The organism is Pueribacillus sp. YX66 (assembly GCF_041725775.1).
Lineage (GTDB): Bacteria > Bacillota > Bacilli > Bacillales > UBA6769 > Pueribacillus.
On record NZ_JBEUEL010000016.1, the window covers coordinates 1 to 57,671 of the forward strand.

Consider the following 57,671-nt stretch of genomic DNA (forward strand, 5'->3'; position numbering starts at 1 on the left):
CGCGCTCGACTTGCATGTATTAGGCACGCCGCCAGCGTTCGTCCTGAGCCAGGATCAAACTCTCCGATGATGGACAGAAGGTAAAGGACCGACGTCTATACGTTAGTCAACCTTCTGTATCCTTTAACACCTCACGGTGTTATCTAGAGTTCGTGACTCATACATTTAAATTTCAAAGCTTTTTCGCTTGGCGTTTTGTTTAGTTTTCAAAGAACGAAGCGATGACTTAAATGATCATCTTTGGTGCCTTGCCCCGAAAAAGCTTACTTCGTTTATAAGCTTGTAGACGCAAAGGCAAATCAGCTACTTAGTAGCCTTTTTCTTCCTCGCCACTCCAAATGGCGACTCTTTAATCATAACAGGCTCCGAAACGTTTGTCAAGATTATTTTTGGAGCTTTTTTCTTCGTCGCTCGAAGCGACAATTGATATCTTACTACACGATTGAAATCTGTGCAACCGTAAAATAATAGAATGTCTGCCAATGAGTGGCAGACATTCTTTAATCGTGAGGTCGCATATGTGGAAATAGTAATACATCTCGTATTGAAGGTGCGTTCGTTAATAGCATAACAAGTCGATCAATTCCAATACCGAGACCACCGGTTGGTGGCATGCCGTACTCTAACGATTCTAAAAAATCTTCATCCATTAGATGCGCTTCATCATTTCCTTGTGCACGCTCTTTCACTTGCGCTTCAAATCGCTCGCGTTGATCAATTGGATCATTTAACTCTGTAAACGCGTTCGCATGTTCACGTGCAACGATAAACAATTCAAATCGATCTGTAAAGCGTGGATCCCGTTTATTTTTCTTCGCTAAAGGAGAAATTTCTACTGGATGTCCATAAATAAATGTCGGTTGAATTAATTTTTCTTCTACAAGTTGTTCAAAAAACTCATTTACGATGTGTCCGTATGTCATCGTTTCTTTAATTTCAACCCCATGTTTTTTTGCTAATTGTTTCGCTTCATCATCAGATACATTTTTCCAAAAATCAACGCCAACGTATTGTTTTATTGCGTCTACCATATGAAGTCGTGTCCATTTTGGTTTTAGGTCAATCTCATATTCCCCATATGTTACTGTCGTTGTACCTAAAACATCTCCAGCAATGTGCGCAACTAAATTTTCTGTCAGTTCCATAATATCTTCGTAGTCTGCATAAGCTTCATAGAGTTCAATCATTGTAAACTCGGGATTGTGACGCGTTGAAATTCCTTCATTTCGAAACACTCGCCCAATTTCGTACACTTTTTCAAAGCCACCAACAATGAGTCGTTTCAAATGTAGTTCGATTGCAATTCGCATATATAAATCCATATCAAGTGCGTTATGATGTGTGACAAACGGGCGCGCTGCAGCCCCTCCAGGAATTGTATGCATCATTGGTGTTTCAACTTCAAGGTAGCCATGGCTATTTAAGTAGCGACGCATTGATTGAATAATTTTACTACGAGTAAGAAATGTTTGTTTAACATTAGGATTCATGATTAAATCGACATAACGCTGACGATAACGCTGTTCAACATCTTTCAATCCGTGAAATTTATCTGGTAATGGACGTAATGCTTTCGAAAGAATAATAAATTTTTTTGCTCGAATAGAAAGTTCACCAACTTTTGTTTTAAAAACAGTTCCAATGACGCCAACGATATCGCCGATATCTGACATCGTAAAAAGTTCATATTGTTCGTCACCAACAGCATCTTTTCTAACGTATATTTGAATTTGCCCTTCTAAGTCCTGAATGTGAGCAAATCCCGCTTTTCCTTTACCTCGCTTCGTCATTATCCTTCCAGCAATTTTAACTTCTTCTTCTCTTTCTTGAAGTTCTTCTTTCGCTACATTTTCAAAGTTTGCCTTTAATTCATTTGTTAAATGTGTACGCTCAAACCGCATACCAAACGGGTCTATTCCTTGATTACGTAATGTTTGTAGCTTCTCACGACGTACTAATAACTGATCATTTAAATCTGTATCCTGATTCATGGAATCACTCCTAACATGACATTAAAACCGTAACAATTATACCGCTTTTGCTTTTTTATCTTCGAGATGTGCAACAAATTCATAAAGAACAGAAGCGAGCTGTTCACGAGTATCTAAATGGTTAATTTGCTTACGTACTTTTGCATTGCCACGCATTCCTTTTAAATACCAGGCGGCGTGTTTACGCATTTCCATTATTGCTACTTTCTCTCCTTTTAAACCGATCAGTCGGTCAAGATGAAGAAGGCATACATCGATTTTTTCTTTCGGAGTTGGTGCTGCCGGCAACGTTCCTGTCTCTAAATATTGAACTGTTTGATAGAGCATCCAAGGGTTTCCAAGTGCACCGCGACCAATCATGACACCGTCGACTCCAATCGTATCTAACATACGTTTTGCATCCATCGGTGTAACGATATCCCCGTTTCCGATAACAGGAATCTCTACGGATTCTTTTACTTGTTTAATTACGTCCCAATTTGCTTTTCCTTCATACATTTGTACTCGTGTTCGTCCGTGAACAGCAACAGCTGAACCACCTGCAGCTTCAACTGCTTTTGCGTTATCAACTGCATAAATATGTTCTTCGTCCCACCCGATACGCATTTTAACTGTAACTGGCTTTTCTACATTATCAACTACGGCTTTCACCATATTATAAATTTTATCCGGATCTAGCAGCCACTTTGCGCCCGCATCGCAACGTGTTACTTTCGGAACAGGGCAACCCATATTAATATCGATAATGTCTGCATTCGTTGCTTTATCTACATAACGCGCTGCACCGACAAGTGTTTCTTTTTCACCACCGAATATTTGTAGGCTTAACGGTTTTTCACGCTCGTCAACGTAAAGCATTTTTAATGTTTTTTCATTCTCGTGAAGAATTGCTTTGTCACTGACCATTTCAGCACAGACAAGCCCCGCGCCGAATTCTTTTGCAATTAAACGGAAAGCTGGATTGCTTACACCTGCCATCGGCGCAAGCACCACTTGATTTTTCATCGTTATGTCGCCTATTTTTAACATCTTTTCTGTTCACCTACTTTTCTAAAAAAGCTATACTATTCATTTCGTTTTTTTGTTTCCACTGTTTCACGCCGTGCTTAGATTGTTTGATGACTTCTTCATATTCTTTTGAAAAACGTGTTTCAACTAATTGAGCATTTATTTCGTGAAGAGGAATTAAAACAAAGCCACGCTCTTTCATGCGCGGATGTGGAATTTCTAAGCGTTCCGACTTCATATTCTCTTGATTATATAGCAAGATGTCAAGATCTAACGTTCTTGGTCCCCATTTTAGCTCACGTTTACGCCCACAAACGTTTTCAATCGATTGCAAACGCTCGAGCAGTTCTATCGGAGCATATGTCGTTTTAACTTCTATAACCATATTTAAAAAAGAGGGTTGATCAATCACGCCGATCGGATCTGTTTCATAAACGGAAGAGACATTTGTTATAATAATCGAGTCATCTGCCTTTATTTGCTCGAGAGCAGTTCGTAAATATTGCTCACGATTCCCAAGATTTGAACCTAGTCCAATATATGCCTTTGCCATTAACGTCCCCTCGTTATTTCGACAGCAACCGAATCATAATGACCGTGTATTGGAGGATTAGGCTTAACGATTTTTATTGTTATCCGTTCAACTAACGAAAAGTTTTGTAACAGATCAGTAGCTATTTCTTCAGCAAGCTTCTCCAATAGCTTCCTCGGTTCGCCTTCCATGATGTGTCGAATACGTCCGTATACGAGACTGTAGTCAATTGTATCGTTTATGTCATCACTTTGGCTAGCACTCTTTAAATCCGCTTCGATTATAACATCAACGTAAAAGCGCTGACCAAGTTTCGTTTCTTCTGGATAAACACCATGATAACCGTAAAACTGTAATTTATTAATAAAAATTTTATCCATTCAATATAGGTCCTCTCAACATAGCATCCATCATTTTCACCATTCTAACGATTGGCTTAACATCATGTACACGAACAATTTGACAACCTTTTTCAATTCCAAGACAGACAGATGCTCCTGTCCCTTCCATTCGTTCGTTAGGTGGTAAATTTAAAGCATGTCCAATCATAGATTTACGTGAAGTACCTAATAGAACTGGGTAACCTAGTTGAGTAATAACTTCTAAGTTTCGCATAACATACAAATTTTGTTCGAATGTCTTTCCAAATCCGATTCCTGGATCTAAAATAATTTGTCCATCCGTAGCCCCAGCAGACTTTACAATCTCTATGCTTTCATATAAGTCAGAAACAATTTCGTCCATTAAATTTTCGTATTCTGGTTGTTCACGATTATGCATTAAAATGATTGGCACATCATATTCAACAGCAACGCTCGCCATTTCTGGATCTTTTTTTGCACCCCAAATATCATTTATCACATCAGCACCAGCTTCGATCGCTTGTCTTGCTACTTCTGCTTTGTACGTATCGATGGAGATCGGGACATCGACCACTTTTCGAACTTCTTTCAACGCAGGAATCACTCGTTGCAATTCGACTTCAGGCGTTACTTTCTGAAATCCTGGTCTCGTCGATTCACCGCCAATATCAATCATATCGGCACCATCGTTAACAAGTTTAACCGCATGACGCGCTGCATCTATAGGCTGATTGTGACGACCACCATCTGAAAATGAATCAGGCGTAACATTTAAAATTCCCATGACATATGTTTTATTACTAAAGTCAATCCGTTTTTTGTCGCTCATCCGTTTCCAATCCTTTCTTAAGTTGCTTGGATGACATCAATGTTTCACGATATTTATTATAATTATTAAGCAATATTTTCGTTATTTCTCCGTTATTTCCTGGGAAATGTCGTTTATCGACAGCATAAAACGGGACGATCCCTTGGATTGAATTCGTCATAAACGCTTCATCGGCATCATAAAGATGGTCAGGTTCATAAAAACCTTCTTTAAGTTCAATTTGCTTTCGCCTAAGCAGCGAACATATAAACTTCCGTGTAACGCCATTTAAAATTCCTGTTTCTAATGCAGGCGTATAAACGATTCTATCTTTGACCCAAAATACATTCGAAACAATTCCTTCAGCGATATATCCTTTTTCATTAAGAAAAATCCCCTCCCGTCTTGGGTTGTTTCCTAATTCTTGTTTTGCGAGGACGTTATTTAAGAAATGGTGAGATTTTAATCTAAAGACTCCTTCAGGTGAATTTCGTTTTGTTTTTAAAATGGTAGCTGCCTTTTCAGAAATCTTCCCATTTACTGATAAAGGTTTTGAAAATATAATGGTCGTCGGATCATTATATGGGTTTGCTGTTAAGCCAAGCTCACCGATACCCGCTGAAATATTTATCCGAATATACGCATCACTATAGCCATTCACTTGAAGAAGTTCGTCAATCCGTGTTTTCCATACATCAGTCGAACATTCAAAATTAATTCTAATCATTTGTAGCCCTTTATTTAACCGTTCGATATGATCGTCAAGCAAAAAAGGATGTCGATTGTATACGCGGATCGTTTCAAATAAACCGATCCCATATAAATATCCGTGATCAAACGGGGAAATATGTGCTTCTTCTTTTGGAATAAGCTCACCATTAACGTGAATGTACATTTCGTCTTACCTTCCTATTTCATTCATCATTGTAACTTTACTTATTGTACATGATTATGTTCGTTTGTTCACGAACTTCCTGCCTATAAAGTAAAAAAGTCCCCAAAAGTTGAGGACTCAATATAAAACTTGACTTCTATTTAATTCCACAAGTTAAAAACGTAGACAAGAATTACGAAATGTCGAAACGTATAATTGTCACTTTCCAACGATTATTAACATACATTACTCTTCATCAAATTGATATAAAGGCGTACTTAAGTAACGTTCGCCATTACTCGGGATAATCGCAAGGACTTTTTTTCCTTTTCCGAGTTGTTTTGCAGCGTCAAGCGCTACTTTAATCGCTGCACCCGAAGAAATACCACCAAGAATTCCTTCTTCCTTCGCTGCTCTGCGAGCAAACTCAAACGCTTCTTCTGTCGTTACCGTTGCAATTTCATCGTAAATCTCTGTATTTAAAATTTCAGGAACAAAACCTGCGCCAATCCCTTGGATTTTATGTGGTCCTTTCTTTCCTTCAGATAAGACTGGTGAGTCTTTCGGTTCAACAGCGATAATTTTCACATTCGGAAATTTTTCTTTAATGACTTCGCCAGCCCCAGTAATCGTACCACCCGTACCGATCCCGGAAACAAACGCATCGAGTTGATCCATCTGTTTAATAATTTCTTGCCCTGTCGTATTTCGATGAACAATTGGATTTGCCTCGTTGCTAAATTGTTGCGGCATAAAGTATCCTTTCGATTTTGCAAGCTCTTCTGCTTTTTTAATCGCTCCACCCATTCCTTCAGGACCGGGTGTCAAAATGAGATCTGCCCCGTATGCTCGCAATAAATTACGACGCTCCATACTCATCGTCTCAGGCATGACGAGAATCGACCGATATCCTTTTGCTGCAGCGACCATGGCTAATCCTATACCTGTGTTACCGCTTGTAGGTTCAATAATTGTATCGCCTTTTTTTAATTTTCCTTCTTTTTCTGCCGCTTCAATCATTGAAAGTGCAATCCTGTCTTTTACACTACTTCCCGGGTTCATGTATTCAAGCTTTAAATAGACATCAGCATCATTTTCATTTGTAAGCTTATTCAGCTTAACGATCGGGGTATTACCAATTAATTCAGTAATTGAATTTACGACTGCCATTTTTGCTCACTCCTTAAAACCAAGTATAGTTATTGGATTTATTAAGATTAAGAGTAGCAAACTGCTTCAAGATTGTCAATAAATTTTTACTTGCTTATTTGGAATAGCTTTTCAAGCTTTGTTTTATCAAAATGATAAGCTTGGTTACAAAAATGGCAAACAGTTTCTGCTTGACCATCTTCATCGATCATCGCACGGATTTCTTCTTTCCCTAAACCGATAATCGCTCGCTCTGTGCGTTCAAGTGAACAATTACATTTAAAAGATACAGCCATTTTCTCTAAAATTGTAACGTTTTCTTTGCCTAAAATTTCAAAAAGTATTTCCTCCGGAGTTAGCCCATTATGAATCATCGTTGAAATCGGAGAAATTGTCTCAAGTCTTTTTTCCAACAAAGCAATGACCTCTTCTTCTGCCTCTGGTAACACTTGGAACATAAATCCGCCGGCAGCTAATATACTATTGTCTGGGTTAACGAGTACACCGACACCTACGGAAGAAGGAATTTGTTCTGATGTGACATAATAATACGTAAAATCATCGCCTAATTCTCCAGAAACGAGTGGCACTTGCCCTGTAAACATATCTTTTAACCCAAGGTCTTTTACGACAGATAAAAAGCCGTTTTTCCCGACTGCTCTTGCAACATCAAGTTTACCATGCTCATTTAAATCAAAATGAACGTGAGGGTTCGTTACATACCCACGCACTTCACCGACAGCATTCGCATCGATAATTAAAACACCTAGCGGACCGCCACCTTCAATTTTGACAGTCACTTTATCATTACCTTTTAATGTTGCACCCATCATTGTTGTTGCTGTTAACGCTCGTCCTAACGCCGCTGATGCTGTCGGCCATGTATCATGTCTACGTTGTGCTTCGGAAACGAGTTCCGTAGAGCTAATCGCATATGCACGAATTTGTCCGTCGTAAGCGAGCGCTTTCATTAAGTAATCAGACATCTTTCAATCCCTTTCAGTATGATTGTTGTTCAAATGTTCAGAGGCTCATCTAAAAGGATGAATTCAAGCCCACCTCATGTTGCCTCCTTATAAATATTATTTCACTTATATTTGATTTTTCAAAAATATTTTATATAACCCTTTTAATGTTAGGAATGGGTCAACGTGATCAATAATGGCAGTACCTTGAGCGATAAGTGACGCGAGTCCCCCTGTTGCAATCACTTTCGGCTCCGACTGAAATTGTTTTTTAATTCCGTTAACGATCCCTTCCACTTGCCCGACGTAACCATAAAAAATACCCGCTTGCATTGCGCTAACTGTATTGCGTCCGACAACGAGATCTGGTTTTGTTATTTCTATTCTCGGCAATTTCGATGCATGGGTAAATAACGCTTCAGTCGAAATATTAATACCCGGGGCTATCACGCCACCCATGTACTGTTTTTTCTCATTGACATAACAAAATGTAGTTGCAGTGCCAAAGTCTACTATGACAAGTGGGCATTCATAAAGATCAATAGCTGCAACAGCATTCACAATTCGGTCAGCCCCAACCTCTCTCGGGTTTTCATACTTAATATCGAGTCCTGTTTTTATTCCTGGACCAATGACTAACGGTTTAACATGAAAATATTTATTACACATCAGTTCCAATGATGACATGATCGGTGGTACAACAGAAGAAATAATAATGCCAGTAATATCTTTAAACGTCAAGCCCTCATTGCGAAAAAGTTCTTTAATCGTTATTGCATATTCATCTTCAGTTTTTAATTGGCTCGTCCCAATGCGCCAATGCTGAAAAAGTTCCCCATCTTTAAAAACGCCTAGTACTATATTTGTATTCCCCACATCTAAAACAAATATCACGTTCTTCACCCCATCCACAATCTGACTAAATGAACGTTCAAAAAAGAGGACAACGAGAGGTCGCTAAATACATAACATCCCGTAAAGAAATTATTAGTTACAACATGAACATCGGAATAAATTTCTCTTCTACCCTACAAGTGCAGTGAAAAAATCAGTGTAACTTTTTACAGGGAGATGCAAACTTCTACCAATTAAATATGCTAGCTAAAAAATTCAAACCAATCGTTCCCAGATTTTTTGAACAACCTTTATATGTGAATAGTTTATACTACATAGATCCAAAAAAAAAGATGTCCAAATGGACATCTTTTATTCTGAGCGTTCATTATCTTCTTTTGATGACTCGCTGTCTTCATTTTCCTCTATTTCTATTTCTTTTTTCGTATTTATATTTACTCTCACATCTTCCGAGTCTGCCATTTCTGACGATTTTTCCGTTCGATCTGGCAAACGACCATGATCCATAAGTGATTTTATTTGTTCCGCATCAAGCGTTTCGACTTCCTTCAATGTTTCTGCAATTAAGTTCAGTTTATCTTGGTTTTCAAGCAAAATTTGTTTACAACGATTATATGCATCGTTAATAATTCCTTGAATCTCAATATCAATTAAACGTGCATATTCATCACTATAATTTTGTTCACTTTGAATATCGCGCCCAAGGAATACTTGGCTTCCGTGACCAGTCCCAAATTGCATCGGTCCGAGCTTTTCACTCATACCAAATTCAGTAACCATGCGACGTGCAATTTCCGTGACGCGTTGGAAGTCATTGCTTGCGCCTGTACTCACTTCATTAAACGTAATTTCCTCAGCAACACGCCCACCTAATAGACCGATAATTTTATCGATCAATTCTGGTTTTGTCATAAAGTAACGATCTTCTTTTGGCAAGGTCACCGCATATCCACCAGCTTGACCTCGAGGAACGATCGTCACTTTATGTACGACATCCGCATTATCAAGTACCATTCCAATGACGGTATGACCCGCTTCATGATACGCAACAATGTTTTTCTCTTTTTCCGATATAACGCGACTTTTCTTAGCTGGTCCCGCAATGACACGGTCTGTCGCTTCATCTATGTCTTCCATATCAATTTCTTTTTTATTGGATCTCGCTGCTACAAGTGCTGCCTCGTTTAATAAGTTTTCTAAATCGGCACCTGAGAATCCAGGCGTCCGCATTGCAATTGTTTCTAATTTTACTTCATCTGCAAGAGGCTTATTCCGAGCATGAACTTTTAGAACAGCTTCACGGCCTTTTACATCTGGTTTACCGACAGGAATTTGTCTGTCAAAACGACCTGGTCTTAACAATGCTGGGTCTAAAATATCAGGTCTGTTCGTCGCAGCAATAATGATAATTCCTTCATTTGCATCGAACCCATCCATTTCAACAAGCAATTGGTTAAGTGTTTGCTCACGTTCATCGTGTCCCCCACCAAGTCCGGCGCCACGCTGACGACCAACTGCGTCAATTTCATCAATAAAAATCATGCACGGTTTATTCTTTTTTGCATTTTCAAACAAATCGCGAACACGTGAAGCCCCAACACCAACGAACATTTCAACAAAATCAGAACCACTGATTGAAAAGAATGGTACACCTGCTTCGCCAGCAACTGCACGGGCAAGCAACGTTTTCCCTGTCCCAGGCGGTCCTACAAGCAATACACCTTTCGGAATCCTAGCACCTAACGCCGAAAATTTACGTGGATCTTTCAAAAAGTCAACCACTTCAACAAGCTCTTGCTTTTCTTCATCAGCACCCGCAACGTCTTTAAACGTCACTTTATGCTTATCTTCGGTGTACATCTTCGCCTTGCTCTTTCCAAAATTCATCACACGGTTTCCGCCGCCTTGAGCTTGGTTGAGCAAAAAGAAAAACAGAATAAAAATAATTGCAAACGGAATAATTGCGGTTAAAAAGTTAAGCCATCCGCTCGTTTGCTCGGCTTGCAATACTTCAATTTCAACGCCTTTGCTCGCGGTGCTTAAAATTTCATTCTCAACAGTTTCGTTAAACGGTACACTCGTTTGGAAAGTTACACCTTCTTCTGCACCGACTAACGTTCCTTCAATGAGAAATACACCACGATCAGGCTGCATCGTTAATGAATCAACTTCACCTTTTTTCAGTTTTTCATAAAACTCGCCATATTTTAACGGTTCTACCTTCACATTTGGTCCGCTAAAAAAATTGACAAGCCCGACAACTACAAGGACAATTAATATATAAAAAAGGGTATTCCGGAAGATCCGATTCATGCCTTGCCTCCTCCCACACACGAAACAATACTATAATATCATACATCGTAAACACACTACAACATATTACATCTTACTCTCCACTGTAACACTCTCGCTAACAAGATGTAACTAAAAAATGAGCGCAATTTGACTTATTTGTAAACCTCTTCTTTTAATATACCAATATAAGGAAGGTTACGATAACGTTCTGCATAATCAAGCCCATATCCAACTACAAATGCACTCGGGATGACAAACCCGACTAAGTCCGGTTTAATGTCTGACTGACGACCGGATGGCTTATCTAATAACGTCACAATTTTAATCGAGCGGGCTTTACGATAGCGAAATAACTCCACTAAATACTTTAAAGTTAATCCACTATCGATAATATCTTCGACGATTAAAATATCTCTACCTTCTACGGACGTATTTAAATCTTTCAAAATTTTCACTTCACCTGAAGATACCGTTGAGTCTCCGTAACTCGCAACGTCCATGAAATCCATTTCTAAATGAATGTTCATTTTGCGCGTGAGGTCTGCCATAAATGGCAAGGCTCCTTTTAAAACACCGACAACTAAAGGAAAACGGTCTTCGTATTCCTTCGTTAAAATAGCGGCCAATTCTTCTGTTTTCGCTCGAATTTCCGCTTCTGTGGCCAATACTTCTAAAATATCGTTTTCCATGTTGCTAAACGTCCTCCCTGTTTAATAAAAAGCCGTTACTTTTCTTTATAAACGATGTATAAAAACTTACTTGTTTTCCCCGTAATCATTCCGTATTTCGAACGCTTTACTCCAGCAATCCAAATAACATTACCTTTTGCATCTTCTGCAACAGGAATTACATCTCGTTTCCGTTTATCAATCTTCTCATCAATAAAAATCGCTTTTAATTTTTTAGAACCTTTCATTCCTAATGGTACCATTCGATCTCCAGCTTTTCGTGTACGGATTGTTAACGGCAAGTAGATCTCTTCTGCATCGCCAACAAACACGTTACGATTACTCACTTCCGGTTCTTCGTCCAAAACTTCTCCGATTATAACTCCATAAGGCAAGTGCAATTTAAATGGCAAATATACTCGGTAAGAATAACGAGATACCTCTTGAGTAAAAGCAAAAGTAAATATGACACAACCATATGAGCGGATAACATGTAAACCTGCAGGTAAATGAAGCGTTCCAGATGGGTTTTTATTGTTGAAAAGAGCAAGAATTTGTTCAATATGTACATTCGTTACATCTGTTCGATCAAAATTATACAGATAGTTTAATAGTAGTTGAATGACTCGTCTTTGTAAAGGAAATGCAAGCGATTGAAAATCTTTTACGCCTACCACCGATTCACCATTTTCTTTTTGATTTACAATTTGATAAAACTTCTCTTTCGCCATTGACATAAGCAGTTCTTCATCTTTGAAAAGCATCTCACTTTGCTGTTGAAACCTTTCATGCACGCTCGGATTTTCATATTTTAAAAATGGCAAAATGACGTGTCGAAATCGATTGCGCACGTACTCATCGCGTTCGTTCGAAGGGTCAATTCTCGGATTAATTCCGACTCGTTCAATATAATCTATGATTTCTGCTTTTTCTAAACAGAGAAACGGGCGAATAATCATCCCTTTTGCGAACCTCCGTTTAACTGGAATACCAGCGCGTGAAAACCCGATTGCTCCTCGTACTTGGCGCATGAGCATCGTCTCGATTTGATCATCCCCATGGTGACCGAGTGCTAGAAAATCAGCATCGTGCTTTACCATGACTTTTTCAAAAAACTGATAACGACATTCCCTCGCTGCAATTTGCGTTGTCAATCCGTATTTTTCTTTATACGCATTCACATCAATATGTGCCCCTTCAAATAAAATATTGTGTTGTTGAGCATAATTTTCAACGTACGAGTAATCATCTTCCGATTCTTCTCCTCGAAGCATATGATTAAGATGTGCAGCAACGATGCGTAAATCCCAACTCTTTTTCCTCTGCAAGAAATAGTGCAACAATGCCATCGAATCAGGCCCTCCTGACACCCCGATGACAACAGTTGAACGCCTTTTCAATAATTGATGCTTCTGTACGAAACGATCAACAACGTTTTCCATAGAAACCCCTTCTTTATAAAACTTTCGCTTATATCCCTTTAAAATGTAAGTATAAAAGAAATAATATAAATAAAAAAGTCATAAGGAACATCATCCTAAATACGGTTCTTTTTTTTTGCTTTCTCAACCTTTTATGTTCAACCCGGCTCATAACAAATTGTTGTTTCGTACCGTTCACTTTCGTTAATAACGCATCTCTCATTGTTGCTGCACTTCCAAACGTTCCTCGAAGCGCCCTAATAAGAATTGAACTATACTGGTTTAAATCAGAGCTTATCATTACTTTTCTTTCGAGTTGTCTTACTCCTTCTTCTTTTTTCGTTAGCCGATTAGGAGAACCTAATTGAATAAAAATAATCGTCAAGCTGAACAAATCGTAACTCGGTTCCGCTTTTCGTGAACCCGCCCCCCAATAAGCTCGATCATAAAAAGATGTAAACTCTTTAACAGAACGACCTATTTTTGTTACACCGCCTACGTCAAGCCAGCGAATACGCGGAGAAGGAATAGAAACGAGTAAATTTTCAGGCTTTAAATCACCAAAAATATAACCTTGTTGATGCAGCTTCTCCAACTCCGATAAAAGTTGTAGCATAAAGACAACGATCCATTCGCTTCCTTTTTTCTGTATGAAAGAAGTCAATGAGTGACCATTGATATATTCCATCACGTAAAATGTCCATCCGTTCCAATCATCCATTTCAACAAAAAAAGGGCCGAGACATTGGCCCTGTACGCTCGTTAATCGTTTTAACGCATTCACTTCAGAAATGATGCCCATTTTGTCATAACCTATTTTTAACGCATAGAGACCGACAGAAGATTGTACTAAATAGACAGCACCGATCGAACCATACCCTAACTGCCTTACGATTTTATAGCGATTCCGATTCCATTTTCCTATAATGAGCGTACCAGGCTTCACATTAACCGCTGGATTCTTCGTTAAATGCATCATCGCGTAACCATCTCCTTTTTGATCTTCGCGGAGAAAACATTGCAATCGCTTGGCGAAGTGCAGGACCTGTCGGAGTCGTACCGCCTGGTGATAATTTGTTAAAAATCGTCGTTAATTCATTAATTTTTGGTGTCCAATCAACAAGTTTTTCTGTTTCTTTACGTTTTCCAGGAAACGCAAGCAATGCAAAAGAATTTTCGCCGACACGTGCTTGCATGCTTAACGATAAATCAACGAGTGACTCTTTCACTGTCGAAAGTTTATGTCTCATGCTTGCGCTCATATCGACGAGCACACAGATATCGAGTTGTAATGTCTCGCCTAAATCATCGACAACTTCTATAACTTCACCACGTTTATCTGGTGGCAGGTCGTCAATTTCTTTCTCTTCTCCAAAAATAGAAGTTAACTCATAGTTAACTACACCATAAATCGTTTGTGTCATTGCTTGGCGAGTAACCATCTGCACAGTTTTAGACAATTCTTTCGTATAGACGACTCGGCTAAAACCCCCTCCCGCATTTGCAATCGCTTCGATTTCAGCAATACCTTGTGTACCAATCTGATCATTTTCAACGACACCAATGACATTGACTGTTATGCCTTGTTCTTTCGCTAGTGCTGCAATTGCAGATGGATCTTCACCGACGTTAGAACATCCGTCTGTAAGTAACAAAATTTGTTTAATTGTTCCTTGTTTCAAGGTGCATCCTCCTCACTTTCAATCGTTCATCTATTTTAGACGAGAAAAGAGGAGTTTATACTTAGTACAACTATGTTTTTGGCACGAATCGATGAGCTTTTACTGTGCCTTTTTCCTTTTTGTAATGCTTGAATGAAAAGGAATCGTTTTCCACTTAGGTAAATTTCGATTCAATTTTGCAACGATAATCGTCATATCATCTTGAATTTCACCATACCGCGTGCGAATTACTTCTTCTAACAGTAAGTCGGCAACTTCTTGCGGATTGTCAGTCTGCAATTCACGAATTTTCCGTTTCATCCACATTTCTTTATTTTCAGCGTTTGCTCCATCATACACGCCATCGCTCATCATAATGAGCAAATCCCCTGCTTTTAATTGCATATTCACAACTTCAACATCAAACTCTTGAAAAATTCCGATCGGCAAATTACTTGCTTCGATCATATTCACTTGCTCACCCCGTTTGATAAAACAAGGACTGGATGCGATTTTCAAAAATTTCGCAGACGCATTTTGCAAGTCGAGCATTGCTAAATCAAGCGTTGAAAACACATCATCTTTTGTTCGTAATGACAACACTGAATTCACTGATTTAATCGCCACTGTTTCGTCAATTCCTGATTGTAAAATTTTTGCGAGTAGCTGCAGCGTATCACTGCTTTCAAAATGAGCGCGCTCACCGTTCCCCATCCCGTCACTAATCGCCATTGCATATTTCCCGGACGAAAGTTCAATCATCGAATAGCTATCTCCCGACACGAAAGCACCGCCTTTCGCCGCATTGGCATAGCCCGTTTCAACGACGTACGCTTTTGCAGAACCGAACGTTAATGTGCATAATCCACCTGGATAATGAGCATGATCTTCTTCTTTAAGAATAATTACTTCTTTTAAAATATCCGATAATAACGGCGCGATAAGCTTTTCTCCTTCCCCATGCCCGCTACATGACGAAAGTGTCATCTCAATATCAGCTTGTCCGCTTTCTAATGAATAAATGTCAACAGCGTCAATTTCAAGCCCAAGTTCAAAAAGAGACTCTACGATTTCATCTTCTAACAACGTATGCTGATCACGTTCACGTTGAATTTCTTTTGCAAAATTCCCCATCACTTCGGAAACGCCCAACAACTGATCAGCAACTAGCTTTTGGCTCTCCCTCATTTTCCGTTGCAATTTTAAGCTTGCTTCATAATAACTCGTTTCCTGATAAATTAATTCTTTCACTTTTTTTGATTTTACACAATGTTTGTCCCATTCGCGTTGAAACGTAAAATCTGATAATGTTTTCTCATAATTAGTCATCATTTCTTCCATAAAGGCATACGTTGTATCGAGATTGTTTATCCAACAATATTTTTTCTTAAAACATGTTTGACAACTTTTTTCAGCGACTCGGCTTAAATAATAATCTACCTCACCATCGTGCTTCAGATCGCCATGCATAGCAGGTGCTTGTGTAAAACTGTTTGAAAGCGTTTGAAAAAGAGAGGAAAACTGTTCTACTCGATTTGCCGTTACATCGCGAATTTTCTTAACATATTGTTGTTGTACTTGTGAATATTCACTCGTTCCAGGTATATAGCGAGCAATCTTTTTAATCGCTGAATGTGGTGTCATTAGTAAAAATAGAAAAGCGACAAGCGATTCCATGAATGAAGAATAAAAATGGACGAGGGATCGATCACCATACATGCCAATTAATAACGTGCCAACGATAAGACCTATACCGACACCGATCTTTTTCCCTTCTTTTAACAAACCACCGAGCAATCCGGAAAAAGCGAGCAAGCTCATTTGGTACAAGCTGGACACATCAGCAAAGCTTAAAATCAAACCTGTAACAACACCGACGGTCGCACCAATCGCAGCTCCGCCAATAAACGCAAACAATAAAATGAAATAACGAGAAAAAATATTTTCAAGTGACATGTCATAAACCGTCCAACCGATCATCCCTGTTAATATGGATGCAAGCAAAATGATAAAACAGATGACTTCTTCATTCCGAAGCGTTCGCTTTAACGGTTTTAATGTTAAAAGAGGGATACTTTGCAAAAAAATCATCGCCAATAGTAAACTTAATCCTGCTTCAACAGTGGCAACGAGAAATTCAGTCATTAATACGTGTCCAGAAAACGACATAAAGATAATACGTGCGAGTATACTCGAAACAAACACCGTTATCGGAAGTGTTTTTGATGAGTTTTTCGTTCGCTTTTCAATTATTTTATTACATAATAAAAAAACGACCAGTCCCGTTGCGACAAAAAGCGTATTTTCAATCGAATGTAATGATGCACCTAAAATCACAGCGAGAAATGTCAGACGCGCACTTTCTCGTTTTAATAATAAAACAGCTGCAAAAAAAGGAATAGCAAATGGGCTCATCTCATTCAAAATAACAGCTCGTCCAAGCAAAAGTCCGATGACAAAGACCAAAAACCCTGAGTGAGTGACTGCATATTCTAGCTTTCCGATCCATTGTTTAAGCCTCACCAACAATAGATGCACTCCTTTCGTTTCAACAACATTTCTCATCTTTACATCATCCTTTCAAAGTTTTTCAACGTCAATAAGTGTAAGTTCCATTTAATCACAGAATGATTTCAATTTTTGTCAAACAAACAGACAGTCAAACAAAAACTTCTCGACGAGATTCCTGTTGTTCCGAAAGAAATAGAAGCAATATTTGGCTTAAGTCCTAAACAAGAGGTAACGTTTTCATTAAAGAGTTGTAAACATATGTTGTGAAATAAACATTTACACCGTTTTTTCTTTTTTGTCATGTCGAGGTTTGTATATCAACAGTTTAAGAAAGGGTATCCTCTAAATGCTCTAATTTAAAAGTTGGGGATGTCATAAGTTTTGAACGGTTGCATTTCTAAAGAAATGTTGTTCAGTTTACTGAAGTATCCTAATACGAATCATAATGAACGAGGAAGACTTGTCGTTCAAGGTTTATTAACTGCAACATTACAAACAAAAATCGGAGGAGACCACAATGTACTCGCTCGTACGATGAATTTTGAATTTTTAAGACCTATATTTACAGGGGATAACGATTGAAAAGTTTGAAAAGCATGCCAACCATAGAAAACTATTTTTGCATCTTTCATATATATTAATCAAAATGAAAAACGAGTATTAAAAGGAAATTTCGCGGGGCATTCGATAATGAACTCCCTTTTCAATTTCTTATAAGCTGGGTAAATCATGCCTATGTTAAATAACTGTTTGTAGTTTAAAACAAAAAAACCGTCCAATTTAAAAGGAACGGCTGATAGTTACATTGTATATATTGGTAGCGGCGGAGGGGATCGAACCCCCGACCTTACGGGTATGAACCGTACGCTCTAGCCAGCTGAGCTACACCGCCATCATTTTTCCAGACAAAAAATATCTTATCAACGAACGGAACGAATGTCAATTGAATTTTTTTCCAATCGATTCCATACAAAAAAGCACCGTCATCGGTGCTTCAGCCCATTTACACCTAAGCTTCTGAAACGTGATTAAACTAGGCTATAAGATTTATCGAAATATCATAACGACCAGCAAGCTTAAGACCGTCTCGACCCACGTCCACCCCGCTTTGATTCTGTATGGCGTTTCAATGTCGAGAGCCGCTCCTCACTATCTTTTAGAAATCGGCTTAATTGGTCTTCGAAATTAAGGGTACGATTTGTAGATGTAGAAGCGCCACCACGCCGAGATTTACCTGATTTATGATTTCTTTGAACCGGCGGGTCCATTGCTCTTTTAATGGATAAACCTATTTTACCATCTTTCTCGACTTGAACAATCTTCACTTCTACTTGTTCGCCTATTTTTAAATGGTCTTTAATGTCTTTAACGTAATTGTGCGCAACTTCACTAATATGAACAAGTCCTGTTTTTCCATTTGGCAGCTGAACAAACGCCCCAAAATGAGTAATCCCTGTAACTTTACCTTTCAGCTTGCTGCCGACTTCAATTGACATGAAAAAAGTGATCCTCCTTAAAAAATATAAACATTTTACATTATTATACCAACGGTAAAAACATTGTCAATTTGTTGTTGATTCATCTGGAAACGAAAAAATCGTTTCTCCATCGTTTGAAAAAAAGTAATCTCGTCTTGCCAATTCACCAACATATTCATAATCATTTAATTTATTAATTTCTTCACGTAAATTTATCTCTTGCTTTTCAACAAACTCTAATTCTTTTTGTAAACTTTCCTTTTCTTCGACTTTGTCATTCAACAGTTTCTTTTGTGATATAAAAATGGAAATAAAGCAAACTGAAAGTACAACGGACATAAGACAATATGCAGTCAGACGACGATACAAACCACGACGTCTGCGTTTTCTAATTTTATCATATACTTGCTTTTCTTGAACATATTTTAACGTAGCCTCTTGAAGTGCTCTTCGTCTAGCTTGACTCATCGCAAAGCCTCCTAAACTCGACCGAACCACTTTTTAATCTTATTCTGCATGATTTTCATAAATCCTGCTAGCCTTTTCAATTGATTTTTCAAATATTCAGGAGTAATGGACCAAATGAGGCGACCGATCCATTTCAATAATGTGACTATTATCCTAAATACGAATAGAAAAAACGCCAAAAGCATGCTACCGAGAAAAGCGAACAATTGAATAAATAACCGAATGAACGTTTGAATCGGTTTCACGACAATCGTCCTCGTGACGTTGAGTGTAAACTGAATAACGGTACGAATCAAACGAATAAGAACAGTTAAAAAATAATTGTAAAACGTTTGAAATAATGCGCGATACATCGCAAATCCACATAAAAGGGCAACGAAAATATAAAAACGAATTTCTCCCTCATTTACTTTTAACAACACGAAAAAAATGAGCAAGCCTTGTACGATCCAAAAAAGAATATCACTTAAAAATAGCAAGATTGACCAGCGACTCGGATGCATAAAGCGTCCGTACGTATCAACTGCTACTCCGACAAAGATTCCCATTAAAGTCATCGAGAGAATCGTGTAAAACTGAACAGTCAGTGTCATTTAAACAGCTTGCTAAAAAATCCTTTAGCTTTATCCCCTTCGTGATCGTCCAAGTATACAAGATCAATAATTTTACCATTGATCAACACGATACCACGTTCAACGCTTAAATTTTTCATTTTTAAATGTTGCCCGCGTATCGCTAAAAAACCCATCACTGTTTCTAGTAAAAACTCTTCATTGTCAAAACTTTCAACGTGTTTGACACCCGTAATTTCAAGCTGTTTACGTCCTTTTAAAATCAAGTTATGCTCAGGTCTTACATGCTGTTCATTTAACTGATCATAATGATTCCGTTCCATACGTTTTCCCCCTCTTTACTGTTCATATATATGGGGGCTTTTGTAAGTTTAGAACAGCCTGTACATAGGAAAACTAAATTAAAACGATCAGTGTTCTACCTTTTTCTCACTGACAACGGTATACATCGATTCCGCTTCTTCCTTTCTTATCATTTCCTTTATCGCTTTCACTCGTACCGTAACAAGTTTAGGTCCAAATTGTATCGCAATCTCGTCATCGATTTTTATATTCGTTCCTGCTTTTGCGATTTGTCCATTTACTGAAATTCTCCCTTTATTACACATTTCTTTTGCGACTGTTCTGCGCTTAATTAAACGTGATACTTTAAGAAATTTATCTAATCTCAATAGTGTACACCTCAACATTGTTCATTTTTTTCTTCTCTCTTCCCGCTTAATCTCATCCCACACTTCTTTAAGTTCGTCTTCGTTTGCTATTTCAAGATCACTAAAAACGTGAGGGTGACGGCGAATCATTTTTTCTGTCAATGTGCGGATGACATCGTTAATCGAAAAATAACCGTCGTCTTCTCCGATTTGTGCATGTAGCATCACTTGCAATAATACATCACCAAGTTCTTCAACTAAATGTTCAACATTGTTTTCATCAATAGCTTCGAGCACTTCTTCTGTTTCTTCAACTAAATATTTTTTTAAACTCTCATGTGTTTGCTTCCGATCCCAAGGGCACCCGTTCGGTCCTCGCAAATATGCAATCACTTCCCGTAGTTTGTTAAATTCACCGTAGCGCAGCGTTTCATCCATAACAGGGGGAACGTAGACAACTCTCAATTGACTTAATTTCATATTCCGGTCTAGTTCATATAAAGGGACATCCCAAACCTTTTCATATTTGCTCCCTGCTGCTTCAACAATCGTTACAGCATAATCATCTGGAAGCCGCTCCATTAACGTCAATTTCACATGTGAGGCTGTCATTTGATCATACACTTGAACAAAAATGAGATGATGAAGAATGTTTAATTCATCGGGATGAACAGCCGTTGCATCAATAATTTGGCAGCCTTCAATCGGATCAATCTTTAACGTTGAAAAAACAGCATCAAGAAAACTTTGTCCGCCAACAATCTCAATTTTCACATTTGTCGTTTCTTGTGCTTCCAATAACAATTGCACTGTTTTTTCAGCGACCATTGGATGACCAGGTACTGCATATACGATAGGCTCTATCTCAGCAGCTGTTAAAAGTTGACTCACGATCGCCTTATATGTTTCTTCAAAACTAGCATATTGTTCATATACATCATCAAAAGACGTAAATGAAACGCTTGCTTCATAGAGTTGTTTAGCCGCTGGATGTTCTGCTGTTCGCAAATATAAAGATGTGGCCTTCATTAAGCGCTCATATATGCCTAGAGGCATTTGCTCCAAATCACCTGAACCAAGCCCTATAATTTCAATTTTCACGACTAACACCCTTTCCTTTACTTTTCAAAAAGCCGAACTCTGACGGTGTAAATACACGATTAGCGAGAAGGAAGCCAAAGTAAATAATCACGGCAAGCAGTACAGTCGAAAGTGCTGTTCCTGTTGCTGCTAATCGTCCGTCCGTAAAAACATGCTCTTGCGCAATCTTCTTCCAGAAGAATACGATAACCGACATTCCACCCACTGCACCAATGATTCGATTAAAACGGAATTCATAGTTTGAAAACAGTTGAAGCTCTTTATGAACGATAAATAACGAATGAGCTGCCATCACCGCAAAACCTATAACGGTTGCAGTCGCTGCAGCATAAATACCGAAAAAAGGGATAAACAAAACATTCATAACAATCTTTACAGCCAGACCGAGTATTACGACTCTCAATGTAACGTTTACTTTGTTCAAACCTTGTAAAATCGCGATAGACGTAAGCGTTAATGAACCGAAAAAAATAGTCATACCGTGAATGGCTAATACTGACGATCCGCGCGTATCTTTGAAAAGCATGATGTTTGTTGGTTCAATAATAATAGCAAGTCCAAGAGATGCAGCTATGCTGATTACGAGCGCCACTTTTAACGCAAAGCCAGCTTTATTTTGCGCTTCTTGTTTATTTTGTCCCGTGACAGCTTTAGCAATCGTCGGAACGATGATGAGAGATAAAGAAGTTGCCAATGTCAATCCTAGTTGCAACAATGGGTGACCTCGATCATAGACCCCTTTTATTGTTTTCGCCTCGATCGGTGATAATCCATACTGCTTTAACTGATTCAAAACAGTGATAGCATCAATGAATTGAAAAAATAGTAGAGCGAGCGCTCCAATCGATATCATAAACCCTTGCACAAGCAATCTTTTAGCTATATTTAACGCTTCTTTACGTTCTATCGTTAAACGAGTGCTTCCGATGTAGTTTCCCTTCACTCGCATATAAACTAAGACTAATACGAGTACACTCGCAAAACTGCCTGCAATCGATCCGAAAGCTGCACCTGTACCAGCTGCGTAAACGCCAAATCCTTCATTCATAAAATAAAACGCCAGTGTGACAATGATGATTACTCTTACAACTTGCTCGGAAATTTGCGATAATGCGGTCGGAAATACATTTTCTTCAGCTTGAAAATATCCTCTTAAAACAGAAATGAACGGAACAAATAAAAAGGAAAAAGCAATTGTACGGTACAAAGCAGTCAACTCTTTATCTCCGACGAGCTTCGCAATCACTGGTGACAAGATAATGAGTAAAAGAAAAAAAAGTACACTTATAATTAAAAGTACCCAAAAAGAAAGAGCCAACAATTGTTGGCGATTTTCAGTCTGTTCCGCTAACAACTTTGAAATGACAACAGGAAATCCATACATCGCGAGCGTAACGATGATCCCGTGAATCGGATATACTTGCTGATAAATGTAAAATCCGATATCTCCTGTTATATTTTGATACGGAATTCGATAACCAATACTTAGCATCTTCGTAATTAATGCTGCAGCTGTGAGCAAAACAGCACTATGAAGCAATCGCTTTCCATCATTTGCATTCATGCGTGCACCTGCTTACGACAATACTTTTCAACACATTCAAGTATAACAAAAACTCTCCCTATTAGGTTTAGATACATACACACAATGAAAAAAGAGACGGTCTCCCGTCTCCTCCATTCCACTATTGTTCCATTTGTCTTGCTAAAAATCCGGCAGCGGTTTCTGTTAACTTTTTTTCAACTTCATTTAGTTTATCACCATCTTTTGCAAGCATGATGACGGCACCAATCGGATCCCCACTTGCAATAATCGGAGCGATGACGAACGAACCTTCAAAATCAATGCCTTCAACAATTTCAACATTTCCTTCTTCTTCCAGTTGCGTGTTCCTATCAGACATACATTGTTCAACAAAACTGCCGATCGGTTTATTTAAATATTCTTTTTTCGAACCACCTGACACAGCAATAACCGTATCACGATCAGCAATTAATACGAGATGATCCGAATGTTCCGAAAGCGACTCAGAATATTCTTGCGCAAAATCACCAAGCTCACTAATCGGCGAATATTTTTTTAAAATCACTTCACCGTCTCGATCAACAAAAATTTCAAGTGGATCACCTTCACGAATCCGTAATGTTCTGCGAATTTCTTTCGGTATGACAACGCGGCCTAAATCATCAATACGTCGTACAATTCCTGTTGCTTTCATATCTCAGATGCCTCACTTTCTATGTTGTAAAAGCTGGAATAATCAGGACCCTTTCCTTTATTATCCGTCGCATTCGTTGTCTTATTCATAAAACTGCTTGAATTGTAAATGTTTTATCTTTGTAACCGTACTGTAAATCATTTCATGCACTCGTTTTTTCTGCTTTTTTAGCTGCCATTAATTTTTGCAAAAGCGTGAGTATCAAGTCACAAGCTGTTCGATCACTTTCACCTTTTGCACGTAAAACGATCTTTACTTGGTTACCAACTGTTCCTAAATGGATACGGCGGTCGACACTGCTAATAATTTGAAACAATTTTGTATTGTCGATGACGTCAGCCGCTTTTTCTGAAAACAATAAAACAAATTCACGATTATTTTCTTTAATCGATTCAATTTTCAAATCTGTCGCTCTACTTTTCATTCGTGAAATCGCGAGTAAAAGGGCAACCTCATCTGGGTAATCTCCGAACCGATCAATTAATTCATCTTCTAAATCTTGAATATCCTTATCTGTTTCAAGCGCACGAAAACGTTTGTACATATCAATTTTTTGATATTCGTCACTAATGTAAGCAGATGGGATGTAAGCATCCATCTGTAAGTCAATTTCAACCGTGAACGGCTGCTCTATTTCTTTCACACCTTTGCGCTCCTCAATGGCTTCCTTTAACATTTGTGAGTAGAGATCAAAGCCGACAGAGTCAATAAATCCATGTTGCTCCGCTCCTAATAAATTTCCTGCTCCACGGATCGATAAATCACGCATCGCAATTTTAAACCCAGAGCCAAGCTCCGTAAATTCTTTAATCGCTTGTAGCCTTTTTTCAGCAACTTCTGATAGCAATTTATCACGCTGATACGTAAAATACGCGTAAGCAACACGATTGGAACGACCGACTCGGCCTCGTAACTGATACAGCTGGGACAGCCCCATTTTATCCGCACCATAGACAATTAATGTATTTACATTCGGTATGTCGACGCCTGTTTCAATAATCGTCGTGCTTACAAGAACATCATATTGCCCATCAAGAAAATCAAGCATGACATTTTCAAGTTCACCTTCTGTCATCTGTCCATGAGCAAAGGCAACCCTCGCCTCGGGGACGAGCATTCTAATTTGTTCTGTCATCCGTTCAATCGTTTCAACACGATTGTATAGAAAATAGACTTGGCCATTTCGAGCTAATTCCCGTTCGATTGCTTCGCGAATAAGCGTTGCATTGTATTCAACAACGTACGTCTGCACAGGGAAACGATTTTCTGGCGGTGTCTCAATAACAGACAGATCACGAACACCGAGTAACGACATATGAAGTGTTCGTGGGATTGGCGTTGCCGTTAAAGTGAGCACATCGATATTCGCTTTCATTTGTTTAATTTTTTCTTTATGCTTCACACCGAATCGTTGTTCTTCATCGACGACGAGCAAACCTAAATCAAGAAATGTAATATCTTTTGAAAGGAGGCGATGTGTTCCAACTACAACATCAATCGTGCCATTTTTTAAGCCTTTGATCGTCTCCGTTTGCTGCTTTCTCGTACGGAATCGACTCAGTACAGCGATGTTAATCGGATGTTCACTGAACCGTTCGCGCATCGTTTCATAATGTTGTTGAGCAAGAATCGTCGTTGGCACGAGAATGGCAACTTGCTTTCCAGACATAATCGCTTTAAACACTGCTCGTAACGCCACTTCCGTTTTTCCATATCCTACATCTCCACAAAGGAGACGATCCATTGGGCGTACTTTTTCCATATCCGCTTTAATCTCTTCAATCGCTCGCAGTTGGTCAGCAGTCTCTTCATAAGGAAACGAAGCTTCAAACTCGCGCTGTTCTTCTCCATCCTTTTCAAATTGTACACCTTTGCTCGCTTCACGTTCTGCATACAGTTTTATGAGATCGTCTGCAATATCTTCAACAGACGATTGAACACGTTTTTTCGTCCGTTTCCAATCGCTGCCACCTAACGAATGAACTTTTGGTACTTTAGCTTCCGAGCCTACATACTTTTGGATTTGATCAATTTGGTCGACTGGCACATAAAGTGTATCATTGCCCGCATATTTTACGTGCAAATAATCTTTATGAACGCCATTAATTTCAAGCGTTTCAATGCCTAAATATTTTCCGATCCCGTGATTTACATGTACAATGTAATCGCCAACGTTCAACTCAGAATAACTTTTTATCCGCTCGGCATTTGACATTTTTTCTCTGCGTCTTTGCTTGCGAACGTTTTTACTAAAAATTTCTTCCTCTGTTACGACGGCTAACCGTTCAATAGGCAATTCAAACCCAGTTGCAAGCGGCAACGTTAAAATTTGTACAACACCACTGATAAGCGGGGTCGTACCGTCCGCACGCTGCACTTCAATTTTATAATCATTCATAATCCGCTCAATCCGCTTTGCCCGCTCTTCATCCGCCGCTAAAAAAGCAATCGCATAATTTGCTTTCTTCCAACGCTCAATTTCAGTTTTTAAAACATTCATTTGCCCGTGAAACTGCTGCATGGACTTACTGTTTGCATTAACAACATTTTCAGGGTTCGTATGCGGAATATGCCGTAAAAATAAAGTGAGATGAACTTTCTGTTGTGTTCGCGGTTGAAAAAGTGCATCAAAGGACCAAGACATTGTCAAATCGGTAACCGTTTCACCTTGTTCGAGCAAAGTCGTTTGCCATTCCGCCTCTTCTTTATCTAATTGTTGCGATACTTCTTGAACACGGCTCGTTTCATCAAAAATAACGATACCATCGTTCGGAAAATAATCTAATAAACTTTCAGGCTTTTGGAAAAATAGCGAAATGTATTTATAGATTCCTTGAAAAACCTCTTGATTGTTAAGCTTTTCTAATTCAAAACCGATCTGTTCATCGATTTTTTCTTTTACGCTTTTGTTTTTTACATGTTGCAACGTATGTTTAAGTTTTGATTGTAATTGTTCTATTCCATATTCGAAGTTTTCAGGAAAAAGTGGCACTTCCGAAGCTGGTCCGACCGTAACAAATTCAACCTTTTTATCAGAGCGCTGGCTTTCCACATCAAAAAAACGGATCGAATCTATTTCTGTATCGAATAGTTCGATTCGAATCGGTTGCTCTTCTGTTAACGGATATACATCGATAATTCCTCCGCGCATGCTAAATTCCCCCGGTGTCGAAACCATCGGGGTTCTCGAATAGCCACTAGCAATAAGCTTATGCAATAACGCTTCGATATCAATATTTTCGCCTACACGTAAATGGACAAGCATTTTCTCCCAAGTCGATTTAGGTGCAATCATTCGCTTTAAACCTGCGATTGGGGAAACGACGATGCCTCTCGGATTGTTTACCCATTGAAGTAGCACTTGCAAACGTTGTGCTTTTAACTCTGGGCTTGCGATTGCAATTTCTGACGAAATTAAATCATTGACTGGATACAAATATACATGTTCGCTACCAACCAACTCTACTAGATCTTCATAGACATTTTGTGCTTGAAATAAATTATGTGTAACGACAAGCTGTGGTCGCTTTGTACGCTCATATAACGTTGCTACGAACAATGTACGAGCTGAGCCTGTCAATCCTGCGATTAATTGCTCTTTTAAACCGGCTTCGACACCGTTGATGACTGAGCCAATTTCATTTCCACTTTGAAAATAGTGTCGTAATGCCAACACGAATCGTTTTCCCCCTTATCAATAGCGGCATGTCTAGCCCACCTTTTCTATCGGGTGGGCAAACCGAAATTACTTTATCACGTATCAACCGTCCTTAAACCCAGACAGCTAACGTGTGTAAGAAACCTGACAAATCTCGCTTTATTGAATAAATGAATCAAGTTGATGAAATAATGGATTTCTATCTAATGCTTCTTGACAAGTCTCGCAAATAGCTTTTACGATAATATCACCGTTTTGGTCATATTCAATCATCTCAAGTCGCTCTTCATTCGTCAACGCCTGAAATCCAAGCTCACGTTCTTCAACTTCAACGGCATCAATTGTGCCAATCCGTTGACTACAATGACGACATGTATAATGAATCGCCACCATTGACAACCTCCTCTGTCTCAACATGAATCCTTATTTTAGTATGGACAGAGGTTCACTCATCTATACAGCGAGATTCCTTACGATTGGTTAAACTCATTCATCACTTCTGAAAATGGGGTCGTAATCCATTTTTCACAAGCTTTTGCTGCTTTTTCAATCGATGCATCAATGACAGGCCTTTCGTCAGGTAGAAAGCGAGCTAACACATAATCAACGACTTGCATACGTGGATGCGAAGGACGTCCAATTCCGAAGCGAAGTCGTTTAAATTGCTCACTTCCTACATGGTATATGATTGACTTCATCCCATTATGTCCGCCTGCACTGCCCTTTTGCCGAAGTCTTAACTTTCCAGGAGCGATATCAAGATCATCATAAATGACAAGCATGTTATCAATCGCAATATCGTAGTAATCGAGTAGCGGACGAACTGCTTCACCTGACAAATTCATATACGTTTGCGGCTTACATAATATTACTTTCTTACCTTCGATGTTATCGATTCCATACTCCGCTTTGAATTTCCGTTTGTCTAATGGGATAGCAAGTTGATTAGCTAACTGATCAATAACTTTAAATCCGATGTTATGGCGCGTGTCAGCGTATTTCTCACCGGGATTTCCTAATCCTACTATTAATTTCATCATGCACATCCTTTCTACCTTCATCGAAGGAAAGTTACCAACCTTATTAGCGATTCGTGCGTCTACCAATCGTTATCTGTCCAACAAGATCAAATGATTCATGTAAAAAAAGGCGTAACCCCAAGGTTACGCCTCAATTTCAACAGACGCTATTACTCTTCGCTATTTTCTTCTCCCTCTTCAACAGCTTCTTCAGCCGGAGCTTCATCCGTTGTCTCAGGCTCTTCTTCGCTCGGAGCTAGTACAGAAACGATCACTTCTTCATCATCATTTAAAATCGTGTAGTCAGCTCCGTCTTTCAAGTCACTAACAGCAATCGAATCACCAATATTTAAATCATCTAACGATACTTCGATGCTCGCAGGTAAATTTGCAGGTAATGCCCGAATGTTAAGGGTGTAAAGTGAATGTTGGACGATTCCGCCCTCTTTTTCACCTGGCGCCTTGCCTACAAGTTGAACAGGAATTTCGGCATCAACTTCAACATTCATATCCACTTTCAAAAAGTCTGCATGTACGACATGATTTTTAATCGGGTCAATTTGCAAATCATATACCATAACTGGATGTGTTTCATTTTGGAGTTCCAATGAAATGACTCCACTTCTTCCAACTTCACGGTATACTTTTGAAAAAACTTTCTCTTCAACGGAAATCGGTTGGTTTTCAACGTCATCTCCGTATAAAACAGCTGGGATAAACCCATCTCTCCTCAATTTATTAAGAACTGACTTTTTCGTTTCACGATTCTCAGCTTTTAATACAGCTGCCATAACTTTTCATCCCTTTCTATCATTTACGAAAAATACTTGATCGTTATTAGTCTATACGATTTTCAAAATTAATCAAATAACGTACTGACAGATTGTCTTTCATACACGCGAATAATCGCTTCACTAAGCAATGGTGCAATCGATAATTGAGTGATTTTGTCAATTTTCTTTTCTTCAGGAAGTGTAATCGTGTTTGTGACGACAAGTTCTTTTATCGTTGAATGATCGATTCGTTCAATCGCAGGCCCCGATAAAACAGGGTGTGTACAGCAAGCATATACTTCCTTTGCTCCTCTTTCAACTAATGCATCTGCTGCTAGTGTAATCGTACCTGCAGTATCGATAATATCATCGATAATGATCGCTGTTTTTCCTTCAATATCACCGATAATATTCATTACTTCTGCAACGTTCGGGCGCGGTCTACGCTTGTCGATAATCGCGATTGGGGTTTTCAGGCGATCAGCTAATCTTCTCGCTCTCGTTACACCCCCGTGATCTGGTGATACAACGACAACATCAGAAAGCTCTTTTTCTTTAAAGTAGCTCGCTAAAATGGGTACAGCAATAAGCTGATCGACAGGAATATCAAAAAAACCTTGAATTTGCGGTGCGTGCAAGTCAATGGCAATGACACGTGTCGCACCTGCGGTTTCTAGCAAATTCGCTACAAGCTTAGCTGTAATCGGTTCACGAGCCCTTGCTTTTCGATCTTGCCTTGCATAGCCGTAATAAGGCACAACGATGTTAATCGTCGCAGCTGACGCTCGTTTTAATGCATCGATCATAATTAATAGTTCCATCAAATGCTCGTTAACAGGTTCAGATGTCGATTGAATGACGAACACGTCACTTCCACGAATGCTTTCTTCAATGTTAATTTGAATTTCTCCATCACTAAATCGGGAAACCGATGATTTTCCGAGCTCGACACCAATATGATTTACAATTTCATTCGCTAACCCCCGATTTGAGTTTAACGAAAATACTTTCAAATTAGAGTTGAGGTAACCAGACATGCTTCAACTTTTCCCTTCGTTGTTGTTTTGTTTCACATAGTTTTCTTTGTTTATTTGTCTTGAGCGAGCAATCGATAATGCTTGTTCAGGGACATCATCAGTAATCGTAGACCCTGCTGCAACATAGGCCCGTTCACCAACTGTCACTGGCGCGACTAAATTACTGTTACAGCCGATAAATGCGCCATCCTTAATGATCGTTTTAAACTTGTTCTCTCCATCATAATTCACTGTAATTGTACCGCATCCAATATTGACATCTTTCCCAATTTCAGCATCTCCAATATAACTCAAGTGAGAAGCTTTCGCTCTGTCAGCGAGGGTCGATTTTTTTACTTCGACAAAGTTGCCAATTTTAATTTGATTGCCGAGTACGGATTGTGGACGAATATGTGCAAACGGACCGATCGTAACTTCATCTCCAATTACACTTTCGGTTACGACCGATTGTTTAATCACCGTTCTATTACCGACTTTGCTATCTAACAGTTCTGTGTTCGGTCCAATCTTACATTCACTTCCGATATAAACGAGCCCGTTTAGTTGACAACCCGGGTAAATCACGGTATCCTGTCCAATTTCAACGTCAGGCGAAATATACGTATGAGCTGGGTCAATTATGGTAACTCCATTTCGCATATGCTTCTCGTTAATTCTCTTTCTCATCACCGCTTCCGCTTGTGCGAGAGCCACACGGTCATTCACACCGATCGTTTCCTCAAAATTTTCAGTTTGATAAGCGGCAACAACATCATTTTGTTTTTGCAAAATTTCAATGACATCTGGAAGATAATATTCGCCTTGCGCATTGTTGTTGTTTACTTTTTTTAACGCTGAAAATAAGCTTTCATTATCAAAACAATACGTTCCAGTATTGATTTCTTGAATTTGTTTTTCAGCTGCTGTAGCATCTTTTTCTTCAACAATCCGTTGGACGTTGCTACTAGCATCACGAATAATCCGTCCATAGCCTGTTGGATTGTCCGCTTTTGCAGTTAAGATCGTTGCTTTCGCATTCATCTGTTTATGGTGTTCTATAAGCTGTTCCATTGTTTCTTTCGTAATTAAAGGAGTATCACCACAAACGACAAGTGTTACACCCTTTTTCTGTTCTAGTTGCTCACGAGCTTGCATGACAGCGTGAGCTGTCCCTAGTTGTTCCGACTGCAGTGCATACGAAACGGAAGAACCGATAACTTCCTTCACTTTATGGGCGCCGTGACCAACAATTGTCACAATTTCGGCCACATTCAACTGTTTCACTTCGTTTACAATATGCATCAGCATCGGCTTGCCACAGACAGGATGTAACACTTTATATAACTTTGACTTCATTCTCGTCCCTTGTCCAGCGGCTAAAATGACCGCATAACGATTTTTCATAAATGTATCGTTACCTCCAAAATGACCGATTTCCTACTATACGAATATATCTTAAAAAAACACCTTTTTCAAGGTAAGTCATTTGCCATTCAAGAGCTAAGAATTTATCTTTATCTAAGAAGTGTTTAAAGATAGAATCTTTCTTAAGTATAACTTGCGCCGAAGCAAATAGGTAGTCACAGGTACGCGATTGCTATAAGTACTTTACCCCATCAAAAATAGCTAGACAGAACAGAATTTTTCCATAACTTACTTGCAACAAAAGGCAAAAGGCATTTGTTATGAAAGTGGGTCCTAAAAATGAAAAAGAACCTAACTTTAGCGATTAGGTTCTGTGTTTATTCTCGTTTTAGCTGTTTTTCTCTACGAAGCACCCGCTTCCTCAAGTGATTCTTCTGATTCGTTTGCACGCTCGTACTCAGCTAAAACAGCAGATTGAATCTTCTCTCTCGTGCTTGATGTAATCGGATGAGCGATGTCACGGAACTCCCCGTCCGGCGTGCGCTTGCTAGGCATTGCTACGAAAAGTCCGTTATTCCCGTCAATGACACGTATGTCATGAACGACAAACTCTCGATCAAGCGTGATTGAAGCGATTGCTTTCATCCTGCCCTCAGTATTCACGTGACGTAATCTTACATCTGTAATTTCCATTTGAAATCTCCCACCTTTTTTAAGCAAAATTAAGAGTTTAATACAATATTCTACAAGGTGGAAAAAATTCCTTCTTTTAATTGCAAAAATGTTAAAAATAATTTTTTTATTCAAAAAAAATGTACATGTGCTATCAATTAATTTATGAATGCGATGACATCTATTTCAATCAATGCGTCTTTCGGAAGTCTTGCTGCTTCAACACATGATCTAGCTGGCTTATGCTCCGTGAAATACGTCCCATAAATGTCATTCACAACAGGAAAATCGTCCATATCCTTTAAGTAGACAGTCGCTTTCACTACATTTTCTAATGACGAACCTGCGGCTTCTAAAACAGCTTTCAAATTTGCAAATACTTGATGTGTCTGTTTTTTAACATCATTTTCAACCATGTCACCTTCAGGTGTTAATGCGATTTGCCCTGAACTAAAAAACAAGTTATCGATGACAATGCCCTGAGAATAGGGACCGATAGCAGCAGGTGCTTGATTCGTTTTGATTTTCCGCATAGTTTTCCCTCACTTTATAAAAATTTTTGCTCACATTCTAAATAATTCCCAGATACGATTTGAATTTGCTTCTCTCTTTCATTAACGTGTGACAACTTTAACACCGAAACATATTTTTCTACGAGTCGTTCTTCTGTCTCTTCTGATTCAACTAAAACTCCAATTCCAGCAAGCCTTGATTGAAATTCTTCGAGTAAGTTAATCATTCCATTAATTGTTCCGCCAGCTTTCATAAAATCATCCACAATTAATACGTTCGCACCTGCATTTAAACTTCTACGTGCCAATGTCATCGTCTGAATCCGTTTAGAAGAGCCGGAAACATAGTTAATGCTAACCGTTGATCCTTCTGTTACACGATTATCACTTCTTACAACGACAACAGGAACATTTAAATGAGATGCAACAGCATAGGCGAGTGGGATTCCTTTCGTCGCAATTGTCATGACAACGTCGATCTCATGATCTGAAAAAATGGAAGCAAATAAACGCCCAATTTGATTCACATATTTTGGATTGCCAAGTATATCTGTCATATACAAATATCCACCAGGTAAAATTCGTTCAGGAACAGCAAGTAGTTTCTTAAGCTCAGTTTCTACACTTTCCGCTTCCTGTTGTCCCATTTTTGAAATAAATTTTACTCCACCGGCAGCACCTGAAACTGTTACAATTGTTCCTATCCCTTGCTGCTCAAATTGTTCCTTTATAATTGACAAATCTTCACTAATGGAAGATTTCGCAGATTGGTAACGCTCAGAAAAAAACGTTAAAGGCACGAGATGATGAGGGTGTTGAAGCAAAAAATGGGTCATATCAACTAAACGCCCACTACGCCTTATTTTCATGTTACACCTCCAAAACCCGAATGTTTTACTCATAATATATCATTTTCATACGGATTTATTCAACTATGTTTTTACCCAACAGTCGTACAGCATACACATTTTTGCAAAAGCCACGCAGCCCATTTACAATTCGTCTCATTTTCGTATCATATTGAGTCAATCCGAATACAGTCGGTCCGCTTCCACTCATTAAAACACCATCGGCACCGAGTTGTTTCATCTTTTCTTTTATTTTTGCAACTTTAGGATAAAGCTTTAACGTTACATCTTCCAATGAGTTTCCAAGCTTATGACACATGTCTTTATAATTTTGAGTTTCGATCGCTTGAATCATCGCTTCTACATTAGGATGAAAGCACGTTGACACATCGATTTGCTCATAAATATCTGCTGTTGAAACACCGATTGAAGGTTTTGCCAAAATAACCCAAGCGGGTGCTGGCGAAGAGATCGGCTTAACGATTTCACCTCGTCCCGTAGCAACGGCCGTTCCCCCATAGACACAAAATGCAACGTCCGAGCCAATTTCAGCTCCAATGGTGGCTAATTCATCGAGTGACAAGCCTAATTGCCACAGTTCATTTAATCCTCTTAACGCGGCTGCACAATCACTGCTGCCTCCCGCGAGGCCAGCTGCAACCGGAATTTTTTTAGAAATTTCAATTTTACAGCCTTGCTTTATTGCAAACCGCTCTTTTAATAACGCAGCTGCTTTATAAGCAAGATTTCGTTTGTCGTTAGGAATAATCCCGCTCGTTGATTCAATTTGAATCCGATCCGATTCTAACAGAGTAATACGAAGATGGTCAGCCAAGTCAATTGTTGTCATGACCATTTTTACTTCATGGTAACCGTCATTACGTTTATGTAAAACGTCTAAAGCTAAATTGATCTTCGCTGGTGCTTTTACGGTTATTTTCACACTTAGTCACCTACTTCTATGTTCCTGACAAAATTATAGTATAAAGGAAAGTGAACGCATAGCGCAAAAAACCGAAGCCGTTGGGGCGGCTCCGGTTTCATTACAAAGGCACATAAACGTTTCATGGCAATGAATGGTTATTTACGGTTATTCCCAAGCTGCTCTTCGGCCATTTGTATCGCGCGTTTAACCATGTTCCCCGCATCGCGAGCACGAATGCCCCCCCAGCCTTCTTTTTGAACCGTATCGTAAAAGCCTAATTCTTTTGCAATCTCTTCTTTTAGGCGGTCTGACATAACGCCACCTTTTCTTGCCATACCGTTCATCCCCTTTCAGCCCTTGCAAAAGCATGAGGAATGCTCCTCGATTTTAGTATAACGTATGAACGAAGAAGTATAGCTAGATAGTTTAGCCTTCTTTGTTTATTTTAGGAAAAACAGAGACTGTGGCGGCGTTCTAAAACAGCTACACCATTTGTGACTAAACAAATAAAAAAGCAGTGGACTGTGAAGTCTACTGCCCCGATACAGCTGATTTATTCTGCTCGTCATTGAAAGTTAATTCAACCGTCTCCGTCAAGACATCTGTGTAGCTATAAGATACCCGTTCAAACGAATTCGTATCTTGATCTAGTTTTATTATAAATACAGATGGAAATGTTTCTTCAAGGATACCTGATCTTTCAATCGTCTTTCGTCGACCGCCGTTTGCTTTTAATCGCAACGGCTCTCCGATACGAGCCTCTAAGGCTTCTTTGATCTCAACTATCGTTTTACCCATTAGACACACCCACCTCACTTAATCACATTTTAACATAGAATGTTGATTTTTGTCAAACGAATTTAAATAAAATTAAATTATATCAGTGTTTCAATTTTGTTGTCAATCAATATTTTTCACAGTTTTGAGTAAAATATGTATAAAGATGAAAAGTATTCGTTATTTTGCACCGTCTTCATTCTCTTCTTTACTAAAGTTGTTAATTCCAGACCCTGATTGAATTGGCATGCCTGTACGCAACAAACCTCTTGTTTCGACACCGCCTAATCCACCTTCATTTGAAAGTGTATTTCTTAAAACATCCGAGACGTGTACACGATCCATAAATGAAGTAAAGCAAATTTTCGAAACGATATATACAGGATCAAGTGCGTGAATATTTACACGTGCAGGGGAACTTGCAAAATTTGCACCCGCTTTAATTAACGATTCAAAATGAGATTGACAAGCACCAGCAAAAATGACAAGTTGATCAAGATGATGGCTTTTTGCACGTACTTCTTTCACTGTGCGCACAAAATGTTTTGAATGCCGATATGCATGTAAATCTTTTTTTTCCCCTTTGCTTTTTAAATACGCATCATGCCCTGTTATTACTAATACATCAGGTCGTACTTGTTCGATTAACTTTGGCACACGTTTTGGCATGTCCACTTCAGGCATATGGACACCGACAACGGGAACATTTACTTTTTTATACAGTGTTAGACATTTTTCCAAATAACGATTGTCGCCATCAACATGTAGCACTTTACCTGGCATTTCGAAATAACGATCCGTTTGCTTATACCCGCTTGACGTGACGTATTCACGCTTTTGCTTTAACAGCTTATAATCTTGGCGAAAAAGCCGAAATGAGCGATCCACTTTTTCTTTTATTGCATGGCGTAATTTATCTTTTTCAGATTCTGACATTAAAACTAAATCAGAAAGTGGGGCATCAGCAAAAAGCCGTACTTCTTCTCCGATCAATTCAGCAGTTTGTAGCTGTTCATCGATTTTATAAACTTGAAATAAAATGTCACATTGATATGACTTTCTTGCGACGATCATCCCTTCACGAATCATCCCATTCCCCCCTGATATACTAGCCTCTACTACTATATGCCGGGAATAGGAAAAAATGATGAGCGCATAGCCGTTACAGTCGCTTTTTAATCGCATCGCTTAAAGCTGCAAATTCTTGAATAGAAAGTGTTTCTCCTCGCCTTTTCGGATCAATACCTAATTCAACGAGTATTTTTTCAATCAATTCCTTTGACAAGGAATGCGATAAATTTTTCGCTATATTGTTTACGAGCGTTTTTCTGCGCTGTGCAAAAGCAGCACGAACAACGTCAAAAAACAATGATTCGTCAATGACTTGTACAGGTTTCTTTTCATGAAGGGTTAACGAGATTACTGCTGATTCAACGTTCGGTCTCGGTATAAATACAGTGTTCGGTACAATAAAACTTGTTTCTACATGTGCGAAATATTGAACTGCGATTGATAACGAACCGTAATCTTTGGAATTCGGTTTTGCAGAAATCCTTTCGGCAACTTCTTTTTGAATCATGCAAACGATACCTCGAATTGGCAAATGATTTTCAAGAAGTTTCATTAAAATTGGCGTTGTCACGTAATACGGTAAGTTTGCAACGATCATTACATCTTGTCCAGGTTCAAAATGTTCGTTCACCGTTGCATGAAGATCGGCTTTCAATATATCCGAATGAATAATCGTAACATTTTGCTCCTTAGCAAGCGTTTCCTCCAAAATGGGTAGAAGCCGCTCATCAATTTCAAACGCAACAACTTTTTCCGCATGCTGAGCAAGTCTTTCTGTTAAAGCGCCGAACCCTGGACCAATCTCAATGACACCTGTTGCTTTCGTAATTTTTGCCGTTACCACTATTTTTTCCAAAATGTTCCTATCAACTAAAAAGTTTTGACCAAGGCTTTTTTTAAATGAAAAACCATGTTTCTGAAGCATCTCTTTCGTTCGTTGCAATGAGGCAATCTCTTTAGTCATCCGCTTCAACCTCTTTCATTCTTCGTACAGCCGATTCAAACTCTTGCGGTGTAATTTGAAACGCATTCAGTCGTTTATACAGTTGCTTTGCATTCATATAGCCAATGTTTAAAATGTTGCCTAACTGTTCACGACGTCTCCGTGCGTTCTCACCACCGACGAAATTGAAGTCAACGAGCGTTTGCCAATGAATTTGCTGTTGAGCGATCTCGTTTTCTTCCCGAACGTGAGAAAGTGCATGTCGAATAGCTTCAATGGAAGCGTGCTCAACACCAAGTCCTTTCCCAGATTTTGCCTTCGCCTCATTTTTTATAAGAAAAGCATGTTTCACACCAGGTACATAAGCTTGAATCGTTTTTCGGATTTTTTCACCAGGAAAATCTGGATCTGTAAATACAATGACACCGCGTCTCGCATGGGCAATTTTTATTTGATTTAACGTATCTTTACTTAGTTCTGAGCCATTTGTTTCAATCGTATCTGCTTCAACCGCTAATTTTATTTTAGCTGTGTCATTTTTGCCTTCCACGACAATAATTTCATTTATTTTCATTATTTCCTCCAATACTTAACAGTTTTTGTTAATTAGGCTTTACGAAATACCCGTTCGTCGAATATACTAGAGATGTGAAGATTCATTTTCATTATAAACATCCACGAATTGAAAAACACAGGGATGATATCTCCCTGTGCTTACATTAGTTTAAAATTTTCACTTTTACCGTTTTACTTCCCCAAGCATATGCTTTTGATTTTGATGAGAAGAATACATCAATTTTATTACCGCGGATGGCTCCACCTGTATCTCCAGCAATTGCATACCCATAACCATCAACATGGACTTTCGTTCCGAGTGGAATGACATTTGGGTCAACTGCAATCACTTTTGTGTTAGGGTTCTTTTTTAAATTGATTCCCGTTGCGGTAACTCCGGAACATCCTGAACAGTCTGCGGTATATGCTGTGCTCTTCATAAATATTGTTTTTCCACCGGATGGAGCAGGCTTGCTACGAGAAACATTTTTGACTACTTGTTTAGTACCGACTGCTACAATGCGGTCTTTACTATCTTTTATCTTTTCTTCTTTTTGGAGTGTGCGCTTGACTTCCTTGCCATTTTCAAGCGTCACTTCAAATTCTTTTTTAAGTTTTCCTTTTTCACCCGCTTGAATAACTTTTTCTTTTCCTTTTTCTAAAGAATTATCTTTTTTTGTCGTCGTTTTATAATCAATTTCTTCTTCAACGACATCTGTTTTCTTTTCTACACGGATAACGTTAACAACCGTCTCATTTGTTAATTGTTCATCTTCACTCGGTTCAACGCGGTCGAGTTTATTCAGTTCAATCTCTTGTTCTTCTAACAACTCTGCAACTGTTTTTGACGTCGTCATCACTTTTTCTTCTTCGCCACCAACGACAAGTGAGATTTCGAGTGCATTTTTAACAATAATATTCATATTATCTTTAATCTTTTCCGTTAATGCTGGTTTGATTTCACTATATTCATCAACAATAATTCGTTGTTTTGATAGTAATTCTTCAACTGTCGATTCCGTCGTCCAAATCTTTTCTTGTTCACCGTCTATATTCAATGTCACTTGTTTCGCTGGCTTCCAAATGATTTTCATTCCATTTTTTACTTCCGTATCAAGCCCAGGCTGTACATAGTCATGTTTTTCATTTATGTCTACATTCTCTTGTTCTAGTACATCTTTAACTGTCGTTTCATGTGACTTCACTTCAATCTCTTCACCATCGAGAGATAGAGTTAATTCTGTTTTCGTAGTTTCATAAACAGAAAATCCAGTGATAATACTAAGAACACCGACACTCAATAAAATCATTACAAGTTTCTTTCCTTTGAGCAGTCGAGAATATATACTCCCGTTTGCTTCCATCATCATCCTCCTAATAACGTGATTCTTACTCAACTTTTTTGCCTTTTTATCCCTCCTAACGAGCGTGCTGCCAATAAACTATTGTTCATTATGCCGTTAATAGACTTGGAAAAAAAGGAAAACCTTCCGACAATGTTTGATTGTACTTTGTTGAGATTTGTTGAATGTCTATTTTTTTACGAGGAATCGTGCTTACTTTGATAAACTTTGTCATCAAGTTATGCGAAATAATCGTTTTGCGTTATCGGACGTTTTATTTGCAATTTCTGTATACTCTCTATCTTTTAGGACTGCAATTTGTTCAGCAATATATTTTACATATGCTGGTTCATTCCGTTTCCCACGCAATGGGTGCGGAGCTAAATACGGACAGTCTGTTTCGATAAGCATATGTTCTAGTGGTACATCACGGGCAACTTGCTGCAATGCTTTTGCATTTTTAAATGTGACAGGCCCACCAAACGAGATGAAAAAATTTAAATCGATACACGCTTTCGCATCGTCAAAACTACTACTAAAACAATGCATTACTCCACCAACCTCATCAGCCCGCTCTTGTTTTAAAATTTCGATGACATCTTCAGTTGCGTTCCGATTATGAATGACAATTGGCAAGTTTACTTTTTTAGCTAATTGAATTTGTTTCCGAAAAACTTCTTTTTGAACGTCTTTCGGTGACTTATCCCAATGATAGTCAAGCCCAGTCTCACCAATTGCAACAACTTTACGATGAGCGGCAAGCTGTTCAATCCGACGTAAATCATCTTCGGTCATATCAATCGCATCAACAGGATGCCAACCGACAACAGCGTAAAGAAAGTCATACCTTTCAACTAACGATATTGCCCGCTTCATCGTTTTCGTATCAAATCCTACAACAATCATGTTCGATACGCCTGCTTGCTGTGCTCGTGCAATGACAGCTTCAACATCATCTTCAAATTGATCAGCGTTTAAATGAGTGTGTGTATCAAAGAGCATATAACTCTCCTTTCATTACCTGTTATAGATTATCAAATGAAATGAGTAAATACGAATTCAAGACGGTTTCATTTTGATTACATTTCGGTTACATTCAAAAAAGCCTGTCATATCAACGGTTTGCAATTTCTATTTTTTTCCTTTTTATTGTAGTTTTCCAATTTTTGTGTGGAAAATGCAAAAAAACAGCCATCTATGTTTGGCTGTTTTTGTTCCATTCATTTATTTTAACATTGTCCCACTTTCCAATTGAGGAACTTCAACGACTTGAAGCTTTCCATCTTGTTCACCAGCTAATATCATTCCTTCCGATTTTTCACCGCGTAATGTAACTGGCTTTAAATTCGTCACACAAACGACTTTTTTTCCAACGAGCTCTTCAGGTGTATAATATTTTGCAATGCCGGAGACGACTTGACGCTTTTCCCCTCCGACATTAAGCTGTAACTTAAGCAGTTTATCTGCTTTTTTCACTCGTTCTACCGCTAGTACTTCAGCAACTTTTAATTCGACTTTGTTAAAATCATCAATTGTAATCTCATCGGATTGCTCTTTTATCGCTTCATCTTTTTGCACTGATGTTCCTTGCATTTTCGACAAAATGTAATCTACTTCTTCTTTGACATCGAGCCGCGGGAAAATAGGATCACTTTTTTGTACGGTTGTTCCACTAACAGCTTTTCCAAAGTCAGTTAAACTTTCCCAAGATAATGCTTTCTTATCATCAAGACCGAGTTGAGTTGCGATTTTTTGCGGTGTTTCCGTCATAAATGGCTGCAAAAGCACTGCGATATGACGAAGAGACTCCGCTAAGTGAACCATAACTGAAGCAAGTTCTTCTTTTCGTTGTTCGTCTTTTACAAGCTTCCAAGGTTCTGTTTCATCAATATATTTATTCGTACGACTAACTAACTTCCATATCGATGATAAGGCTACAGAAAACTCCATTTTATCAAATGCGCTTTCAACATTCGCTCTCGTTTTGTTTGCTAAATCGGTTATACTTTTATCAAACGCTGTTACAGGTCCAACGTACGAAGGAATCGTTCCACCGAAATATTTGTCAATCATGGCGATAGTTCGATTTAACAAGTTGCCTAAATCATTCGCAAGATCATGATTTAAACGGTCAACGAAGCTTTCAGGTGTAAATACTCCATCCGATCCGAATGGGACTTCACGAAGCAAGTAATATCGAAGTGCATCAAGTCCATAACGATCGATTAATGTTACCGGATCGACGACATTTCCTTTTGACTTTGACATTTTTCCATCTTTCATAAGTAGCCAACCGTGTGCAAACACTTGCTTCGGTAATGGCAAATCGAGAGCCATTAACATAATTGGCCAATAAATTGTATGAAAGCGGACGATTTCTTTTCCGACTAAGTGAACGTTCGCCGGCCAGTAGTGCTCATACTTTTTTTCATCATCTGAACCCCAACCGAGCGCTGTAATATAATTCGTTAACGCATCAATCCAAACATACACGACATGCTTCGGATCATTCGGAACTGGAATGCCCCATTGAAATGACGTTCGTGAAACGGCAAGATCTTCTAAACCGGGCTTAATAAAGTTGTTAATCATTTCTTTTTTCCGTGATTCTGGCTGAATAAAATCAGGATTTTCTTCATAGTATTTTAGAAGTCGATCAGCATATTTACTCATTTTAAAAAAGTAAGATTCCTCTTTTACCTTTTCAACAGAGCGACCACAATCAGGACACATCCCATCATCATTCAGCTGTGTTTCCGTATAGAACGATTCACACGGTGTACAATACCAACCTTCATATTCCCCTAAATAGATGTCTCCTTGTTTGACGAGCTGGTTAAAAATTTTTTGCACGGCTTGCTTATGTCGGTCTTCCGTCGTACGAATAAAATCATCATATGAAATATCAAGTTTCTCCCAAAGCTTTTTAATATGCGTAACGATTTCATCAACATATTCTTTCGGAGAAACACCTTCCTCTTCGGCTTTTTGTTGAATTTTTTGCCCGTGTTCATCAGTCCCTGTTAAATACATGACATCAAAACCTTTTAATCGCTTATATCTCGCTAATGCGTCACCAGCAACAGTTGTGTATGCATGTCCAATATGCAGTTTTCCACTTGGATAATAAATTGGGGTTGTAATATAAAACGTTTTTTCACTTTGCATATTGCTAGTCCTCCTTAAAATTTATAGACCGATTGAAAAAGCCCCCGCCCTTATGGACGAGAGCCGAAAAATTGTTTCAGCTATCGTTACATGTTACAGTATATACATCTTGTCAGATGATGAACATGTACGATTTCAACAAATACACTCAATACATTTCAGGGCATACTTCCCAACTATTTTTATATACACTCTTCACAAAAATATACCGAAAAAACCTTGACGATGTCAAGCAATCACACAAGTGAGACTTACATCAATATTGAGGTTTTTACAGATCGTCTGTGAGATGATCAAGTTTTAACCCTTCTTCTTAACGTTATTACATGAAAGTAAACGGGTTGGAAAAAATAGTCTAAAAGAAATACATTTTTTCCGTAAATTTGTAATTGACTGTTTTGGAAACTACTGGTACTATTGGAAAAGACAGAAATATGTCGAATCACGACAAACGGAGGGGTTAGCTTGAAGTCAACAGGTATTGTACGAAAAGTAGACGAGCTAGGTCGTGTCGTAATTCCGATTGAGTTACGCCGTACGCTTGGAATCGAAGAAAAGGATGCGTTAGAAATTTACGTCGAAGACGATTGCATCATTTTGAGAAAATTCAAATCTTCGATGACATGCCATGTAACTGGAGAAGTTTCGGATGATAACCTAGTTCTAGCTGACGGTAAACTTGTCTTGAGCAAAAATGTTGCTGAACAAATTATAAAAGAGCTTCAAACGTCATTTGAAAAAGTCTAAAGCAAAAAAGCCAGGTTTTCATCATACGTTTACGTTGATGAAAACCTGGCTTTTTTTATTATTACGAGCAACCGCACTTTAGGTTTTCAAAATGGATTTAACGAGAATGATATGTTTGATATACGTCACGTTTCGACATTCCTCTGTCTTGTGCAACTCGTTTAACCGCTTCTTTCACAAAGCAATTCTTTCTCTCAATATAATGTTCCACATGCTCTATCACAGTTAATCTGTGCCACCATTCAACACATTCGGCTACGATCTCATCTGAATTTCCTGCAACAACGATACAAAATTCTCCACGAATATCTCGTTCCATTGTCCATTCAATCAATTCATCTAGTGTACCTCGTACAAATTCTTCATATCGTTTCGTAAGCTCTCTCGCAAGAACCGCTTTTCGTTCACCAAACACTTTAAGGAGCGAGTGCAACGTTTCTTTCAATCGATGAGGGGCTTCATAAAAAATGAGCGGAGCTCGAATTGCGATGAGACTCTCCAATTCCCTTTGTTTTTCTTTTTTCGTTCGCGGCAAAAAACCGTAAAAATAAAAATGTTTTTCAAACAATCCTGAAGCAATTAAAGCAGTTATAGCTGCATTTGCCCCAGGAAGTGGGACAACATCTATTTGTTCTTGGATGCACATTGCGACTAAGTCACTTCCTGGATCAGAAATTGCTGGTGTCCCTGCATCTGACACGAGTGCGATCGTTTTTCCGTTATGAAGCTGTTCAATAAGACGAATTCCTTGTTTTTCTTTATTATGCTCATGATAACTAACGAGTGGTGTCGAAATCTTAAAGTGACGACACAATTTTAAGGTCACCCGTGTGTCCTCTGCAGCAATCAGATCCACTTGCCGTAACGTCTCTACTGAACGAAACGTCATATCATTTAAGTTTCCAATCGGTGTCGGCACAAGGTAGAGACAACTAGCTTCCTTATTCATACATTTTTCCCTTCTTCTATCAATTGTAGCTTACACGCTCGATCCATTGATTTAATCCGATGCTCCGCTTTTAAGGCATCACTTTTCGAAAGGCACGTCTCAGTATAGACAACCGTAAATGGACCTCTCCCTCGTGTATATTTCGCACCTTTACCAGAACGATGTGCTTCCAAGCGTTTTTCTAAATCGTTTGTCATTCCCGTATACAAACTTCCGTCCCCACACTGTAACATATAGACAATATAATTACCGTTCATATAATATCGCCTTCATTTCATCTGTATATTCATTGTTATCTTTGTAAACGACAAGCGGAGACAATACGTTAACATCCGATTTTCCACCTTTAGTTCCTTCAATAAGAACGATATTCGCATCCAAACCACGCTTAGGATAAACAAACTGAATTCGCTTCGGTTCAAGTTTATATTTCTTCATAAGTTCAATTATTTCAACGAGCCGTTTTGGACGATGAACGAACGCTCCTTTTCCTCCTTGCTTTAACAGTTTGCTCATCGTTCGCACCGTATCTTCTAACGTGCAATAAATTTCATGTCTCGCACCGGCAATCAGATCATTTTGTTTTACATCTTTCTCATTCGATACTTTAAAATACGGAGGGTTACACGTGACCACGTCGTACGATCCATTTAAAAACGCTGGTGAAAGCCGATTAATATCTTGACAGATGACATCAATTTTATCCTCCAATTGATTCAATCGAATGCTTCGTTCCGCCATATCGCACAGTTTTTCTTGAATTTCAATTGCTGTAATTTGACCTTTTGTTCGTTCACTAAGTAACAACGGAATAACACCATTTCCTGAACAAAGATCGACCAACTTACCTTTCCGAATCGGAACATGTACGAACTTAGCTAACAGGACCGCATCAAGCGAAAACGAAAACATCTCGTTTGCTTGAATAATTTTCAAATCTTTTTTCCCAATATAATCCAACCGTTCATTTACAAAGAGTTCCATCCGTTTCTCTCCTGTCGGTTCCTTAAAAATATCTAGAGCCACTTGCTTCAATTTTTACAATAATAAAACGATCTTCCCATACATAAAATAGGAAAGATCGTTTTATTTTATATTTAAAAAAGAGAGGCAAAATAAACAGTCACCTTCTGTGCGGATGCTTCCATAATGAACGTTGCAAATATGGAACCCTTCTTGATACAATCTCGCTAAATTATCATATCCTTCGCCAACTTCAATCCCAATTTGCTCTTTATCTTCACGTCCACTTTCCGAAGCATTCGCGGTATCTAACTCATGAAGTCGCTCTCTTAAATGGTGGTTTTCAATTTCAAGGCGGTGATTTTCTTCAAGCAGTAATGCAAACTGTTCTTTCAACTCACCAAGCTGTTCATACAAGTCACCAATTTGCTCCTCCATAGAATGAACTTGCGTGAAGATTTCCTTTTTCCCCATCGGTTATCCACCTCTTTTACTGCCAATCGACGTGTAGGCACGTCATACGATCTCACCTATTGGATTCCGCCATCTGTCAACAGTTCATCTAACGTATATTCTGTTACACGTTCTGGTTCAAATAGCTCAACTTGAATCAAACGTTCTAGCATATTTAAACCGATTACTTTCCCTTCCCCATTCGGAGTTCGTATCACATTTCCAATATCGGGAAGCTCATGTTTAGCTTCTTCATATAAATCATTTTCATATTTTAAACAACACATAAGGCGACCACATAAGCCCGAAATTTTTGTCGGATTTAATGATAAATTTTGATCTTTTGCCATCTTAATCGAAACTGGTTCAAAATCACCTAAAAAAGTCGAGCAACAAAGCATGCGACCACACGGTCCAATCCCACCAAGCATTTTCGCTTCATCACGAACTCCAATTTGACGAAGTTCTATTCTCGTACGAAAAATTGCAGCTAAGTCTTTGACAAGCTCTCGAAAATCAACTCTTCCATCAGCCGTAAAATAAAAGATGATTTTATTTCGATCAAATGTATATTCAACATCAATAAGCTTCATCGGCAAATTATGCTCAATTATTTTATCTTCGCATAGCGTAAACGCTTCTCCAGCTTCGTGCCCGTTTCGCTCAACAATGTCGATATCCTCTGACGTCGCAACTCGAATGACTCGTTTTAATGGTAGAACGATGTCATTTTCATTCACTTTTCGCTTCTCAATTACGACTTTTCCTATTTCTATTCCACGAGCGGTTTCAACGATGACATGATCGTTTTTTTCAATATTTAAGCCCGCCGGATCAAAATAATAGATTTTGCCGGCTGTTTTAAAGCGAACTCCAACAATTTCATACAGTACCATTTTATCCCTCCTGTAGCTTCAGAACCGCATGTTCGATCACAAGTTGAGGGTTTACGTTGGCATTTAAATGTTTCTTTGCTTCCAACACGATTTCCATCTGTCTAGCTACTTGTTGCACCGTATAACGAAGCTGATAACGCCCTAATAGCTCTCTTTCTTGTGCGAAGATCACTTGCTCATCTTTCTTTAAATGTAACGATATAACATCTCGGAACCATAATAAAAATAAATCAAGTCCTAATTCCATCTGTTCCCGATCTTTAAAAAGTGGACTCCATTTTTCATGGATTGTTAAAAAGACTTGAGATGGTCTATCCAAGACCTCTTCCATCAATTGTATCACTAACTTTCGGGCTTGTGCAAACAACTCATCTTCTGCCATTTCATATGCTGTTTCATAGTCATCTGTTAACGCAGACGCTAGTTTAGCTAATGATTTAGAAACAGCATTTTCTTCAAGTTTATGCGTTAACTCAGATGATAGAAGTGGCTTAAACGAAACCGTTTGACAACGAGACACTATTGTTGGTAGCATTTGCTGCAATTGCTCTGTAATCAGGATCACAGTTTCCTGTTCAGCCGGCTCTTCAATAAATTTAAGCAAACGATTTGCAGCGACTTGTGTCATGCGATTCGCATGTTCAATCACAAACAATCGTCGCTTTGACTCAGATCCACGATAGGAAAACTCTTTTAACAGCTGCTCAATTTGTTCGATTGTAATTGATTTTCCGCTTTCAGGCGAGAAGATACGTACATCAGGATGATTGTTAGAATCAATTCTACGACAATCACGGCATTCGTGACACGGTTCTGCTCCGTCTAATTGTGAACAAAACAACGTTTTTGCAAGCGTCTTTGCTACTGCTACCTTACCTGTCCCTTTACTGCCCTCGAAAATATAAGCATGAGATAGTCTGTCCTTTTTCAAACTATTTACAAGTAATGTCACCGCATACGATTGCTTTTTCTTTAGATCAGTCCAACTTATCTTCATTTGACACCACAAACTTTCCATCTCGACACATTATGTATAAAGATTAATTAGCAAACCCTCGATTTCCCCAATTTTCCCAAGGATATCAAGAGAGTCTTTCCCCTCTTCTAGCACCATTTCAGTTAATGCTAAAAGCTCTTCATCAACTTTTTTTACGAGGGTATGTGATTCCATTCTACCTGAATGGTTCCATCCTCCAGTATGTTTAAGCTCCATACCGAAGTCGACCGCTTCTTTCACAAAACGCTCGATTAGTCGTTTATACTGTTGCAACTCCTTCGCTGTTCGGGAACGAACGAGTCGTTCCCCTTGACTCTGTATTTCTGTAAGTAGCGCATGAAGTCGTTCTTTATGAAGTTGATGACCTTCTTTAACGAGAAACGTTTGAAATGGTTGTCTTTCGTTTAATACTTGTCGTTTTTCTACTTTTCTTTTATCTACAATTGGTCGTATATTTTGACTAATTTTCATCGTTCGTTACTCCTTTTATTCGTATTCAAAAGGGACAGAATTAGGCACGTGCAAAGCGAAGCACGGGACTACACAGAATGTGCTGACTTCTGCGTTGTTCACAGAACGTGCTCGATTTTAACAGAAGCTCATTAAAGTAACGCAAAAGAGGTACATAGCAAATTTCTGTGTTTTTTGAACATCTTATTTAAAACTGATGAAATGCTTCAACTGGCAATACAAACACGGTTGCACCGCCCACTTCAACTTCAACCGGATACGGAGAATACGCATCTGCACTTCCACCGAGAGGTGACATCGGTGCAACGAGTTGTTCACGTGCCTTGCAATTTTCTCGAATAATCTCTAGCAACTCTTCTAACTGATCATCATCAGTACCAATTAAAAATGTTGTATTTCCTTCTCGTAAAAAACCGCCAGTTGAAGCAAGTTTCGTCGCTCGAAAATTCGCTTTAATTAACGCTTGTGACAAGCGATTGCTATCTTTATCTTGAATGACAGCCATTACAAGCTTCACAGCAACTCCCTCCTTCACTCATTCGCTATGAAATACGGCTTGAAAATCTCTTATAATCGTATCGAAAATTTGGTCAACTGACTGGTGACCATCAATAAGGCACACGCGATCGCGATGTCGTTCGTAAAGTTGTAAAAATCCTTTGCGGACCTTTTCATGATACTGTATGTTTTTTTGTTCAATTCGGTCAAGTGCTTCATGTCCATTTCTTTGAAGAAGCCGTTTTCGCGCAAATTGTGGCGATATGTCGATGAAATAACTTCGATCTGGTTCAAGTCCTCCAGTGGCAAACTTATTAATCATCGTTATTTTTTTAAGATCAATCCCGAGACCGTAGCCTTGATATGCAACCGAAGCATCAACGAAGCGATCACAAAGAACAATCAAACCTTCATTCAAGGCAGGAATAATTTTTTCCTTCACATGCTGGGCACGGGATGCAGCGTATAAAAGCACTTCCGTTTCATTGATCATTTCTGTATGCTCAGGATGCAAAATAAGTGTTCGAATCGCATCGCTAATTCGGGTTCCCCCAGGTTCTCTCGTTAATAAATATGGATGATTTTTCGATTTTAAATAAGCCGCTAATTTTTCAATCTGTGTCGTTTTTCCAGCACCATCTGGTCCTTCAAATGTAATAAATTGACCTCGCGAGTATTGCAAAACTATTCTCCTCTATCATCAAAAATTAGTAGTTGCTTTTCATTTAGCTTAGATCCGCCTTGAATACGTGCCCCTTTTGCTAGTAGTCGATCCAGCATTTCAATATCTTTTCGTAAGATTACTTCACCTTTCATAATAAGCGGGATTCCCGGTGGATACGGAATAATCGGTTCGGCAGCTACTTTTCGTTCAGCTTCATGAAGCGGTATATACTTTTTCTGAGCCTTCGCCATTTCTTTATATGAAAGAGAAAGTGAACGATAGCTCCTTTCAAACTCAAACATATTTTTTACACTTACATTTTTTTTATCTTGCTCAATTGGATCCTTAGTTAATGCCTTCGTCATTTTCAAAACTGTATGCTCACCATTCATAACCGGCGCTAGTGGCATAACAAGAAGGACATTAACTTCATCAGCAAGCTCTGGAAAAATAGCATGTCGCTCAAGCAGTTTTTGTAGTTCAAAGCCACTTTTCCCACGCTTACTTTGCACAATTACTTTTAATGGGTCTTGTTTATATTTCGACGATTGTTCAGTGACTAATCGAATGCTATCAATGTCCTCCAGTGACAGGCGAAATTGTTCAATCGACTCGTTCATCACCTGTAAATCGCTTTCTCGTAACTGTGCAATGTAAAATCTAGCAACATCAAGTGAAGCCATAATCGGATAAGAAGGACTGCTCGATTGAAGCATCGCTAAATAATTTTTTAGTTTTTCACGATACGGATAACCTTCGTTTACGTGAATAAACGATCCCATTGTCATCGCTGGCAATGTTTTATGTGCCGACTGCACTACAACGTCAGCTCCGACTGAAACAGCTGAGTTTGGAAACGGTTCACCAATTCCAAAATGCGCCCCATGTGCTTCATCAACAAGAACGACCATCCCTCGTTCATGAGCAAATTCAATCGTCGCTTGCAAGTCCATCGTCATCCCATAATAGTTCGGGTTCGTCACGATTAGTACTTTCGCTTCTGGGTAGGCAGCATATGCTTCTTTCACGATGTCGAGTGATACCCCAACCGCGACATTCGTACTTTCATCCACGATAGGTGTCAAAAACACAGGTTTTACATTCGCCATTTCCAAGCCATTCATAATCGATTTATGACTATTTCGCTGTACGAGAACAAATTCCTGCTCCACACAAGTCGCTAAAATCATCGCCAAGTTCCCCGCCGTCGTCCCTCCAACAAGAAAATAACTTTCTTTGCTTCCGTACAATTGCGACAGTAATTGTTGAGCTTGAAAAATTGCACCTTCAGGTTCATGCAAATCATCAAGTCCATCTATTTCTGTTGCATCAATTGATAGAATCGTTTCATACAATGGTCTTGCTTTTTCTGGAAAGATTTTCCCGTTTTTATGACCAGGAACGTGAAAAGAAAGCGGGTTCATTCGCTTCCATTTTAGTAGCGCGTCAAAGAGAGGCATCTTGCTTTGAACCATCGTTCGTCCCTTTCATGCATGATTGTAACTTTCATTTTATCACATTCTTTTACGTTTTTATGCTTTTTTATAAAACAGAAAACAGGCCTTAGACCTGTTTTCAATCCTCGTATATTTAGTTTAAAAACTTTATGAATGGCGGGGCAAAACAGCTTTTAATTTTTCAAGCCGATTTAAATAAAACAAATATTTCGCATCATTCGTATCTGTTGCAACAACACTTTTTTCACATTCTTCACACATAAACTGACTACCGATAGTTATACCGTAGGTTTTCTCTGCTTCACAAATAAAGCAAATTTTCTCCTGTTTTTTATGATAAGCCAATCGTGCCATACGTCACCTCCGATACAATGATCGTCTATCACATATTTTTGGCTCCATTGTTCCCAAAAAAGTAAAATTATATACGTATTCTAATTTTATGTAGACGATTGGCTCATTGTGTCTGTCTTATTCATTTTATTTATAAAATAATTTGGTCAATTGCAACAAGTGCAGCAAGTCCAGGTATACCGAGAAATCCAGACACCGAGACCGTGACAAGATTAATCGGGATATGTACATGAAATTGCCCACCAATTACATTTAAAAAAAACAGCAACAACGCACCAATCATTAGTTTAATAAATCCTTGTCCAATAAACCTTAACGGCTTCATCGGTGCACCGAACAGAAGTAAAAACACAATTAGACAAGCAACAATTGAGATGACTACGATCGAATCCAATCAATGGCCTCCTTCCACATATGAGCTTGTACCTTTATGTATATGAATGAACGAAAAAAAAAGAAGCCCTTTATGGCTTCGATGAAAGTTTTCGTGTTTTTGCTACCTTTAACAAAAATAAGTATTTTGCTTTAGTCAATTTTAATTCGTAAACTAATTCATAGGAAGGCTCAATGCTTTTATCAATCAATGCTCTTCTCATGAGCCACTCCTGTTTTACATTTTCTAACGTTTTTAATAGCTCTTCATCAATCATTTGACGAGAGCTTCTTTTTCTAAAAAGCATCGTTTGCGTCCGCCTTCCTCAAGTTTCGTTCATTCTTCCTTACAGCTCCCGACGCCCTTCAAGTGCTTTAGATAATGTAACTTCATCAGCATATTCTAGATCGCCACCAACCGGCAGTCCGTGAGCAATGCGTGTCGTTTTAATTCCGACTGGTTTAACAAGTCGCGCAATATACATCGCTGTTGCTTCACCTTCAATATTCGGATCCGTTGCTAAAATTAACTCTTTTACCTGTTCATCTGTAAGCCGATTTAAAAGCTCAGCAACTTTAATATCTTCAGGCCCAATTCCATCCACTGGTGAAATAGCACCGTGCAATACGTGATAAAGCCCTCGATACTCTCGCATTTTTTCCATGGCATTCACATCTTTTGCATCTTGAACAACGCAAATAACAGAACGATCTCGACTCGAATCGTCACAAATGTAACACGGATCACGATCAGTTATATTTTGACAAACAGAGCAATGTGTTAATTCTCGTTTTGCGTTCACTAGTGCTTTCCCGAACTCAAACACGTCATCGTCTTTCATTTTTAAAACGAAAAATGCTAGCCGCACAGCCGTCTTTGGTCCGATACCTGGCAATTTCATAAAGCTGTCTATCAATTTTGCTATCGGTTCAGGGTACCGCACGTTCAACTCTCCTAATCAATGTAAGGGGTGCTCAAAAAAGTCCAGAGGTTCACACAATATAAGTAAGATCGCCGTCATAGTAGGGACGTGAAGCTTTGAAGTCACATACTTTATTTACTGTCAGTCCATTTGTATAAGTCATCGACTATAACCTCATAGCTACTTCCTCGTGCAAGACCATTCATCCATAACTACTTCTTTGCAATTTTGTAAAGTGTAATTGCAGTCCCTAGACGTTATATATATTTAGTCGACCTCCGTTCTTTATACCCTCCTTTTTAAACACGTACTATCTTTTAGAATAAACCTGGAATGTTCATTCCTTGCGTAAATTTCCCCATATTTTTATTGACGAGCTCATCGACTTGCTTCAATGCTTCATTCATTGCTGCAAGCACTAAATCTTGTAGCATATCAATATCATCAGGGTCAACAACTTCTTCTTTAATTTGCACATCAAGCACTTCTTTATGACCGTTCATCACAACAGTGACCATTCCGCCACCCGCTGTTCCTTCGACCGACTTCTCTTTCAATTCCTCTTGGGCTTTCATCATTTCTTTTTGCATTTTTTGCATTTGTTTCATCATACCGCCCATATTGCCCATATTTCCCATTCGTCTCATCAAAAATGCCTCCCATATTATTTAAATTCGATTACTTCTTCTCCAAACAGACGTTTCGCCTCAGCAATTAACGGATCTTCCTCTTTTTCATTCGGCTTCTTGCTTGTTTCTTCCTGCTGACTTTGAATAAAAGCTTGCTTCACTTTCTCCCAATCGTCATCGACGATCGTAAGCATGTGTAACGGTTTTTTACAAACGCTTTGTACCGCTTGTTCCACTGGTATACGAATTTGCTCTTTACTTGCCATTTGACTGTGCATCTCATACGGGAATGCTAATAAAAATCTATCATCTGAACATGCAACAGGACGACTATCTTTCAGCCAAGCATGAGCAGAAATTTTCTCCTTGCGAATTGTTTCCATCACCGTTCCCCACCGCTTTTGAAGCTGACTCAGCTTCTGCTTAGATGCTGATTGAAGCATCTTTTCAACATGAACCAACGACTGTTGTTTCGTACGACTCGTTTGCCGTGAGACTCGTTCTCGTTTAGGAGTCAGCGATGATTTTTCCGAACTTATAACTCCTTCTTTTTTCAAATGTACAACTTCAGATTCCAGTTCATTCACTTTCTTTTGAAGTTGTTCAAGTAGTTGATCGTTCATTTCACGATGATGGCATATTTTTACGAAGGCGACTTCCAAAAAGATCCGCTTATTCGTCGTCCACTTCATATTTTGCTGGCTATCATTTAACATTTCAATCACAGAATAAAGCCACGGTTTTGATGCCTTTTCTGCTAATGATTGAAACTGCTTATCACGCCTTGCTCGTTCTTGAATATCTTCTAAAGTAGGAGCAGTCTGATACAAAAGGATGTCACGCAAATAAAAAATTAAATCTTCTAAAAAACGAATCGGATCTTTACCATGATCTATCACTTCGTTAACCATCTGTAACGCTTCTTCAACATGTTGATTTAAAAATGCTGTCACAGTTCGTGATAAAAATGTGTCAGATACCGTATCTGTTACAGCTAAAACATCTTCAATCGTAATGTTGCTTTCACTGAAAGAAATCACTTGATCAAGGATACTTAACGCATCGCGCATCCCACCTTCGGCTGCACGTGCTACGAGCGATAATGCGTGCGGATCCGCTTCAATACCTTCACTCTCCGTAATCATTTTCATCCGCTCAACCATCGCTTGGTTCGAAATTTGTTTGAAATCGAAACGTTGACAGCGAGAAATGATCGTTGCTGGCAACTTATGCGGTTCTGTCGTAGCTAATATAAACATGACATGTCGTGGCGGTTCTTCAAGCGTTTTCAACAACGCATTAAACGCTTCCGTCGAAAGCATATGCACCTCATCAATGATATACACTTTCGTTATCGCTTGAGAAGGCGCATACTTTACTTTATCGCGAAGATCACGAATGTTATCAATACCACGGTGTGAGGCAGCGTCAATTTCGATTACATCAGGATTTGAACCGTCTGTTATACTCATGCAAACCGTACATTCATTGCACGGTTCTTTTACAGGTGCACTTTCACAGTTGATCGCTTTTGCAATAATTCTCGCAACTGTCGTTTTCCCCGTTCCACGTGGTCCAGTAAAAAGGTAGGCATGGGAAAGTTTCTCAAAAACGATCGCATTTTGCAATGTTTTCGTTACATGGTGCTGTCCAATTAAATCGTCAAAACGATTTGGTCGCCATACTCGATAAAGCGCTTGGTAACCCATTGCCATCCCCCTTACGAATTCCATCTTATTATACTTGTTTCCCTTTGTTTTTTCAAAATGAAAACTCACTCTGTAAAGAGTGAGTGAATGTTTATATTTTAAGCTGTCGCGCACCTTCCGTCGATAAATCCAGACTAAGCGTTACTCAAGCAGTTTGCTCGATTTAGGCAACCCCACGGCACACGAAAGGGCCCACTTACTGCTGCTTCCTTCCGGACCTGACAGGGTTCATGAGTTTCCGTTGCGTAGGACCCAAATGTCAACACCACTTACTTAAGTCAGACCTCAACCTGGCTAAACCTCTAGAAGGAGTTCAGCCTCGCTATAGCGGATTGCGAGTACAGGGCACCGCTACCTCCCCGCCTAGCACGACAAGTTTGTTAACAACGTTATTATACTGTAGTTCATTCTGGCGGAGGCGAGAGGATTTGAACCCCCGCGACGCATACACGTCCTAACTGATTTCGAGTCAGTCCCCTTCAGCCGGACTTGGGTACGCCTCCATAGAGATAACGCCCGCACAACTGCTTCGCTTTTCTAGCGATTCAGCCGCAGCTTATAGTATACCAAAACCTAAAGACATGAACAAGTTTTTCTTATTTCCAAATTATGGGGTTTTTCTTACTCATATTTTTTGATTCACGTAACTTATGAAAAAAATGACGCAACAAATCACTACATTCTAGTTCTCGAACACCTGAAACAACTTCCGAACGGTGGTTAAATCGTTCTTCCATAAGTAAATTCATTAAACTTCCTGCACAGCCACCTTTTGGATCGCGAGCACCGAACACGACGCGGTCTACACGCGACATAACAATCGCCCCTGCACACATTACACATGGCTCTAGCGTGACGAACAACGTGCAATCTGTAAGTCGCCACGTGTTCAGCTTACGACACGCCTCATCAATGGCTAATAGCTCTGCATGGGCGACTGCACGTTGCGCAGTTTCACGTAAATTATGTGCTGTACTAATTACAACATCATCTTTTACAATGACAGCCCCTATTGGTACTTCACCTAATGCTTCTGCTTTTTTTGCTTGTTCAATCGCATAAGCCATCCAATATTCGTCACTTTTTTCGACCATGTCATAACACCCCAGGCTTCATCTATTATCCGTTAATTATATCCTTTTTCTCGAAAATTAGAAAGCAGTTCATCAGTTCAGCACAGCCGGTCATCACATGAAGCTTATACTCGTTTTCGCACAACAAAATTGTCTCGAACGAGCAACCAATTTTGCGGAAATTCTCTCCCTAACACCCAATAAAAAAATCCACGAATGCCTAGCTCTTTTACTAAATTAAACTTCGCCTGAATGCTCCGTGCATCCTCGAACCAAACGACATGCTGTCGCCCTTGTGAATCTGTATAATAAAAAAACGGTGCTTGTGAAGTTGTATCGTATTGAATGCTTACATTATGTTGAACAGCAAGCATAATCGCTTGTTGCGGACTGATTGAGCGAGCAAATGGTCCTCCTTCAACATATGGCAACGTCCAATCATAGCCATAAAGAGGTATGCCCATCATTATTTTATCCCTCGGTACGACAGAAATAGCGTAGTCCATCACTTTGCGCACTTCATTTAGCGGTGACACAGCCATCGGCGGTCCACCTGACCACCCCCATTCATACGTCATAAAAAAAATAAAATCGGCAATTTGACCATGAGCGGCGTAATCATGCCCTTCATAAAGAACACCTTGTTGTTCACCGCTTATTTTAGGTGCAAGTGCTGTAGATAGAAAAAAATTATATTCTTTTAACCGGTTGCGGGCTTTTTGTAAAAATCGATTATATGCTTCGCGATTTTGTCCTCCAACATATTCAATATCAAAATCAATTCCTAAATATCCTTTCTCTTGCATAATTTCAATTGCTTCATCAAGAATTTGATCTTGTAGCTCTTCATTATTCAAAAACTCCGTCGCAAGTTCATTCGTAAATGTCCCTTCTTCAAAATTCGAGATCACCATAAGTGGCGCAGTACGGTGTTCATAAGCCGCATTAATCAATGCTTGGTCATTTTCAACAGGTGTCAGAGTACCATCGAGATTAATCGCATATTGAAAAATATTTAAAAACGTTAAATGTTCCGCTGTCCGATTAACTGCTTGCACAGATTCATCTCCTGTTATAAGGGGGTCGATATATGCTGCAACATCGACAACAGGGCGATTTTGTTGCGGAATATAGAGACGAAAACCGACTGGTATCGCTTCTGGATTTGTGATTTGATTTAATTCAATAAGCTGATTCATCGACATTCCGTATTGTTGGCTAATCGAATAAATCGTTTCTCCAGGCTGAACCCAATGGTAGCTTCCCCAAATTGGAATGACAATCGTTTGCCCTTTGACGAGTTGATTCGGGTTCGGAATTTCATTTGATGTAATCAGATCATTTTCCGTCACCCCATACGTTTGGGCAATTTGAAATAACGTTTCTCCTTGCTGTACAACATGAATTTGCATTTGTCTTCCTCCCACACTTTACTTCATTTATTCGTATGTGTGAGGAAGACAAAAAGACACAAAAAAAGGATACAAATCATTTGATTCATATCCTTTTCTTTTTTATTGCATCCATTCATCAACAAGAGCACGATTTTCTTCAATCCATTGCTTGGCTGCTTCTAACGGGTCGCCTAATTCTAACCCAAGTGCCATTAACTCACCTAATGAATCATCATCCATCTTCCAGTTATTCATCCATTGCACTACTTCTGGATGGTCATCTTCAAACCCTACTCGTGTTGCAAAATAACTGTCATCACCCTCACCGTACACCAATTTTGGATCTTCTAAATACTTTAAATCATAATCGGAGAAAACCCAGTGAGGATTCCAAAGAGTGACAACGATCAGTTCTTCATTTTCATACGCTTTTTCAAGCTCACTTAACATTGCTGGTTCCGAGCTTTCAATCAATTCATACTCTAATCCATATTCTTCAATGGCCTCTTTCGTTAAGTGCATAACACTTGCTCCTGCATCAATTCCGACAATGCGGTCATCGAACGAGTCTGCATGATCGTTTAATTGTTCAAGGCTATCAATATCAACATAAGTTGGAACGGTTAAACCCATACCTACGTCTTCATACCAAATTTCTTTTAACTCAACTTTATCTTTATATTCATTATAATAAGGTTCATCCATAGTCGGTAACCATACTTGAGCAGCGATATCAAGATCACCTTGTGCAAGACCTGTCCAAACAGGTCCCTTTTCAAGTTGATGCAATTCTACTTCATAACCTTGTTCTTCTAAAAGCACTTTCCACATGTTCGTAACTGCAATATAGTCAGCCCAATTGTTAACACCTAATTTAATTGTTCCTTTG

The 57,671-nt window shown here is 38.9% G+C and carries 61 protein-coding genes, 2 tRNA genes, 1 rRNA gene, 1 other RNA gene and 1 pseudogene (1 of these 66 running past the window's edge); 2 read left to right on the forward strand and 64 right to left on the reverse strand.

Annotation, left to right across the window (positions count from 1 at the left end):
• From ABU914_RS08670 to spoIIE, 16 genes are all read right to left on the reverse strand, one after another.
• Nucleotides 1-70, reverse strand: a 16S ribosomal RNA gene (locus ABU914_RS08670); the annotation flags it as partial.
• Nucleotides 71-500: 430 nt separating this feature from the next.
• Entirely contained in the window at nucleotides 501-1,991 is a 1,491-nt protein-coding gene (gene lysS, locus ABU914_RS08675; protein ID WP_379669346.1) for a lysine--tRNA ligase, read from the reverse strand.
• 36 nt (nucleotides 1,992-2,027) lie between these two features.
• Nucleotides 2,028-3,020: a tRNA dihydrouridine synthase DusB gene (gene dusB, locus ABU914_RS08680; protein WP_379669347.1), complete on the reverse strand. Its 993-nt coding sequence runs from the start codon at nucleotides 3,018-3,020 to the stop codon at nucleotides 2,028-2,030.
• A gap of 13 nt (nucleotides 3,021-3,033) precedes the next feature.
• Nucleotides 3,034-3,552: a 2-amino-4-hydroxy-6-hydroxymethyldihydropteridine diphosphokinase gene (gene folK / locus ABU914_RS08685; protein ID WP_379669348.1), complete on the reverse strand. Its 519-nt coding sequence runs from the start codon at nucleotides 3,550-3,552 to the stop codon at nucleotides 3,034-3,036.
• The gene (folB, locus tag ABU914_RS08690; RefSeq protein WP_379669349.1) at nucleotides 3,552-3,911 is read right to left on the reverse strand and encodes a dihydroneopterin aldolase; all 360 of its coding nucleotides are present in this window, start codon (nucleotides 3,909-3,911) and stop codon (nucleotides 3,552-3,554) included. The genes folK and folB overlap by 1 nt, the downstream gene beginning before the upstream one ends.
• Nucleotides 3,904-4,722 carry a dihydropteroate synthase gene (gene folP / locus ABU914_RS08695; protein WP_379669350.1) on the reverse strand — a complete coding sequence of 273 codons (819 nt, stop codon included), beginning with the start codon at nucleotides 4,720-4,722 and terminating at the stop codon, nucleotides 3,904-3,906. Before folP ends, folB begins: the two co-directional genes overlap by 8 nt.
• Nucleotides 4,700-5,596, reverse strand: a complete 897-nt coding sequence (gene pabC / locus ABU914_RS08700) for an aminodeoxychorismate lyase (protein ID WP_379669351.1) — start codon at nucleotides 5,594-5,596, stop codon at nucleotides 4,700-4,702. Before pabC ends, folP begins: the two co-directional genes overlap by 23 nt.
• 225 nt (nucleotides 5,597-5,821) lie before the next feature.
• Nucleotides 5,822-6,745 (reverse strand): cysteine synthase A, encoded by a 924-nt coding sequence (gene cysK, locus ABU914_RS08705; protein ID WP_379669352.1) that lies wholly within the window; start codon nucleotides 6,743-6,745, stop codon nucleotides 5,822-5,824.
• 86 nt (nucleotides 6,746-6,831) lie between these two features.
• Entirely contained in the window at nucleotides 6,832-7,710 is an 879-nt protein-coding gene (gene hslO / locus ABU914_RS08710; protein ID WP_379669353.1) for an Hsp33 family molecular chaperone HslO, read from the reverse strand.
• A 105-nt stretch (nucleotides 7,711-7,815) separates the two neighbouring features.
• Nucleotides 7,816-8,583, reverse strand: coding sequence for a type III pantothenate kinase (locus ABU914_RS08715; protein ID WP_379669354.1), 768 nt, complete (start codon nucleotides 8,581-8,583; stop codon nucleotides 7,816-7,818).
• Nucleotides 8,584-8,895: 312 nt separating this feature from the next.
• Nucleotides 8,896-10,857: an ATP-dependent zinc metalloprotease FtsH gene (gene ftsH / locus ABU914_RS08720; RefSeq protein ID WP_379669355.1), complete on the reverse strand. Its 1,962-nt coding sequence runs from the start codon at nucleotides 10,855-10,857 to the stop codon at nucleotides 8,896-8,898.
• Nucleotides 10,858-10,991: 134 nt separating this feature from the next.
• Nucleotides 10,992-11,528: a hypoxanthine phosphoribosyltransferase gene (gene hpt, locus ABU914_RS08725; protein ID WP_379669356.1), complete on the reverse strand. Its 537-nt coding sequence runs from the start codon at nucleotides 11,526-11,528 to the stop codon at nucleotides 10,992-10,994.
• Between the two features lie 35 nt (nucleotides 11,529-11,563).
• Nucleotides 11,564-12,949, reverse strand: coding sequence for a tRNA lysidine(34) synthetase TilS (gene tilS / locus ABU914_RS08730; protein WP_379669357.1), 1,386 nt, complete (start codon nucleotides 12,947-12,949; stop codon nucleotides 11,564-11,566).
• A gap of 28 nt (nucleotides 12,950-12,977) precedes the next feature.
• Nucleotides 12,978-13,907, reverse strand: a complete 930-nt coding sequence (locus ABU914_RS08735; protein WP_379669358.1) for a serine/threonine protein kinase — start codon at nucleotides 13,905-13,907, stop codon at nucleotides 12,978-12,980.
• Nucleotides 13,876-14,610 carry a VWA domain-containing protein gene (locus tag ABU914_RS08740; RefSeq protein WP_379669359.1) on the reverse strand — a complete coding sequence of 245 codons (735 nt, stop codon included), beginning with the start codon at nucleotides 14,608-14,610 and terminating at the stop codon, nucleotides 13,876-13,878. Before ABU914_RS08740 ends, ABU914_RS08735 begins: the two co-directional genes overlap by 32 nt.
• A gap of 99 nt (nucleotides 14,611-14,709) precedes the next feature.
• Nucleotides 14,710-17,154, reverse strand: a complete 2,445-nt coding sequence (gene spoIIE, locus ABU914_RS08745) for a stage II sporulation protein E (protein WP_379669360.1) — start codon at nucleotides 17,152-17,154, stop codon at nucleotides 14,710-14,712.
• 320 nt (nucleotides 17,155-17,474) lie between these two features.
• On the opposite strand from spoIIE, the pseudogene ABU914_RS08750 reads away from it, so the two are divergent.
• Nucleotides 17,475-17,817 (forward strand): annotated as a pseudogene (locus ABU914_RS08750) (hotdog family protein).
• A 98-nt stretch (nucleotides 17,818-17,915) separates the two neighbouring features.
• On the opposite strand, the gene ABU914_RS08755 reads toward ABU914_RS08750, so the two are convergent.
• The 27 genes from ABU914_RS08755 to metG form a co-directional block, all read right to left on the reverse strand.
• Nucleotides 17,916-17,992, reverse strand: a tRNA-Met gene (locus ABU914_RS08755).
• A 184-nt stretch (nucleotides 17,993-18,176) separates the two neighbouring features.
• Nucleotides 18,177-18,596 carry a S1 domain-containing RNA-binding protein gene (locus ABU914_RS08760; protein ID WP_379669361.1) on the reverse strand — a complete coding sequence of 140 codons (420 nt, stop codon included), beginning with the start codon at nucleotides 18,594-18,596 and terminating at the stop codon, nucleotides 18,177-18,179.
• A gap of 66 nt (nucleotides 18,597-18,662) precedes the next feature.
• Nucleotides 18,663-19,046 (reverse strand): FtsB family cell division protein, encoded by a 384-nt coding sequence (locus ABU914_RS08765; RefSeq protein ID WP_379669362.1) that lies wholly within the window; start codon nucleotides 19,044-19,046, stop codon nucleotides 18,663-18,665.
• A gap of 11 nt (nucleotides 19,047-19,057) precedes the next feature.
• Nucleotides 19,058-19,639 carry a spore cortex biosynthesis protein YabQ gene (gene yabQ / locus ABU914_RS08770; RefSeq protein WP_379669363.1) on the reverse strand — a complete coding sequence of 194 codons (582 nt, stop codon included), beginning with the start codon at nucleotides 19,637-19,639 and terminating at the stop codon, nucleotides 19,058-19,060.
• Nucleotides 19,636-19,941 carry a sporulation protein YabP gene (gene yabP / locus ABU914_RS08775; RefSeq protein ID WP_379669364.1) on the reverse strand — a complete coding sequence of 102 codons (306 nt, stop codon included), beginning with the start codon at nucleotides 19,939-19,941 and terminating at the stop codon, nucleotides 19,636-19,638. Before yabP ends, yabQ begins: the two co-directional genes overlap by 4 nt.
• 87 nt (nucleotides 19,942-20,028) lie before the next feature.
• A complete protein-coding gene (locus tag ABU914_RS08780) occupies nucleotides 20,029-20,289 on the reverse strand; it encodes an RNA-binding S4 domain-containing protein (RefSeq protein WP_379669365.1) in 261 nt (86 codons plus the stop codon).
• Between the two features lie 21 nt (nucleotides 20,290-20,310).
• Nucleotides 20,311-21,369: a MazG family protein gene (locus ABU914_RS08785; protein ID WP_379669366.1), complete on the reverse strand. Its 1,059-nt coding sequence runs from the start codon at nucleotides 21,367-21,369 to the stop codon at nucleotides 20,311-20,313.
• Nucleotides 21,359-22,933, reverse strand: coding sequence for a putative polysaccharide biosynthesis protein (locus ABU914_RS08790; RefSeq protein ID WP_379669367.1), 1,575 nt, complete (start codon nucleotides 22,931-22,933; stop codon nucleotides 21,359-21,361). Before ABU914_RS08790 ends, ABU914_RS08785 begins: the two co-directional genes overlap by 11 nt.
• A gap of 121 nt (nucleotides 22,934-23,054) precedes the next feature.
• Nucleotides 23,055-23,588, reverse strand: a complete 534-nt coding sequence (gene spoVT / locus ABU914_RS08795; protein WP_379669368.1) for a stage V sporulation protein T — start codon at nucleotides 23,586-23,588, stop codon at nucleotides 23,055-23,057.
• Nucleotides 23,589-23,730: 142 nt separating this feature from the next.
• Complete coding sequence (gene mfd, locus ABU914_RS08800; protein WP_379669369.1) at nucleotides 23,731-27,264, reverse strand: transcription-repair coupling factor; 3,534 nt, start codon at nucleotides 27,262-27,264, stop codon at nucleotides 23,731-23,733.
• 141 nt (nucleotides 27,265-27,405) lie between these two features.
• The gene (gene fin / locus ABU914_RS08805; protein ID WP_379669406.1) at nucleotides 27,406-27,636 is read right to left on the reverse strand and encodes an anti-sigma-F factor Fin; all 231 of its coding nucleotides are present in this window, start codon (nucleotides 27,634-27,636) and stop codon (nucleotides 27,406-27,408) included.
• A gap of 80 nt (nucleotides 27,637-27,716) precedes the next feature.
• Complete coding sequence (gene pth, locus ABU914_RS08810) at nucleotides 27,717-28,283, reverse strand: aminoacyl-tRNA hydrolase (protein ID WP_379669370.1); 567 nt, start codon at nucleotides 28,281-28,283, stop codon at nucleotides 27,717-27,719.
• Between the two features lie 152 nt (nucleotides 28,284-28,435).
• A complete protein-coding gene (locus tag ABU914_RS08815; RefSeq protein WP_379669371.1) occupies nucleotides 28,436-29,056 on the reverse strand; it encodes a 50S ribosomal protein L25/general stress protein Ctc in 621 nt (206 codons plus the stop codon).
• A 68-nt stretch (nucleotides 29,057-29,124) separates the two neighbouring features.
• Nucleotides 29,125-30,075, reverse strand: coding sequence for a ribose-phosphate diphosphokinase (locus tag ABU914_RS08820; protein ID WP_379669372.1), 951 nt, complete (start codon nucleotides 30,073-30,075; stop codon nucleotides 29,125-29,127).
• 3 nt (nucleotides 30,076-30,078) lie between these two features.
• Complete coding sequence (gene glmU / locus ABU914_RS08825) at nucleotides 30,079-31,458, reverse strand: bifunctional UDP-N-acetylglucosamine diphosphorylase/glucosamine-1-phosphate N-acetyltransferase GlmU (RefSeq protein ID WP_379669373.1); 1,380 nt, start codon at nucleotides 31,456-31,458, stop codon at nucleotides 30,079-30,081.
• Nucleotides 31,459-31,821: 363 nt separating this feature from the next.
• Nucleotides 31,822-32,112 (reverse strand): septation regulator SpoVG, encoded by a 291-nt coding sequence (spoVG, locus tag ABU914_RS08830; protein WP_379669374.1) that lies wholly within the window; start codon nucleotides 32,110-32,112, stop codon nucleotides 31,822-31,824.
• Nucleotides 32,113-32,249: 137 nt separating this feature from the next.
• Nucleotides 32,250-32,624: a RidA family protein gene (locus tag ABU914_RS08835; protein ID WP_379669375.1), complete on the reverse strand. Its 375-nt coding sequence runs from the start codon at nucleotides 32,622-32,624 to the stop codon at nucleotides 32,250-32,252.
• Between the two features lie 14 nt (nucleotides 32,625-32,638).
• A complete protein-coding gene (gene purR / locus ABU914_RS08840; protein WP_379669376.1) occupies nucleotides 32,639-33,472 on the reverse strand; it encodes a pur operon repressor in 834 nt (277 codons plus the stop codon).
• A gap of 55 nt (nucleotides 33,473-33,527) precedes the next feature.
• Nucleotides 33,528-34,394, reverse strand: a complete 867-nt coding sequence (ispE, locus tag ABU914_RS08845) for a 4-(cytidine 5'-diphospho)-2-C-methyl-D-erythritol kinase (RefSeq protein ID WP_379669377.1) — start codon at nucleotides 34,392-34,394, stop codon at nucleotides 33,528-33,530.
• Between the two features lie 137 nt (nucleotides 34,395-34,531).
• Nucleotides 34,532-34,711, reverse strand: a complete 180-nt coding sequence (locus ABU914_RS08850) for a small, acid-soluble spore protein, alpha/beta type (RefSeq protein WP_379669378.1) — start codon at nucleotides 34,709-34,711, stop codon at nucleotides 34,532-34,534.
• 196 nt (nucleotides 34,712-34,907) lie between these two features.
• On the reverse strand, nucleotides 34,908-35,174 hold the full coding sequence (gene veg / locus ABU914_RS08855; protein WP_379669379.1) for a biofilm formation stimulator Veg: 267 nt from the start codon (nucleotides 35,172-35,174) through the stop codon (nucleotides 34,908-34,910).
• A gap of 159 nt (nucleotides 35,175-35,333) precedes the next feature.
• The gene (yabG, locus tag ABU914_RS08860) at nucleotides 35,334-36,242 is read right to left on the reverse strand and encodes a sporulation peptidase YabG (protein WP_379669380.1); all 909 of its coding nucleotides are present in this window, start codon (nucleotides 36,240-36,242) and stop codon (nucleotides 35,334-35,336) included.
• A 73-nt stretch (nucleotides 36,243-36,315) separates the two neighbouring features.
• Complete coding sequence (rsmA, locus tag ABU914_RS08865; protein WP_379669381.1) at nucleotides 36,316-37,188, reverse strand: 16S rRNA (adenine(1518)-N(6)/adenine(1519)-N(6))-dimethyltransferase RsmA; 873 nt, start codon at nucleotides 37,186-37,188, stop codon at nucleotides 36,316-36,318.
• Nucleotides 37,181-37,741: a ribonuclease M5 gene (gene rnmV, locus ABU914_RS08870; RefSeq protein ID WP_379669382.1), complete on the reverse strand. Its 561-nt coding sequence runs from the start codon at nucleotides 37,739-37,741 to the stop codon at nucleotides 37,181-37,183. Before rnmV ends, rsmA begins: the two co-directional genes overlap by 8 nt.
• Nucleotides 37,742-37,886: 145 nt before the next feature.
• Complete coding sequence (locus tag ABU914_RS08875) at nucleotides 37,887-39,086, reverse strand: resuscitation-promoting factor (RefSeq protein WP_379669383.1); 1,200 nt, start codon at nucleotides 39,084-39,086, stop codon at nucleotides 37,887-37,889.
• Nucleotides 39,087-39,299: 213 nt separating this feature from the next.
• Nucleotides 39,300-40,067: a TatD family hydrolase gene (locus tag ABU914_RS08880; RefSeq protein WP_379669384.1), complete on the reverse strand. Its 768-nt coding sequence runs from the start codon at nucleotides 40,065-40,067 to the stop codon at nucleotides 39,300-39,302.
• A 222-nt stretch (nucleotides 40,068-40,289) separates the two neighbouring features.
• On the reverse strand, nucleotides 40,290-42,233 hold the full coding sequence (metG, locus tag ABU914_RS08885) for a methionine--tRNA ligase (RefSeq protein ID WP_379669385.1): 1,944 nt from the start codon (nucleotides 42,231-42,233) through the stop codon (nucleotides 40,290-40,292).
• A 465-nt stretch (nucleotides 42,234-42,698) separates the two neighbouring features.
• Here metG and ABU914_RS08890 point away from each other — a divergent pair, with 465 nt between their 5' ends.
• A complete protein-coding gene (locus ABU914_RS08890) occupies nucleotides 42,699-42,980 on the forward strand; it encodes a transition state genes transcriptional regulator AbrB (RefSeq protein ID WP_379669386.1) in 282 nt (93 codons plus the stop codon).
• A 97-nt stretch (nucleotides 42,981-43,077) separates the two neighbouring features.
• Here ABU914_RS08890 and rsmI read toward each other — a convergent pair whose 3' ends face one another.
• The 21 genes from rsmI to ABU914_RS08995 form a co-directional block, all read right to left on the reverse strand.
• The gene (gene rsmI / locus ABU914_RS08895; RefSeq protein ID WP_379669387.1) at nucleotides 43,078-43,929 is read right to left on the reverse strand and encodes a 16S rRNA (cytidine(1402)-2'-O)-methyltransferase; all 852 of its coding nucleotides are present in this window, start codon (nucleotides 43,927-43,929) and stop codon (nucleotides 43,078-43,080) included.
• Nucleotides 43,926-44,186 carry a GIY-YIG nuclease family protein gene (locus ABU914_RS08900; RefSeq protein WP_379669388.1) on the reverse strand — a complete coding sequence of 87 codons (261 nt, stop codon included), beginning with the start codon at nucleotides 44,184-44,186 and terminating at the stop codon, nucleotides 43,926-43,928. Before ABU914_RS08900 ends, rsmI begins: the two co-directional genes overlap by 4 nt.
• The gene (locus ABU914_RS08905) at nucleotides 44,176-44,913 is read right to left on the reverse strand and encodes a tRNA1(Val) (adenine(37)-N6)-methyltransferase (RefSeq protein WP_379669389.1); all 738 of its coding nucleotides are present in this window, start codon (nucleotides 44,911-44,913) and stop codon (nucleotides 44,176-44,178) included. The genes ABU914_RS08900 and ABU914_RS08905 overlap by 11 nt, the downstream gene beginning before the upstream one ends.
• A 102-nt stretch (nucleotides 44,914-45,015) precedes the next feature.
• Nucleotides 45,016-45,366, reverse strand: coding sequence for a DNA replication initiation control protein YabA (gene yabA / locus ABU914_RS08910; RefSeq protein WP_379669390.1), 351 nt, complete (start codon nucleotides 45,364-45,366; stop codon nucleotides 45,016-45,018).
• A gap of 56 nt (nucleotides 45,367-45,422) precedes the next feature.
• Nucleotides 45,423-46,235, reverse strand: coding sequence for a PSP1 domain-containing protein (locus ABU914_RS08915; protein WP_379669407.1), 813 nt, complete (start codon nucleotides 46,233-46,235; stop codon nucleotides 45,423-45,425).
• A 7-nt stretch (nucleotides 46,236-46,242) separates the two neighbouring features.
• On the reverse strand, nucleotides 46,243-47,238 hold the full coding sequence (gene holB / locus ABU914_RS08920; protein ID WP_379669391.1) for a DNA polymerase III subunit delta': 996 nt from the start codon (nucleotides 47,236-47,238) through the stop codon (nucleotides 46,243-46,245).
• A gap of 30 nt (nucleotides 47,239-47,268) precedes the next feature.
• On the reverse strand, nucleotides 47,269-47,709 hold the full coding sequence (locus ABU914_RS08925; RefSeq protein ID WP_379669392.1) for a YaaR family protein: 441 nt from the start codon (nucleotides 47,707-47,709) through the stop codon (nucleotides 47,269-47,271).
• Nucleotides 47,710-47,896: 187 nt separating this feature from the next.
• A complete protein-coding gene (locus ABU914_RS08930) occupies nucleotides 47,897-48,226 on the reverse strand; it encodes a cyclic-di-AMP receptor (protein ID WP_379669393.1) in 330 nt (109 codons plus the stop codon).
• 18 nt (nucleotides 48,227-48,244) lie between these two features.
• On the reverse strand, nucleotides 48,245-48,889 hold the full coding sequence (tmk, locus tag ABU914_RS08935) for a dTMP kinase (RefSeq protein ID WP_379669394.1): 645 nt from the start codon (nucleotides 48,887-48,889) through the stop codon (nucleotides 48,245-48,247).
• Between the two features lie 2 nt (nucleotides 48,890-48,891).
• On the reverse strand, nucleotides 48,892-50,346 hold the full coding sequence (locus tag ABU914_RS08940; protein WP_379669395.1) for an aminotransferase class I/II-fold pyridoxal phosphate-dependent enzyme: 1,455 nt from the start codon (nucleotides 50,344-50,346) through the stop codon (nucleotides 48,892-48,894).
• A 129-nt stretch (nucleotides 50,347-50,475) separates the two neighbouring features.
• A complete protein-coding gene (locus tag ABU914_RS08945) occupies nucleotides 50,476-50,682 on the reverse strand; it encodes a sigma factor G inhibitor Gin (RefSeq protein ID WP_379669396.1) in 207 nt (68 codons plus the stop codon).
• Nucleotides 50,683-50,812: 130 nt separating this feature from the next.
• Nucleotides 50,813-51,076: a pro-sigmaK processing inhibitor BofA family protein gene (locus ABU914_RS08950; protein ID WP_379669397.1), complete on the reverse strand. Its 264-nt coding sequence runs from the start codon at nucleotides 51,074-51,076 to the stop codon at nucleotides 50,813-50,815.
• Nucleotides 51,077-51,146: 70 nt separating this feature from the next.
• Nucleotides 51,147-51,362 (reverse strand): YaaL family protein, encoded by a 216-nt coding sequence (locus ABU914_RS08955; RefSeq protein WP_379669398.1) that lies wholly within the window; start codon nucleotides 51,360-51,362, stop codon nucleotides 51,147-51,149.
• 39 nt (nucleotides 51,363-51,401) lie between these two features.
• The gene (gene recR, locus ABU914_RS08960; RefSeq protein ID WP_379669399.1) at nucleotides 51,402-51,998 is read right to left on the reverse strand and encodes a recombination mediator RecR; all 597 of its coding nucleotides are present in this window, start codon (nucleotides 51,996-51,998) and stop codon (nucleotides 51,402-51,404) included.
• Between the two features lie 296 nt (nucleotides 51,999-52,294).
• Nucleotides 52,295-52,615 carry a YbaB/EbfC family nucleoid-associated protein gene (locus ABU914_RS08965; RefSeq protein WP_379669408.1) on the reverse strand — a complete coding sequence of 107 codons (321 nt, stop codon included), beginning with the start codon at nucleotides 52,613-52,615 and terminating at the stop codon, nucleotides 52,295-52,297.
• 26 nt (nucleotides 52,616-52,641) lie between these two features.
• Nucleotides 52,642-54,315: a DNA polymerase III subunit gamma/tau gene (gene dnaX, locus ABU914_RS08970; protein WP_379669400.1), complete on the reverse strand. Its 1,674-nt coding sequence runs from the start codon at nucleotides 54,313-54,315 to the stop codon at nucleotides 52,642-52,644.
• Nucleotides 54,316-54,421: 106 nt separating this feature from the next.
• Nucleotides 54,422-54,687: signal recognition particle sRNA large type (gene ffs, locus ABU914_RS08975), an RNA gene on the reverse strand.
• A gap of 38 nt (nucleotides 54,688-54,725) precedes the next feature.
• Nucleotides 54,726-54,818: transfer RNA gene (locus ABU914_RS08980), tRNA-Ser, on the reverse strand.
• Nucleotides 54,819-54,911: 93 nt separating this feature from the next.
• Nucleotides 54,912-55,409, reverse strand: a complete 498-nt coding sequence (gene tadA / locus ABU914_RS08985; protein WP_379669401.1) for a tRNA adenosine(34) deaminase TadA — start codon at nucleotides 55,407-55,409, stop codon at nucleotides 54,912-54,914.
• Between the two features lie 104 nt (nucleotides 55,410-55,513).
• Nucleotides 55,514-56,800 carry a glycoside hydrolase family 18 protein gene (locus tag ABU914_RS08990; protein WP_379669402.1) on the reverse strand — a complete coding sequence of 429 codons (1,287 nt, stop codon included), beginning with the start codon at nucleotides 56,798-56,800 and terminating at the stop codon, nucleotides 55,514-55,516.
• Nucleotides 56,801-56,902: 102 nt separating this feature from the next.
• On the reverse strand, nucleotides 56,903-57,671 hold the 3' portion of the coding sequence (locus tag ABU914_RS08995) for a glycine betaine ABC transporter substrate-binding protein (protein WP_379669403.1). The gene runs 125 nt beyond the window's last position; 769 of the gene's 894 nt are visible here — the last part of the coding sequence; the start codon falls outside the window, past its right edge — the gene reads right to left on this strand; it ends in the stop codon at nucleotides 56,903-56,905.

Bases quoted from the DNA above. Each gene is read 5' to 3' on its own strand.
- ABU914_RS08790 (WP_379669367.1), bottom strand. From the start codon at position 22,933: ATGAATGCAAATGATGGAAAGCGATTGCTTCATAGTGCTGTTTTGCTC.
- ABU914_RS08835 (WP_379669375.1), bottom strand. From the start codon at position 32,624: ATGCGGAAAATCAAAACGAATCAAGCACCTGCTGCTATCGGTCCCTAT.
- cysK (WP_379669352.1), bottom strand. From the start codon at position 6,745: ATGGCAGTCGTAAATTCAATTACTGAATTAATTGGTAATACCCCGATC.
- yabA (WP_379669390.1), bottom strand. From the start codon at position 45,366: ATGGGGAAAAAGGAAATCTTCACGCAAGTTCATTCTATGGAGGAGCAA.
- yabG (WP_379669380.1), bottom strand. From the start codon at position 36,242: ATGATTCGTGAAGGGATGATCGTCGCAAGAAAGTCATATCAATGTGAC.
- spoVG (WP_379669374.1), bottom strand. From the start codon at position 32,112: ATGGAAATTACAGATGTAAGATTACGTCACGTGAATACTGAGGGCAGG.
- ABU914_RS08900 (WP_379669388.1), bottom strand. From the start codon at position 44,186: ATGAACGGTAATTATATTGTCTATATGTTACAGTGTGGGGACGGAAGT.
- glmU (WP_379669373.1), bottom strand. From the start codon at position 31,458: ATGAAAAATCGTTATGCGGTCATTTTAGCCGCTGGACAAGGGACGAGA.
- ABU914_RS08850 (WP_379669378.1), bottom strand. From the start codon at position 34,711: ATGGCAAGAAAAGGTGGCGTTATGTCAGACCGCCTAAAAGAAGAGATT.
- ABU914_RS08945 (WP_379669396.1), bottom strand. From the start codon at position 50,682: ATGGCACGATTGGCTTATCATAAAAAACAGGAGAAAATTTGCTTTATT.
- lysS (WP_379669346.1), bottom strand. From the start codon at position 1,991: ATGAATCAGGATACAGATTTAAATGATCAGTTATTAGTACGTCGTGAG.
- hslO (WP_379669353.1), bottom strand. From the start codon at position 7,710: ATGTCTGATTACTTAATGAAAGCGCTCGCTTACGACGGACAAATTCGT.
- ABU914_RS08965 (WP_379669408.1), bottom strand. From the start codon at position 52,615: ATGGGAAATATGGGCAATATGGGCGGTATGATGAAACAAATGCAAAAA.
- dusB (WP_379669347.1), bottom strand. From the start codon at position 3,020: ATGTTAAAAATAGGCGACATAACGATGAAAAATCAAGTGGTGCTTGCG.
- veg (WP_379669379.1), bottom strand. From the start codon at position 35,174: ATGGGTAAAACGATAGTTGAGATCAAAGAAGCCTTAGAGGCTCGTATC.
- holB (WP_379669391.1), bottom strand. From the start codon at position 47,238: ATGAAGATAAGTTGGACTGATCTAAAGAAAAAGCAATCGTATGCGGTG.
- ABU914_RS08735 (WP_379669358.1), bottom strand. From the start codon at position 13,907: ATGATGCATTTAACGAAGAATCCAGCGGTTAATGTGAAGCCTGGTACG.
- ABU914_RS08880 (WP_379669384.1), bottom strand. From the start codon at position 40,067: ATGCTCTTTGATACACACACTCATTTAAACGCTGATCAATTTGAAGAT.
- ABU914_RS08955 (WP_379669398.1), bottom strand. From the start codon at position 51,362: ATGCTTTTTAGAAAAAGAAGCTCTCGTCAAATGATTGATGAAGAGCTA.
- folP (WP_379669350.1), bottom strand. From the start codon at position 4,722: ATGAGCGACAAAAAACGGATTGACTTTAGTAATAAAACATATGTCATG.
- spoVT (WP_379669368.1), bottom strand. From the start codon at position 23,588: ATGAAAGCAACAGGAATTGTACGACGTATTGATGATTTAGGCCGCGTT.
- ABU914_RS08925 (WP_379669392.1), bottom strand. From the start codon at position 47,709: ATGAAAATTAGTCAAAATATACGACCAATTGTAGATAAAAGAAAAGTA.
- yabP (WP_379669364.1), bottom strand. From the start codon at position 19,941: ATGGAACGGAATCATTATGATCAGTTAAATGAACAGCATGTAAGACCT.
- rsmI (WP_379669387.1), bottom strand. From the start codon at position 43,929: ATGAATAAGGAAGCTAGTTGTCTCTACCTTGTGCCGACACCGATTGGA.
- pabC (WP_379669351.1), bottom strand. From the start codon at position 5,596: ATGTACATTCACGTTAATGGTGAGCTTATTCCAAAAGAAGAAGCACAT.
- ABU914_RS08820 (WP_379669372.1), bottom strand. From the start codon at position 30,075: ATGTCTGGTTACCTCAACTCTAATTTGAAAGTATTTTCGTTAAACTCA.
- folK (WP_379669348.1), bottom strand. From the start codon at position 3,552: ATGGCAAAGGCATATATTGGACTAGGTTCAAATCTTGGGAATCGTGAG.
- ABU914_RS08760 (WP_379669361.1), bottom strand. From the start codon at position 18,596: ATGTCAATTGAAGTCGGCAGCAAGCTGAAAGGTAAAGTTACAGGGATT.
- hpt (WP_379669356.1), bottom strand. From the start codon at position 11,528: ATGGAAAACGATATTTTAGAAGTATTGGCCACAGAAGCGGAAATTCGA.
- spoIIE (WP_379669360.1), bottom strand. From the start codon at position 17,154: ATGAGAAATGTTGTTGAAACGAAAGGAGTGCATCTATTGTTGGTGAGG.
- rnmV (WP_379669382.1), bottom strand. From the start codon at position 37,741: ATGAAAATAAATGAAATTATTGTCGTGGAAGGCAAAAATGACACAGCT.
- dnaX (WP_379669400.1), bottom strand. From the start codon at position 54,315: ATGGGTTACCAAGCGCTTTATCGAGTATGGCGACCAAATCGTTTTGAC.
- yabQ (WP_379669363.1), bottom strand. From the start codon at position 19,639: ATGACACTGACTGTTCAGTTTTACACGATTCTCTCGATGACTTTAATG.
- folB (WP_379669349.1), bottom strand. From the start codon at position 3,911: ATGGATAAAATTTTTATTAATAAATTACAGTTTTACGGTTATCATGGT.
- tilS (WP_379669357.1), bottom strand. From the start codon at position 12,949: ATGGAAAACGTTGTTGATCGTTTCGTACAGAAGCATCAATTATTGAAA.
- pth (WP_379669370.1), bottom strand. From the start codon at position 28,283: ATGAAATTAATAGTAGGATTAGGAAATCCCGGTGAGAAATACGCTGAC.
- ABU914_RS08875 (WP_379669383.1), bottom strand. From the start codon at position 39,086: ATGGAAGCAAACGGGAGTATATATTCTCGACTGCTCAAAGGAAAGAAA.
- ABU914_RS08940 (WP_379669395.1), bottom strand. From the start codon at position 50,346: ATGGTTCAAAGCAAGATGCCTCTCTTTGACGCGCTACTAAAATGGAAG.
- ftsH (WP_379669355.1), bottom strand. From the start codon at position 10,857: ATGAATCGGATCTTCCGGAATACCCTTTTTTATATATTAATTGTCCTT.
- metG (WP_379669385.1), bottom strand. From the start codon at position 42,233: ATGCAAAGTGAAAAAACGTTTTATATTACAACCCCAATTTATTATCCA.
- ABU914_RS08905 (WP_379669389.1), bottom strand. From the start codon at position 44,913: ATGGAACTCTTTGTAAATGAACGGTTGGATTATATTGGGAAAAAAGAT.
- rsmA (WP_379669381.1), bottom strand. From the start codon at position 37,188: ATGACTAAAGAGATTGCCTCATTGCAACGAACGAAAGAGATGCTTCAG.
- purR (WP_379669376.1), bottom strand. From the start codon at position 33,472: ATGAAAATAAGGCGTAGTGGGCGTTTAGTTGATATGACCCATTTTTTG.
- ABU914_RS08765 (WP_379669362.1), bottom strand. From the start codon at position 19,046: ATGAGTCAAGCTAGACGAAGAGCACTTCAAGAGGCTACGTTAAAATAT.
- tadA (WP_379669401.1), bottom strand. From the start codon at position 55,409: ATGGTCGAAAAAAGTGACGAATATTGGATGGCTTATGCGATTGAACAA.
- ABU914_RS08990 (WP_379669402.1), bottom strand. From the start codon at position 56,800: ATGCAAATTCATGTTGTACAGCAAGGAGAAACGTTATTTCAAATTGCC.
- ABU914_RS08815 (WP_379669371.1), bottom strand. From the start codon at position 29,056: ATGGCAGCTGTATTAAAAGCTGAGAATCGTGAAACGAAAAAGTCAGTT.